The organism is Mesorhizobium sp. W050, assembly GCF_054719535.1.
In genome coordinates, this window is the sequence record NZ_JBTTIH010000001.1 from 5,897,325 (window position 1) to 5,952,395 (window position 55,071).

A 55,071-nucleotide genomic window follows, 5' to 3' on the forward strand; every position below is an offset into this window, starting at 1 on the left:
GCGGGACGATTCAGGATCCTCAACAAAACCAATCGCCTCGGAGATCGCCGATCGCGTCAACAGCCGGTTGGCGCGGGTCAGGAAAACCTCCAGCACATCGAACTCGCTCTTGGCCATGTCGATGACGGCGCCGTTGGCGCCGGTGACAAGCCTGCCGTCGAGGTCGGCCTGGAACGGGCCGAAGGTCAGGCGGCGGCCGCCATCGGCTTGTGCCTTCGCCGCCTGGGGCGGGCTCGGCTGCGGAACGCGGCGCAGCACGCTGCGCACACGAGCCAGCACCTCACGCAACTCGTAGGGCTTGACGATGTAGTCGTCGGCGCCAAGCTCCAGCCCGACAATGCGGTCGAGTGCGGTGCCGGCGGCCGTGGCATAGATGATGCCGACCGGTATTTTCGAGCGCAGCCAGCGGCCGAGCGACAGTCCGTCCTCGCCCGGCATGGCGATGTCGAGAATGGCCAAATGAAACGATTCCGTCTCCAGCAAGGCGCGCGCCTCGGCCGCGCTTCCGGCCTGGGTCACATCGTAGCCGTTGGCGCCGAGATACTCGGCGACCGCGTCCCGGAGATCGGGCTCGTCCTCGACGATGACAATCCGTGCCCGCACTATGGCCTCGCTCCCGCTTTCAGCGGAAAGTAGATTGGGTATAAACATGATGTCCAGCACTCATATCCGGTTGCGGGGGAACGGGAAGAAAAACATGGCTGCACGATCCGTCATCGCGCTGGTTTCCGTCGCCGATGTGGTGGCCGGCGATCTTGCCGATCATCTCGACCGGCGCGGCCATGACGTGCGCGAGGCGCGGCAGCCCTGGGAAGCTGAATCCCTGCTTTCGGCCGGAGGCATCGATATCGTCATCGTCGGCGACAGCCTCAGCCAGGCGGAGGGGCGGGACCTGCTCAGGCGTTATGGCGGCGGCCAGAGCGCGGACGGGAAGGCGGGGCCGGATTTCATCCTGATCTGCCGGCCGGCCGATCTGGTCGACAAGGTGCTGGCGCTCGAGCTTGGCGCCGCAGATGTCGTCGAAAGTCCGCTCAATGTCAGGGAGCTTGCCGCGCGCATCGGCGGCCTGCTGACGCGGCGCGGCAGGTCCGCCCGGGAACTGATCGTGCTGGAAAATGCCACCGTCGATTTGCGGTCGGCCATCGTCATGCACCGTTCGGGTACGGAAGAACAGCTGTCGCCGGGCCAGGTGGCGCTGCTCAGGCTGTTTCTGGCCAGCCCGCGCAAGGTGCTGACGCGCGACGACATCATTGCGGCGGCGCCCGCCGAAAATGCCGATGCCTTCGACCGCTCGATCGATTCGCGCATCGTGCGGCTGCGCCGCAAGCTCGACACCGAAACCATCACAACTATACGCGGCGCAGGCTACCGGTTCGACCCGCCGACGCAGCGCGCCGACTGAGGGTCGGGAGGCTGGATTGTTCCTCGGCTCGCCCAAAAAAGCTGCGCAATCTCGGGCGCCATGCATAGGCGTCAGCGCACCACCAGAAGCGATGGTCCCGACGGCAATTCGCTGGCGACTACGATTTCGCTGGCGGCATGCGCGCGGTCCTTCAGGAGAACCGTGGCGAGACCGGCAAAGCCGAGCAGGCCTTGTGCATAGAGCAGTACCGAAAGCACGGAGGCTGCAGATTTCGTCTTCATCGGTGTCCCCAAAAATCAGAACCGCGGGTGCTTCAGGATAAACCCGAAGTGCCCGCGTCGCCCACGGAGCCCCCCGTTGCGACGCGGGCCTTCGGTCCTCTCGGCAGCAAGTTGCCGGAGGGGCCGCGCATCCACTTCAACCCGAGGCCGACCCGCCAGAGGGCCCTGAGACGGTTGATGCGCAGACTGGAGACAATCCAGACCAAGGCTATGAACAGCGCGGCATGCAGCGTCGAAATCTCACCCGAATTCATCACCGCCAGTTTCGTCATCGGGGTGCCGGCTACTGTGCCGATGCCGCCGACGACAAATGCGGCGATGCTTATCCTGAAGAGCCAGGACAGGGTGGTTGATTTGATGCTCATTTTCGTTGGCGCCGGCTGTTCTCGTTGGGATGACTGTGCCGCGAGCCTGTAACCAGATCATGCCGCCCAGGCCGCGCTTTGTTGCAAGTCGGTTTCGAGCGAAGCCAAACTTCTTTCATATAAAGAGATCAGCACTTTCGTTTGGCGGCCCGGTCATGATCGGGAATGCGCAGCACAGGCGGAGCACGCTTCCCTTGTCCACCTTGCTTGTTAGCCAGAGGAAACAGATTCGAAACACAAACGAGCCTCAGCGAAGTCAGTCTGAAACATGGCGCGGGGATAAGGCGGCCACCGAATTGACGCCGGCAGGACCGGCAAAGAGGAGCCATCATGTACAAAGCCATTTCCGCCAAACTCATCAACGTCACCGCCGCAGCCGGCGGCGCCGCGCTTCTGCTTGGCGCCGCCAACAGCACCGCCCATGCCGCGGCAAACCAGATCGTGGCGCGTGTTTCGCTGTCGCAGCAGACCATGGAAGTGCTGGTCGATGGCCGGCCGACTTTCGCCTGGAAGGTCTCGACCGGCGACAGTGCGCATGTCACGCCGACCGGCTCGTTCAAGCCGACCCGCATGCACGAGATGTGGCATTCGAAGAAATACGACAACGCGCCGATGCCGCATTCGGTCTTCTTCAGCGGCGGCTACGCCGTGCATGCGACCAACGCCATCAAGCGGCTGGGGCGGCCGGCGTCGCATGGCTGCGTGCGGCTGCATCCCGACAATGCCGCCGACTTCTACCAGTTGGTCGAAACCTTCGGGCCGACCAACACCAGCATCGTCATCGTCAAGTAGCAGACTGCGTTTGGAGCGATGGTGCAGCGCAGCCGGCCAGGTCATGCCGCACCGCAAGTTCCCGCCTGAAGCTCCATCAGAGCTTCGCGGTAAATCAATCCAGTCAAAAAAGAGGCCGGAAATTTCCGGCCTCTTTTCGTTTGTTCGCTAACGCCGTACGCAGCTCAGTCCGCGTGCACCGGCATCAGCTTCGGGTCTGGCTTTTCGGCGTGGTGCGGCAGGTCCTTGCTGGCGATGAAGGTGTAGAACATCGGCACCACGAACAGGGTGAACATGGTTCCGACCAGGATGCCGGTGAAGATCACGAGGCCCATCGAATAGCGCGCCGCCGCACCAGCACCACTGGACACGATCAGCGGCACGACGCCGAGCGCCATCGCCGCTGTCGTCATCAGGATCGGCCGCAAGCGCACCTTGGCCGAGGCGACGATCGCATCGCGCCGCCTCATGCCATGCAACTCGCGCTGCTGGTTGGCGAACTCGACCAGAAGAATGCCGTGCTTGGTGATCAGACCTATCAGTGTGATCAGGCCGACCTGCGTGTAGATATTGAGCGTTCCAAGCCCCAGATTGAGCGGCACGATGGCGCCAAAGATCGACAGTGGCACCGCCATCATGATGATCAGCGGGTCGCGGAAGCTTTCGAACTGCGCCGCCAGCACCAGATAGATGACGATTACGGCGGCTGCGAACGCGATAAGGATCGTGTTGCCCTGCTCCTTCTCCTGCCGGGACTGGCCGGAATAATCGATGAAGAAGGTATCGGGCAGGCTCTCCTTGGCAAGGTTCTCCAGGGTCTGCAGCCCGTCGCCCGTGGTGACGCCGGGAAGCGGCAGCGCTGATATCGTCGCCGAGTTCAGCTGGTTGAACTGCTCGATCGCGGCCGGCGCGGCGTTGGTCGAAATCTTCACCACCGCTGAAAGCGGCACCATTTCGCCGGTCACGCTACGAACGAAATATTCGCCGAGCTTCTCGGGATTGTCGCGGAATTCCTTCGGCACCTGCGGGATGATGTCGTAGCTGTTGGAGTCGCGGTCGAACTGAGCCACTTCGGCGCCGCCGACCAGCAGCGTCAGCGTCTGGCCGATGTCGGCGATCGGCAGGTTGAGAGCCGCCGCGCGGTCGCGGTCGATGGTCACCGTCACCTGCGGAGCGTCAAAGGACATCGAGTTTTGCACGACGATGAAGCGGCCGGAGGCCTGCGCCTTGTTCTTAATCTGCTCGGCCGCCTCGTAGACCTCGGCGGAACCACCGGTCGAGCGCACCACCATGGAGATCGGCAGGCCGCCGCCGGAGCCCGGCAGCGTCGGCGGCGCGAAGACGAAGGCCTCGACGCCGGCCACCTTGCCGAGGCGTCCCTGGATATCGGCTTGAAGCTCCTTTGAGTTGCGCTGGCGCTCGGCCCAATCCTTAAAGGCGAAGCCGACAAAGGCGCCGTTGGTGGCGCCGCCAAAGGCAACGGCAGAGAATTGCGCCCTGGTTTCGGGAATGTCCTTCACCAGGCCGAGGATCTGGTTGACGTAGGTCTCGGTGTAGTCCGAGGTCGCGTAGCGCGGTGCCGTCACGATCGACAACAGGAAGCCCTGGTCCTCTTCCGGCGCCAGTTCGCTCGAGGTCTTGGTGAACATGAAACCGGTGAGCGCAACCAGCGCCACGACCATCAGCAGCGTCACCGGTCGATTTCTCAAGGAGGCGGTGACCGCCCGCTCATAGACATGCTCGACACGGCTGAAGGTTCCGTCGACGACGCGCTGGAAGCGACTGTGCGATCCCGCCTTGAGCAGACGCGCCGCCATCATCGGCGTGATGGTGACGGCTATGAGGCCGGACAGCACCACCGAACCGGCGAGCGTCACCGCGAACTCGCGGAACAGCGCGCCGGTCAGGCCGCCGGTGAAGGCCAGCGGCGCGAACACGGCGGCGAGCGTGATGGTCATGGCCACGATGGCGGAGAAAATCTCGCGCATGCCGTTGAAGGCCGCCTGCATCGGCGACATGTGGTCCTCCTCCATGTGGCGATGAATGTTCTCCACCACCACGATAGCGTCGTCGACGACAAGGCCGATGGCCAGCACCATGGCCAGCAGCGACAGAAGGTTGATCGAATAGCCGACCGCAAACAAAAGAAAGCAGACGCCGACCAGCGACAGCGGGATGGTCACGATCGGCATCATCACCGAGCGGAATGAGCCGAGGAACAACAGGATGACCACGACGACGATGGCGACGGCTTCGGCGATGGTCTTGAACACTTCATCGATCGAGGCGCTGATCTGTTCGGTGGAATCGTAGACGATTTCGATGGTCATGCCTTTCGGCAGCGTCTCTTGAATCAAAGGCACGATCTTGTGGATCGCCTCCGCCGTTGTCAGCGGGTTGGCGGCCGGCGTCGGGAAGATGGCGAGGAAGGTGCCGGGCTTGCCATTGAAGCTCACCCTCGTGTCGGTGCTCTCGGCGGCAAGCTCGACTCGCGCCACGTCGCGCAAGCGCACCACCTGGCCGTCCGTCGAGCGCAGCGGAAGCTCGGCAAAGGCCTCAGGCGTCTGCAGCGTCGAGCGAACCGTGATCGAGGAGACGACATATTCGTTCTCGGTGTTGCCGGGCGCCGACAGGAAGTTGGAGTTGTTGATCGCCGCCAGCACTTCGGCGGCGGTGACGCCACGCGCAGCAAGCTTGACCGGGTCGATCCAGACCCGCATCGAATATTCCTCGGCGCCGAAGATCTGCACGTCGGCTACACCTTCGACCGTCGACATGCGGGGCCGCACGACGCGCTCGATATATTCGGTGAGCTGCTCCTTGCTCATGTTCGGATTCTGCATCGAGATGTACATCATCGCGAACTCTTGGCCGGTGCCCTTGACGATGACCGGGTCCTTGGATGCATCCGGCAAGGTGCCGCGTACGCCCTGCACCTTCGACAGGACCTCGGTGAGCGCGACATCCGGATTGGAGCCGAGCTTCATCTGGACGACCACAGTGCTCGAAGACGGCCGGCTGGACGAGGTGACGTAGTCGATGTTCTCGGTCGAGGCGACGGCCCGCGCGATCGGGGCGGAGATAAAGCCCTGGATCAGGTCGGCGCTGGCGCCGGGATAGGCGGTGGTGATGGTGATCGCCGTCTCGTCAACCTTGGGATACTGCCGGATCGACAGGTTGAAGATGCCCTGGAAACCCAGGAGCAGGATCATGCAGGCGAGGACGGTGGAGAGGACCGGCCGGCGAATGAAGATGTCGGAAAAGTTCATTGCTGAGCCTGCTGGTTAGCCGACTTGCTGGGGTCAATTGTGTTGTCGACAGCGACGGACATGCCGTTGAAGAGACGGTTCTGACCGGCGGTGACGACCTCGTCACCGGCCTTGATGCCCTCGATGATCTCGACCATGCCGTCGTTGCGGCGGCCGGGCTTCACGAACACCTGCGACAGCACGAGCGCCGGCTTTTCCGGTTCTGCCGCGGGCTTCGCGGGGTCGACAGCCGGCTTGTCCGCGGGCTTCGCCGCGGCGTCTTCGGCAGCCGGTTTCGCGCCGGCCGGCTTTGCATCTGCCGCCGGCTTTGCCGCGTCGCCCCCCGCAGCAGGCTTTTCCTCGGGTTTCGCGGCCGAGGCGCCTTCCGCCGGCTTCGCCGGAACGACGACGAAGACGAAGTCGCCATAGAGGCTCGACGTCAATGCCGTCTGCGGCAAGGACAGAATGTTTTTCTCCTGCGGCAGCTCGACCCGAACCTGGACGAACTGGCCGGGCGTCAGCTTGCCGTCAGGGTTGGCGACCTCGCCGCGGACGGACACCAGGCGGCTTGAAGCGTCGATCTTGGGATCGATGCCGCGAATGGAGCCGGCAAACGGCATGTCGGCGCCGCCGCCGGTGCCGCCGAGGCCGAGCCGCACCGCCTGGCCTATCTTGAGCAGCGGCAGCTGCTGTTCGGGTACCGAGAAATCGACCCGCATGGTGTCCAGATCCTGCAAGGTCACCACTGCGTTGCCGGGCGAGAGATATTGGCCGAGGTCGATCTTGGGGATGCCCACGGTGCCGGCGAACGGCGCCGTCAGCTGCTTCTGATCGAGCACGGCCTGCAGCTTGTTGACCTGCGCGGCGGAGGCCGATGCAGCGGCTTGAGCGGTGTCGAGCGTGGCATCCGTTCCGACGCCGCGCCGCTGCAGCTCCAGCGCGCGTTCGAGCGCCGTCTTGTCGGACACTGACTGCGCCTTGGCCGCGACCAGATCCGCGCGTTCGACGGCATCGTCGAGCTGCAGCAGGACCGAATCGACCGGCACCTTCTGGTTGGCATGGAAAAGGATGTCCTTGACGATGCCGCTGGTCTCGACGGTAAGGTCGACACCGCGCACGGCGCGTACCGTGCCGATCGCCTCGACGCCCGGCGTCCAGTCGGAAGGCTTGACGACAACCGTCGATACGGTCGTCGCCGGCGGCTTCATGGTGGCGAAATACTGTTTGATAGCGTTGTCGCGGAACAGGTTGAAGCCGACAACGCCGACGCACACCAGAGCGAGCAGAAGCAGAATTGCGGTGATAGAGATGAAGCGCTTCACGAACTGTCCCCTCGGCCGGTGTCCGGCAAAATAGCCGAATAGCGGGACACTTATCGACGCCAGGTCCCGATTACAAATGACGGCGAACTTACTGTACCGTCTGGACGGTCTTGTCAATTCCGCCTAGGCTGGTGCGGGGGAAGGGATCGATGAAGACCCAAAGGGCAAATTCGCGCGACAAGATACTCGCCGCCGCCGCCGATGTCGCACGCGAGACCGGTCCCGGCAGCCTGTCGCTTGACGCCGTCGCCAGCCGCGCCGGCGTGTCGAAAGGCGGCCTGTTATATAACTTTCCGACCAAGGCCAAACTGATGCAGGGCCTTGTGGAGAATTACCTGCGCGCGTTCGAGCTGGCGCTGGAATCGGGCCGTGTCGCCGGCGCCAGCGGCGAGAGCCTGCTCGCCACCTATATCCGGCTCTCGGCGGATGATTGTGAGGAGCCGAAGCCGACGGCTTCGTGGATATTCTCGGCGATCGCCGAGGATCCGGATTTCCTGACGCCGATAAAAGCCTTCAAGTCACAGCTGCTGCAGCGGCTGAAGAGCGAGACGCCGGACCTCAAGACGCTGCTGGTCTGCTTTCTGGCCATCGAAGGGCTGCGCAGCATGAACCTCTTCGATTCCGACGTGCTGTCCGCCGACGAACGCCACTTGCTGGTATCGGCCCTACTGGAGATTGCGGGATAGCTTAGGGCGTCGCGGTCGAAGAAGCGATACGGGCCGGGCGGAAAGGACGGTTAGTGAGCGGCATGGCATAGGCACGCATCACGACATCGGCGATTTCAAGCTACAGCCCCCCTGATTCGTTGGATCGATGCTTCAGGAATGACTGCGCGAATGCGCGGCCGACTATGTTGCGCCGCACCATAACACTGCCGTGCCAGCCTTGACGTGTCAGCCTTGAGACGGCGCTCGGCGAGGCCGGCAAAGCGCGTTTTAGGGCTGTGATGGCGCCGACATATGGTTATGGCATTGTCATGTTGCGGCGCACAAACTATGTGCCTTTGTAGTCCTCCTAACAGTCGCGAGATCTCCATGGGTTCCCTTTCTTCGAAGAATGCGCTCGTCACCGGATCGACCAGCGGCATTGGCCTGGCCATTGCCCGCGCCCTTGCCGCCGAGGGCGCCAACGTCACGATCAACGGCCTTGGCGAAGCCGCGGCGATCGAACAGGAGCGCGCCGGCATCGAGAAGGATTTCGGCGTCCAGTGCCGCTACTCCGGCGCCAACATGATGGACGGCGCAGCGGTGACCGCCATGGTGCGCGAAGCCGAGCAGGCCTTGGGCAGCCTCGACATTCTGGTCAACAATGCCGGGATACAGCATGTCGCGCCAATCGAGGAGTTTCCCGACGACAAGTGGGAAGCCATCATCCGCATCAATCTGCTTGCCGCCTTTTACGCGATCAAGGCCGTGGTGCCCGGCATGAAGGCGCGCAAATGGGGCCGCATCATCAACACCGCGTCGGCGCATGCACTGGTCGCCTCGCCGTTCAAGTCGGCTTACGTCTCGGCCAAGCACGGCATAGCGGGTCTGACCAAGACGGTAGCGCTGGAAGTCGCGCAGGACGGCATCACCGTCAACGCCATCGCGCCCGGCTATGTCTGGACGCCACTGGTCGAAAAACAGATCCCCGACACGATGAAGGCGCGCGGCATGACCGAGGAACAGGTCAAGCACGACGTGCTGCTGGCAGCGCAGCCGACGAAGCAATTCGTCACCGTCGAGGAGCTCGCCGCGCTGACTCTGTTCCTGTGCTCTGACGCAGCCAGACAGATCACCGGCACCACCTTGCCGATGGATGGCGGCTGGACGGCGCAGTAGGCGCGGTCCCCCGGCGCCGCTCTTTCCTTGACAAAGGCGAAGGATCAATCCAGCATTGTGGCAAGGGGTTCCTTCGCGACGACCCCGTGAGGCGTCAGCCCAATGATCGCGTCCAAACTCTCACGCTGGAGGTGGACGCCATGCCGTCAACAACCGCAATCACCGTAGCGCAGCTTTCCCGCCTTGTCGGTCTGTCCGACGCGCCTGTTCTTGTCGATGTCCGCATCGACGAAGACTACGACGCCGATCCGCGCCTGCTTCCGGCCTCGTGCCGGCGCGACTTCAAGTCTGTTTCGAACTGGGCGGCCGAATTAACGGGGGCTCATGCTGTCGTCATCTGCCAGAAGGGGCTGAAGCTTTCGCAAGGCGTTGCCGCATGGCTGCGCCATGAGGGCATTGCTGCCGAATCCCTTGAAGGCGGCTTCGAGGCGTGGCAGGCGGCCAAGGGGGTTCTGGTCAAGGCCGACAAGATACCGCCCCGCGACGACAAGGGCCGCACGGTCTGGGTGACGCGTGCCCGCCCCAAGGTCGACCGCATCGCCTGTCCCTGGCTGATCCGCCGCTTCGTCGATCCCTCGGCGGTGTTCCTGTTTGTCGAGCCGTCTGAAGTGCTGGCGGCCGCCGATCGGTTTGGGGCGGTTGCGTTCGACATCGACGACGTGTTCTGGAGCCATCGCGGCGAGCGCTGCACCTTCGACACGATGATCGAAGAGTTCGGGTTGCAGTCCGAAGCGCTCGATCGCCTTGCGCTGATCGTGCGTGCAGCCGATACGGCGCGCCTCGATCTCGTACCGCAGGCGGCCGGGTTTCTCGCTGCATCGCTCGGGCTGTCGCGCATGTTCCGCGACGATCTCGAACAGCTTGATGCCGGCATGCTGCTCTACGATGCGTTCTTCAGATGGTGCCGCGATGCCACTGACGAAACCCACAATTGGCCCAGCGCGGGCAAAGCGCCATGAGCGCCCTCGCCGCGGACGACGATGCACGGGCTACCGAGGCTCCGATCGTCCCGACCTTCCGCCAAGCCGCGAAACTGTGGGCAAGGGTCGGCCTGCTCTCCTTCGGCGGGCCGGCCGGACAGATCGCGCTGATGCACAAGGAATTGGTCGAGGATCGCCGCTGGATCGGCGAGCAGCGGTTCCTGCATGCGCTCAACTACTGCATGCTTCTGCCTGGCCCCGAGGCACAGCAGCTCGCCATCTATATCGGCTGGCTGCTGCACCGGACCGCCGGCGGCCTCGTTGCCGGCATCCTGTTCGTGCTGCCCGGTGCGTTTGTCATGCTGGGCCTCAGCATCTTCTACGTGCTCTACAATGATGCGCCTGTCATCGAGGCGCTGTTTTTCGGCATCAAGGCGGCGGTGCTGGCCGTCGTCGTCGAGGCGGTCCTCCGCATCGGCAAACGGGCGCTCAAGAACCGGGTGATGGTGGCGATCGCGGTGGCCGCGTTCCTTGCCATCTATGTCATCCGGCTGCCGTTTCCGCTGATCATCCTGGTTGCAGGGCTGACCGGCTGGATCGGCAACCGCCTGGCACCGGCGCGTTTTTCCGGAGCCGCACGCGGCAAGGACAATTTGCCCGATGTCAGGGGTGCCGTCGACGTCATGTTCGAACGCGGCGAACTCGCTCACACCAAGCCGACGAAATGGCACGCGCCGCGCACCATCGCGATCTGGCTGCCGATCTGGCTCGGGCCGGTCGTACTGATCCTGGCGCTGACCGGCCCTGCCAGTGTTTGGGCACAGCTTGGCGGCTTCTTCAGCCTGATGGCGGTGGTCACATTCGGCGGCGCCTACGCCGCACTCTCCTATGTCGCGCAGGCAGCGGTGACGTCGTTCGGCTGGCTGGCGCCGGGTGAAATGGTCGATGGGCTTGGCCTGGCCGAGACGACGCCGGGACCATTGATCCTGGTGCTGCAATTCGTCGGCTTCGTCGCCGCCTATCGTCAAGCCGGTGCGATGGGACCGCTTGTGGCCGGATCGCTCGGCGCATTGCTGACGCTCTGGGTGACGTTCGTGCCGTGCTTCTTCTGGATCTTTCTCGGTGCCCCCTACATCGAGGCGCTGCGCGGCAACAAGGCACTGTCGGCGGCGCTGAGTGCGATCACAGCGGCTGTCGTCGGCGTGGTGATGAACCTTGCGCTGTGGTTCGCACTTCATGTCGTCTTCGGCGCGGTGCACCGCGTTGGCCTGGGCATGGAGGTGCCGGTGCTGTCGTCGCTGGATTGGCGTGCCGCGCTGCTGGCGGCAGCCGCTATGGTCGCCATGCTGAAACTGAGGATCGGCATGCTGCCGACATTGGCCGGCTCGGCGCTGGCCGGACTGGCGCTGCTGGCCTTGCCTGCGTAGCGTTCGAAGGCGCGGCCAGCCATCATCACAGCCGGATTTTTGAGGTATGCCGGGGCGGCGCACAACGGTCGCGGGCGCTGGTAGGATCAGCGCCGGCCCCGGAGATACCCTTTATGTCGAACCCGATGCCGCCAAGCTGAACCTGTTCGACGTGGAGAGCGACGCGCTGGTGAACTGATTTGACGAGGTTGGCCGAGCTGTTCAAAGTCGATCCTGGATCGCACAACGGGATGTGACATGGTGGATTCCGATCGGATCGACAAGCTGATCGCAGGGGTGCCCCCTGCCTTGGCGCTTCGTGCCGGGCTGGACCTTGGCATCTTCACCCGGCTCGGCGGCGATGCTGCGACTGCCGACAGCCTTGGGGCAGCGCTCAAAGTCGAGCCCGCTCGTCTGTCGCGGCTCCTCTACGCGCTCGCCAGCATCGGTCTCCTCGAGGTCGAGGATGGTCAGTTTCGCAACGGAGCCGAATCGTCGGAGTTTCTCGACACGTCCAAGCCGACCTATCGCGGCGGCGATCATGTGCTGCTGCGCGAACTCTGGGGAGCCGACCTTTTGACCGCAGAGTCGCTGCGGCAGAACCGGCCGGCCGCGCTGCATGACTTTTCTGAAGCGGGGCCAGAATCCGCAGCGGCCTTCAGCCGCATGCTCGCATCGGGAGGGGTGATTTTCGGCCGGAATCTGGCCCGTGAGCTGGACCTCTCTGCGGTCCGTTCGGTGATCGACATCGGCGGCGGCGCCGGGACCATTCTGGTCGGACTTCGCGAGCGATGGCCGCATATTGCGGCGACTTTGATGGAACTCCCGACGGTCGCGGCGGTCGCACCAGCGATCCTGTCGGAATACGGTGCCGGCGATGTGGTTGTCGAAGAAGGCGACATAACGGTCGCGCCATCGACCGGCCGGCATGACTTGGCAATTCTGAAGGCTGTCGTCCAGGTCCTGCCGCCGGACCAGGCGCGCAGTTCGATCCTGAACGCGGCGCGTTGCCTCACCCAAGGAGGCGAGATCGCAATTGCGGGGTGGGGTGTCGTCGATGACGACCGTCTCGGCCCGCCTGAGGGTGTCTTTCTCAATCTCACCTTCCTGAACCTTTACCGCGCAGGCGAATCGTACACGGAAGGTCAGTATCGCGGGTGGATGGCCGAAGCTGGGTTCCGGGATATCTCCAGGTCGCAGCTGACCGACGGCACCACGTTGTTTCGTGGGCGCCTCACGGACTGATCGTGGCTGCTGGTGATCCCGACAGGAATCGAACCTGTGACCTACAGATTAGGAATCTGCCGCTCTATCCTACTGAGCTACGGGACCACGCGGCCCGACACATAGCCGCTTCCGATCGTTTCGCCAAGAGGCTCGCCGAAGGCAATGAAGAGGCCGGCCGAAGGCTAATCGGCCGGCCTTTCGTCGGGGCAGGTCAGGCTGCCAGCGCCGTTTCGGCCAGTTTCACCCAGTAGCTCATGCCGTGCGGGATGACTTCGTCGTTGAAGTCGTAGGCCGGATGATGGAGGCCGGCGGTCTCGCCATTGCCGATGAAGATGAAGGCGCCAGGTCGGGCTTCCAGCATGTAGGAGAAGTCTTCGCCGCCCATCACCGGCTGGATGGCGCGGTGGACCTGGGTGTCGCCGGCGACATGTGCCGCGACATCGCCGGCAAAGACCGTTTCTTCCGGATGATTGAAGGTCACGGGATAGTTGGCGTCATAGTCGACAGTGATCGTCGCGCCGAAGGCGGTGGCTATTCCTTCGCAGATGGTGCGGATGCGCTCTTCCGACTTCTTGGCGATCTCTTTCTTCAGTGTGCGCACCGTGCCGGCAATCTCGGCGGTCTCGGGAATGACGTTGTAGGCGTCGCCGGCGTGGAACTTCGTCACCGAAACCACCACCGCCTCGACCGGATCGGTGCTGCGCGAAGCGACCGTCTGAAGGGCGCCGACCAACTGGCTGGTGATGACGATCGGGTCGATCGTGCCGTGCGGCATCGCCGCATGGCCGCCGCGGCCCTTCACGGTGATGGTGAACTCGGCGGTCGCCGCCATGATCGGGCCCGGCCGGATGGCGAACTGGCCCACCGGCAGGCCCGGCATGTTGTGCATGCCAAAGACGCGCGAAATATCGAAACGCTCCATCATGCCGTCCTTGACCATCTCGTTGCCGCCGCCGCCGCCCTCTTCCGCCGGCTGGAAGATGACCGCGACCGAGCCGGCGAAATTGCGCGTTTCGGTCAGATATTTGGCGGCGCCCAAAAGCATCGCCGTATGGCCGTCATGGCCGCAGGCATGCATTTTGCCGGGAATGGTCGAGGCATAGGGCTTGCCGGTGATCTCGTTGATCGGCAGCGCGTCCATGTCGGCGCGCAAGCCGATGGTCGCGCCTTGCCCCTTGCGGCCATGGATGATGCCGACGACGCCGGTCTTGCCGAGGCCCGTCACCACGTCGTCGCAGCCGAATTCCTTCAGCTTCTCGGTGACGAAGGCGGCGGTCTTGAAGACATCGAAATTCAGTTCTGGCGTCTGGTGCAGATGGCGTCGCCAGCCGGCAACTTCATCCTGCATCTCGGCGGCGCGGTTGAGAATCGGCATAATGGTTCCATCTCGCTGTTGGAGCAGACGATCTGGCCTGCTTGATTGCAATTGTGATTGCCATGCTTGTTGCCATCTTGGCACTTTGCCATCTTGGCGTCACATAGGGTAAATAGCACCCCAGACAATGTGATCCGGAAATTGAGGGCCGGATCAGGTCATGCTGGCCATCGCGTAACGAAATCTTACGGACCCAGGGGCGACTACGGCAAGAGGCGATTTCGGATTCCATGATGCGGCACAGCCATATCCTCAAATTACTGCTAACGGGCGGCTTGGCGCTACCCATGCTGGCTGGGCCAGCTTTGGCCAATCCGGTGATCCTGTTCGACCTCAACAGCGGCAAGGTTCTGCAGCACCAGGACGCATTCAAGCGCTGGTATCCCGCTTCGCTGAGCAAGCTGATGACCGCCTATGTCACCTTCCGGGCGATTGCCGCCGGCGAGGTCCAGCTCGATTCACCGATCAAGGTGACCAAGCATTCGGCGGGCGAACCGCCGAGCAAGATGGGCTTCAAGCCGGGCTCGGTGATGCGGCTCGACAATGCGTTGAAGATGATGCTGGTCAAATCGGCCAACGATATCGCCATGGCCATCGGCGAAAACATAGGCGGCTCGCAGGCCGGATTCGCCGTTCGCATGAATGCGGAGGCGGCGCGGCTTGGCATGACCGGAACGCATTTCGTCAATCCGAACGGCCTGTTTTCGCCGGAGCAGTACACGACGGCGCGCGATCTTGCCCTGCTGGTGATGGCGATCCGCAAGGAATTCCCGCAATACGCCCCCTGGTTCTCGATCGAAGGCCTTGCCGTCGGCAAGAAGGCGATCTCCAACTACAATCTCTTGATCGGGCGCTATCCCGGCGCCGACGGCATGAAAACCGGGTTCGTCTGTCCCTCGGGCTTCAACATGATCGGCTCGGCGACACGCAATGGCCGCACGCTGGTCGCGGTCGTGCTCGGCGAAAAATCGGCGATCAGCCGTGCCGAGACCGCCGCCAGGCTGCTTGACCAGGGCTTTGCCATGCCCGACCCGCACTGGCTCACGGTCGCGGCCATGCCTTCCTATGGCGATACCATGTCACCCAACGACATGCATGATGAGATCTGCAGGAAGAAGGCGCCGCACGAGCAGTCCGAGGCGGCTCCGCCAGTGGCCGCGAAGGGCGCCGACGTGCCGAAATCGCCCTATCAGGAAAAGCTCGACCACGTGCCGACGCTGGTTGCAGTCGGCCTCGGCGGCGCCACCGGGCCGGCGCCGAAGGCGATGCTCGACCAGGGCGGCCAGGAATACGCCGATGTGCCGCTGCCGAGCTGGCGGCCAGACATTCCGGCGCCAAAGGGCGCCGAACCGGCCGTGGTGGGCCAGGCAACCGCGGTGCAGGGCGACCAGCTGGTCAAAGCCGCGAACTAGGCGATGGCTGGCTTTCCGATACCCGTCACGGTGGTCACCGGCTTCCTAGGCGCCGGCAAGACGACATTGCTCAACCGGCTGCTCAAAGATCCGGCACTGGTCGACACGGCCGTCATCATCAACGAATTCGGTGAGGTGGCGATCGACCACCTGCTGGTCGAGCAGGCCTCGGAAGGCATCATCCAGTTGTCCGACGGCTGTCTGTGCTGCACGGTGCGCGGCGAACTGGTCGATACGCTGGCTGACCTCGTCGACCGGCTGCAGACCGGCCGTATCGCCCGCCTTGCCCGCGTCGTTGTCGAAACCACCGGGCTCGCCGATCCGGCGCCGGTGCTGCAGTCGATCATGGCGCATCCCGCCCTTGTGCAGGCCTTCCGACTTGATGGCGTCATCACGCTGGTCGACGCGGTCAACGGCAATGCGACGCTCGACGGCCATGTCGAGGCGGTCAAGCAGGTGGCGGTCGCCGATCGCATCGTGCTGACCAAGGTCGATCTGGCCAGCGATCCCGGCGACGTCGATGCTTTGCGAACGCGACTCCATCAGCTCAATCCAGGCGCCGTGGTGCTGGACGCCGGCGACGGCCGAACCGGCGTCGCGGCGCTGTTCGATTGCGGCCTCTACAATCCGGCGACCAAATCCGCCGATGTCCGGCGCTGGCTCGGCGAAGAAGCCGCCTATGAGCACCATCATCATCATGATCATGACCACGGCGAGCATGAGCATCACCACCGCCACGATTCCCGCGTGCGCTCCTACTCGCTGGTCCATGACGGCCCGGTGCCGTTTTCGGCGATTGAGATGTTCCTCGACCTGCTGCGTTCGGCGCATGGCGACAAGCTTTTGCGCATGAAGGGCGTCATCGAGCTTGCGGAGGACCCGTCGCGGCCGCTTGTCGTCCACGGGGTGCAGAAGATCCTGCATCCGCCGGCGCGGCTGCTGGCCTGGCCGGACGGCCAACGCGGCACCAGGCTGGTGCTGATCACGCTCGACATGCCGGAAGATTATGTGCGCCGGCTGTTTTCCGCCTTCACCAACCGGCCGTCGATCGACACGCCGGATCGCGCGGCGCTGGAGAGCAATCCGCTGGCGATAGCCGGGGGCTGATTGTCAGGCTCGCTATGCGCCGCGTTCGACCAGGAAGCGGTGGCCGCCGCTGACGGCTGACGTTTCAACAAGCTGGTGACCAGCGTCGGCGCAAAAGGCGGGGATGTCGATGACCGCCAGCGGGTCGGTGGTCTCCAGCCAGAGCCGGCTGCCCGGCTGCATCGCCGCCAAGCGTTTTTTCGCCTTGAGAACGGGCAGAGGGCAGTTCAGGCCCTTGAGGTCATAGATCGCGGTGTGATTTGTTTGTTTGTCTTCATGCATGTCTTTGTCCCAAAACCGCGGCGCACTTTTGGGCGGCATGCATCGGCAAGGCGAAAACCTCAGCCGCCGAACATGCCTAGCAGCTTGTTCTTGATCTTCGACATCCGGCTTTCGTCCGCCGGCGGTTCTGCAGGCGCCGCCTCGACGCTCGCAGTGGCGACCGGCTGCTGGGCGCCCTGCTTGGCTGCTTCCTTTTCGGCCAGCGCTTGGGCCTTTGCCGCTTGCTTTTCAGCCAGTGCCTGGGCCTTGGCGGCCTTCGCTGCCTCAATGGCAGCAACCCGCTGTTCCTCGGCCTTGCGCTTGGCTTCCTTCTCTGCGTCCAGCGCCGCCATCTTGCGGCCGGCGGGCGAATCGATGCGGCCCATGCGCGCCGTCTCGGTCAGCGTGCCGTCGGAATTCAGCGACGGCGGTTCGATCGGCACGCGCTCGCCCCGGGCGCGGCGCTTCGACCAGTCGGAAACGATGCTGGCTTCCTTGATGCCAGCAATGGTCGGCTTGGGCGCCGGAACACTGGCCTTGACCGCGCCGGTGAAGGCCGCGTCATAGCTGCTTTGATAGGCGTTGAGTGCGCTCTTCAGCGAATCCGGCTGCGTGGTCGCGGGGCAGGCGCCAGTCGGATCGAATGTCGTGCCCTCGGGCGCCACCTGGTTGAAGACATAGCGCTTGTCGCAGACATCGACCTTCGGCGGCACCTTGGTGATCTCGAAATTGTCGTAACCGACCTTCAGCATCTTCCAGAACTCATAGTTCGGGTCGTTGCGGTAGCGCGCCATGTTGGCGGCGGTCATGCGGAATGGGAAGGCCTGGATCTGGAACTCGGTCTGGCCGCCCTGGAAGGCATCGCGACCAAAAGCGTAGATCTGCTCGATCTGCGGGTCGGTCATCGAATAACAGCCCGACGACGAGCAGGCGCCATGCACCATCAGATTGGCGCCGGTGCGGCCATTGGCACGGTCATAGGCGTTGGGATAGCCGATGTTGAAGGACAGATGATAGTTCGAGCGCGGATTCATCTGCGACGGGCGGACCGTATAGAAACCTTCCGGCGCCTGGCGGTCGCCCTCGGTGTATTTCGGGCCGAGCTTGCCCGACCATTTGCAGATGTCGTAGCTGGCGACCATCTCGTAGCGGCCGGTGGTCTTGGCCTTCCAGATTTCGAGCTTGCCTTCTTCCTTGAAGATGCGAGCCATCACCGACGAGGTGCGGATCATGCCCTTGGCCTTCATGTCGGCCAGGATCTTGTCCGGCAGCGGCTTGCTGGCTTCCGGCGCAAAATTCTTCATCGAGGAATCGTTGCAGCCGGCAACGCCAAGCGCGGCGATCAGAAGTCCAGTGCGGGCAAGCTTGGTAAACATGGATACGGCTATGTCTTTTTCTCGCGTCACGGCCGGATAGCGCCCGGGCCTGCATGCTGAACACTGACGGACCCTAAGCCCGTTAACCTTGAAAATTCCTTACCGCAAGCGTCGGACGGCGCCCCCCACGGCAATTCGCCCGGTGTCACGGATTTTTTATTGAGCCGAATGCGGCGGCATTTTTGTGGCGAAATTGCTCCTTGACGCCACATTGCGGTGCGCTGCCGGCCAAAATCAGAGGCTGCGGCCCATCGCCAGATATTTTTCGCGGCGCTGTTCGCGAAAATCGGTGTTGGCGCCGGCAAAATCCTTCATCGTCTTGGCGATGAGGTCGCCGGTGGCGGCGATCACCGTTTCGGGCGCGCGCTGGGCGCCACCGAGCGGCTCGGCAATGATGGCGTCGATGATCTTCATTTCCAGAAGGTCCTGGGCGGTGATCTTCATGTTGGTCGCCGCATCTTTCGAGCGCGTCGTGTCGCGCCACAGGATCGAGGCAGCGCCTTCCGGCGAGATCACCGAATAGATGGCGTGTTCCAGCATGTAGACGCGGTTGGCGGTGGCGATCGCAATGGCGCCGCCCGAACCGCCTTCGCCGATTACAACCGAAATCGATGGCACTTTGAGGCCGAGGCAGGCCGAGGTTGAGCGGGCGATGGCTTCAGCCTGGCCGCGTTCCTCGGCGCCAACGCCGGGGTAGGCGCCGGCGGTGTCGACCAGCGTCAGAAGTGGGATCTGGAAACGGTCGGCAAGTTCCATCAGCCGCACGGCCTTGCGGTAGCCTTCAGGGCGCACCGAGCCGAAATTGTGCTTGAGCCGGCTCGCCGTGTCGGAGCCCTTTTCCTGGCCGATGACGGCCACCGGTTCGCCGCGGAAGCGGGCGAAGCCGCCGATGATCGCCTGGTCCTCGCCGAAATTGCGGTCGCCGGCGAGCGGCGTGAAATCGCTGAACAGACCCTTGATGTAGTCGAGGCAATGCGGCCTGTCGGTGTGGCGCGCGACCTGCACCTTCTGCCACGGCGTCAGCGCCTTGTAGATGTCGCGCAGCGCGTCGCGCACGCGCTTCTCGAGCCGGCTGATTTCGTCGCCGACGTCGACCGCCTCGCCATTCTCGGCAAGCTTCTTCAGCTCGAGGATCTTGAGTTCAAGGTCCTGCACCGGCTTTTCGAAATCGAGGTAATTGTACATTCTTGAGCGGACCGATGCGTCGGAAGGCAAACATCGCGCAGATGTAGGCTCCGCGCGGACACGTTGCCCTCACATAGCGATATGAGGCCTAGTCGGCAAGCGGATGATGATCGTTGACCAGCCGCACCAACCGCTCTTCCAGCACATGCGTGTAAATCTGCGTGGTCGAGATATCGGCGTGGCCGAGCAGCTGCTGCACCGCCCTGAGATCGGCGCCGTTCTGCAGGAGATGGCTGGCGAAAGCATGGCGCAGCACATGCGGCGAAATTTTCGCCGCCGATATGCCGGCCCGCGCGGCAAGGCCTTTGAGATCGCGGGCAAAGACCTGCCGGGAGAGAAAGCCGCTGTCGCCGGCGGCCGGGAACAGAAACGGGCTGTCGGCGAAAGCCGGCACCGACGCCCGGGCCGTGAGCCATGCCCGCATCGCCATGCGGGCCTTGGCCGACAGCGGCACCATGCGCTCCTTGTCGCCCTTGCCGCGCACCATGAAGAAGCGGTCGTCGCGCTGGGCGACGGTCACCGGCAGGCCGACAAGTTCGGAGACGCGCAGGCCGGTGGCATAGAGCACCTCGACCAAAGCGTGCAGGCGCAGTGCCGCCACCCGGTCGCCATTGACGCCATCGCCTGTCTCAAGCGCCGCACGGTCGAGCAGCCGACCGGTATCGGCCTCGCTCATCGTCTTGGGCAGCGGCCGGCCCTTTTTCGGACTGTCCAGCGTGCCGGTCGGGTCGTCGCCGCGCAAGCCCTCGGCGTAGAGAAACTTGAAGAACTGGCGGATCGCCGACAGTTTGCGCGCCTGCGACGTCGACGCAAAGCCGCGCGCTGCGATGTCGTCGAGATAGGCGCGGATGTCGACTGCGGCGGCGGCGGCAAGCCCGCCGGCAATCTGCTGCGAAGCGTCTTCGAGATCCCGGCGGTAGGAAGACAGCGTGTTTTCAGCGGCACCGCGTTCGGCGCTCATCATCTCGAGAAAGGCTTCGATGCGGGCCGCGCTGTTCATGTTCCAGGGGTCAGTTTGGGTCAGTTTTTCTTGGGGTTCAGCTTTTCCGGTGGGATGCGCACGGTGATTTCCGCCTTTTTCGGCTCGACGAACATCGCCAACGCCACCATCGTGCCATAGGCAATGCCGGCAAGAATCATCATCGTCACGACAAAGCGGAACAGCGTCGGCATCAATCTTCGCCCGTCTTCTTGCTCTGCGATTCCAAACCCTGTGCCCTTATGGGACGCTAATTCCTTCAATTCAAGGACGAAGGGCTCTGGGTGCGAAAGGCGCTATGCTTGACGCAAACGGGCTTTTGATGTCGATACGCCGGCAAAGACGGCTTAGAAACAGCATGGTCTCATGAACGCGTTACCAGCAAATCCTCCCGGCGATAGCCATGCCGCGCTGCTCGACAGGCTGGGCAGCCGCTCGATCGTCTTTGTCGGCCTGATGGGCGCCGGCAAGACGGCGATCGGCCGCAAGGTGGCGACGATGCTGTCGCTGCCCTTCGTCGACAGCGACCAGGAGATCGAAACCGTGTCGCGCATGACGGTGCCGGAACTGTTCGAACGCTATGGCGAGACCGAATTCCGGGCATTGGAGCAGCGCGTCATCCTGCGCGTGCTGGAGAGTGGGCCGCAGGTGCTGTCGACGGGCGGCGGCGCGTTCATGAATGCGCAGACGCGGGAAGCGATCGCCGGGCATGGCGTGTCGGTGTGGCTGAAGGCCGAGATCGACCTATTGATGGAACGCGTGTCCAAGAAGCAGAACCGGCCGTTGCTCAAAAGCGCCGATCCGCGCGCCGTGCTCGAGCGACTGATGGGCGAGCGCTACCCGGTCTATGCCACGTCCAACATCACCGTGCCGACACGCGACGACCGCAAGGAGGTCATTGCGACGGAGGTTGTCGACGCGCTGTGCGGGCATTTCGGCATTCCGGCTCCGACTGCGCCAGGCGAGGTGCGGCTGTGAGCGAACCGGTCACTGTCGAGGTCGGCCTTGGCGAGCGTGCCTATGACATCCTGATCGGCCCTGGCCTTTTGGCGCGCGCCGGCGCCGAGATTTCTAGCCGCCTGCCCGGCACGAGGGCGGCGGTGGTCACCGACGACAATGTCGCGGCGGCACATCTCGACGCGCTGAAGGCCGGTCTGGAAACAGGCGGCATCCAGCCTGCCGTCATCACTTTGCCGGCCGGCGAAAAGACCAAGAGCTTTGCCCATCTCGAAGAGGTGGTCGACGGCGTGCTCGCCGCCAAGCTGGAGCGCGGCGATGTCGTCATTGCGCTTGGCGGTGGCGTCATCGGCGACCTGACCGGCTTTGCCGCCGGCATCGTGCGCCGCGGCATGAATTTCGTCCAGATTCCAACCTCGCTGCTGGCGCAGGTCGATTCCTCGGTCGGTGGGAAGACCGGCATCAACAGCCCGCGCGGCAAGAATCTGGTCGGCGTCTTCCATCAGCCGAAGCTGGTGCTGGCCGACACCGAAGTGCTCGACACGCTGCCGATCCGCGAATTTCGCGCCGGCTATGCCGAGCTTGCCAAATACGGGTTGATCGACCGACCGGAGTTTTTCGCCTGGCTGGAAGCGAACTGGGAAAAGGTGTTCGCTGGTGGTGCGGAACGGGCGGAGGCGATTGCCGAGGCCTGCCGCGCCAAGGCCGATGTCGTCGCCCGCGACGAGTTCGAAACCGGCGACCGCGCACTGCTCAATCTTGGCCACACATTCGGCCATGCGCTGGAAGGCGCCACACAGTATGACGGCGCCCGCCTCGTGCATGGCGAAGGCGTCGCCATCGGCATGGCGCTGGCGCACGGCTTTTCCGCAAGGCTCAATCTGGCCAGCCCCGACGACGCGGCGCGGGTCGAGGCGCATCTTCGCGCCGTCGGTCTACCCTGGCGGATGGCCGACATCCCTGGTGAGTTGCCCGATCCCGAGGTGCTGCTTGGCTTCATCACCCAGGACAAGAAAGTGTCGCGCGGCGCGCTGACATTCATCCTGACGCGCGGCGTTGGCCAGGCTTTTATTGCCAAGGATGTACCGGCGTCGGAAGTGCTTTCGTTCCTCAGGGAGAACCACCCGGGCCAGGAAAGCCGGCAATGATGATCAACGAGCCCGGCTGGACCGCCGTCGCCGTCCTTGCCATCCTCATCCTGCTTGTCCTGGCCGTGCGCACGCGCCTGCTTGCCATGTTCGGCTATGAGTTGTCGCGCATCGAGCCGCAGCGCTCGACCCAGGACGAGTTGCGCGGTGCGGTCGACGATTTCCGCCGCGACGGCCAGATGGTGCGAGAGGACCGCGACCGCGTCGGCGGGCTGTTCGATCTCGCCGAGCTCGAAGTCTCCGACATCATGGTCCACCGCACCAATATGCGCTCGGTCAATGCCGACAATGGGCCGGAAGCGGTGGTGCGCGAGATCCTGCAAAGCCCGCACACCCGCATGCCGTTGTGGAAAGGCTCTCTCGACAACATCGTCGGCGTGCTGCACGCCAAGGACCTGCTGCGAGCGCTGAACGAGGTCGGCAACGACTTTTCCCGGATCGACGTGATGAAGATCGCTTCGAAGCCTTGGTTCGTGCCCGACACCACGACGCTGCAGGAACAGCTCAACGCCTTCCTGCGCGCCAAGGCGCATTTCGCTATCGTCGTCGACGAATATGGCGAGGTCGAAGGGCTGGTGACGCTGGAGGACATTATCGAGGAGATCGTTGGCGAGATCGCCGACGAGCACGATGTAGACATTCAGGGCGTGAAGCAGGAGGCGGACGGTTCCGTGGTCGTCGACGGCACCGTGCCGATCCGCGATCTCAACCGGGCGCTCGACTGGAACCTGCCTGACGAGGAAGCGACCACCATTGCCGGCCTGGTCATCCACGAGACGCAGTCGATCCCCGAGGAAAAGCAGGCTTTCACCTTCCACGGCAAGCGCTTCGTGGTGATGAAGCGCGACAAAAACCGGATCGCCAGAATCAGGATCAGGCCGGCGGGCGAATCTTAAAGGTACCGAGCAGGCCCGCCACATGACGCTCTTTGCCGAGCTTATGCAGCGATCTGGCTCGTAGACCGTTCGTGGATGGTCGCACCGGTTTGAGCGTCAACTGCGACCAGGCTGACCTCGTAGCCCCAGAGGCTGCGGACATGGCGCAGCGTCGCGTCACGGCTGGCCCCTTCGAGCACAACACCATCCTTTACCCTGTGTTGCAGCCGCAACTGCCGGTCGCCGAGCAGGTCGACATCAATCACCTGGATGTCCGGCCGATTCGCTCCAAGGTCGTAACTGTGGGCTAGCTGGGCGCGTATCTTGTGATAGCCACGTTCGTTGTGGATCGACGCGACTTCGAAATGCGGTTTGTCGGCTCCATCGCCAAGCACGAAGAACCGCCATTTTCGGATCAAGCTCGGGCTGAGATACTGGCGGATAAAGGATTCGTCGCGGTGGTTGGCCCAGGCCTCAAGCAGGACCTCGCGCCAGTTGCCATGTCCTGCAATGTCCGGGAACCAGTCGCGGTCCTCCGCCGTCGGCTCGGTCGAAATGCGCTGTATGTCCTGCATCATGTCGAGGCCGAGGGCATAGGGATTGATGCCTGAAAACCGGGGATCGTCAAAGGCCGGCTGGAAGATCACGTTCGAATGGTTGCGCAGGATTTCGAGCATGGCACCTTCGCCGATCCGGCCACGATCGAATAGCATGTTCATGAGCGTATAATGCACGAAGGTGGCGCAGCCTTCATTCATCACTTGAGTCTGTCGCTGCGGGTAGAAATATTGCGCGATGACGCGGACGATCCTGATGATCTCGCGCTGCCAGGGTTCCAGGATCAGGCTGTTCTTCTCGAGGAAATACAGGAGGTTTTCCTCGGGCAGGTTGAGCGATCTCTTGCGCTCCGCCATCCCTTGATCCTCATTGCCGGACTTGTTTTTGTTCTGCGACGGCGGCAGCGTGCGCCACAGATCGTTGTAGGAGCGCTCTTCGTATTCGAGGCGCTCGCGAAGCCCTTCGCGCTGTCGCTCCGACGAGAGCTTTGGCGGCCGGTGATAGCGGAACACCCCTTGTTCCATCAGCGCATGGGCGGAATCGAGAATGGCCTCCACTGCTGCAAGGCCGTGCCGCTCCTCGCACCGGGCGATGTAGCCCTTGGCGAAGTCCAGATAACCCAGGATTGCCCCGGCGTCGGTCCATTGCTGAAACAGATGATTGTTCTTGAAGAAATGATTGTGGCCAAGCGCCGCGTGGGCCGTCACAAGGGCCTGCAACGCCATGGTGTTTTCCTCCATGAGGTAGACGATGCAGGGATTGGAGTTGATGACCAGTTCATAGGCCAGCCCCCGACCACCCTTACGGTAAAGAAGCTCCTGGTGAAGGAAATGTTTGCCGAACGACCAATGCCGATACATCAGTGGCATGCCGATAGATGAGTAGGCGTCGAGCATCTGCTGGGAGGAGATTATCTCCATCTGGACCGGGTAAGTATCGAGATGCAACTCGTCGACCGCGATCGCCTCGATCTCTTCAAAAGCCCGCGATAATTTCTCGAAATTCCAGTCGGAACCGGAAAACAACAAATTCGTTTCGTTGGCTCGCCTGACCATCTCTCTCTCTCTCAAGCGCTCTTGATGGCCACCGGCTGCCTGGCGAAGAGCCGGTGGAAGACCGGGTAAATATCCGCGGGAGCAGCGATGCGGCTCATCTGGAAGTTGGGCCATTTCAGCTCGATCGTACTGTAGGCGCGCCAAAGCGACGTCCCGTTTTCGGTAGCACCGAATATGTGGCTCTCGCGTTCGTCGATGATCTCGACATAGGCGAAATACTGGCACAGGCGCATGAGCTTGCCGTTCATGAGCTCTATGCATCGCTCGGAATCGGTGGTGAAATTGTCCCCGTCAGAGGCCTGCGCGGCGTAAATGTTCCACTCGCTGGCAGGATAGCGCTGGCCGATAATGCGGTGCATTTCGTCGAGCGCGGTGGAGACGATCGTACCGCCGCTCTGCGTGTTGTAGAAGAACGTGTCCTCATCCACTTCGTGCGCCTCATGGGTATGGCGGATGAAGACGATCTCCGTGCGTTCGTAGCGCCGTTTCAAGAACAGGTGCAGCAGCACGAAGAAGCGTTTGGCCAAGTCCTTTTCGCGTTGGCCCATCGATCCGGACACGTCCATAAGGCAGAACATGACGGCATTGGCATTCGGCACCGGCCGGGCGTCGAAGCGGTTGAATCGGATATCGACCGGATCGACAAAGGCAATTCGCCTGCGCCGTCGCTCCAGCCGGTCAAGCTCGTCGCGTAATTCCGCGATGCGCTGGCGCACCGCCGCGCCGGCCGGGGCCGACTCAAGCGTGACGATTTCCCGGAGGATCGCCTCCAGTTCCTGCTGCGTGGGGCGCCTCAGCGCAATGCGCCGGCCTAGGCTGTTGCGCATCGTGCGGCCGGCATTGATGTTGGTCGGGGAACCGGTTGCCGCGAAGCCGGCCCGGCGCGGCTTGAAGGCAAGGATTTCCTTGAGATTGAGCTTAACCAGGTCGGGCAGTTCGAGATCCTCAAAAAAGAGTTCGAGCACCTCCTCGCGTGACAGCACGAAACGAAAATCGTCTTCCGACGCCGTGTTTCCTGGCGACGACGCCGCGCCGCCCCCATGCGGCTTCGGGAGCAGGTCTCCAGGGGAAAAATGCCTGTTGCCCGGAAGGATGTGTCGGCGCCGTCCGCTGGCCCTGTCATCGTTGAAGCTCGGCTCGGCCGTTTTCCTTTCCGGCATGGGCACGGCGTGCTCGGTATCCACGTCGGCGATCCTGCCAGTGCGGATTTGATCGCGAATGCTCCGCTTCAACTCCTCGCGAGCACGCCTGAGGAAGCGCTGTCGATTGCCAAGGCTCTTGTCCTTGGGGTTCAGGCGACGGTCGATGAAGATCGGCATGGAACCATCCGGCTCTGTCAACCCGCCTTGTTCACCCGCATGTACCAGTCCACCAGCCGGCGTACCTGCCGTTCTGTGTAGCCACGCTCGATCATGCGCTGTACGAATTCGTTATGGCGCTTTTCCGTAACGCTGTCTTGCTTGGAGCCGAAGCTGATCACCGGCAAGAGGTCCTCGACCTGTCCGAACATCCGCTTCTCGATGACCTCGCGCAGTTTTTCATAGCTGGTCCATGACGGGTTGCGGCCGTGGTTTCTTGCGCGAGCGCGCAGAGTGAACTTCACCACCTCGTTACGGAAGTCCTTGGGATTGGCGATGCCTGCCGGTTTCTCGACCTGCGAAAGTTCGTTGTCCAGGATCTCCCGGTTGAGGATCTGGCCGGTGTCGGGGTCCTTGTAGTCCTGGTCCTCAATCCAGGCATCCGCATAGGCGATGTAGCGGTCGAAGAGGTTCTGGCCGTATTCGCTATAGGACTCCAGATAGGCCTTCTGGATTTCGTGGCCGATGAACTCGGCGTAGCGCGCCGCAAGCTCCGACTTGATGAATTCAAGATAGGCCGCTTCCGTTTCCTTCGGGAACTGCTCCCGCTTGATCGCCTCCTCCAGAATGTACATCAGATGCACAGGATCGGCGGCCACCTCCTCATTATCGAAGTTGAATGTCTGCGAAAGGATCTTAAAGGCAAAGCGCGTGCTGACGCCCGTCATGCCTTCATCGACGCCGGCGGCGTCGCGATATTCTTGGACCGACTTTGCCCTGGGATCGACTTCCTTCAGATTTTCGCCGTCATAGGCGCGCATCTTGGTGTAGAGCGGCGAGTTGTCGTGCTCGGCTAAGCGCGTCGAAACTGCAAAGCGGCTGAGGATGTCCAAAACTTCAGGGGCACAGGGGCTGGCGGCCAACTCGCTCTCACGCAGCAATTTCTCATAGATCTGCCTCTCTTCGGTGATCCGCAGGCAATAGGGTACCTTGACCACCAGGATGCGATCGAGAAACGCCTCGTTGTTCTTGTTGCTCTTGAACTGTTGCCATTCCGACTCGTTGGAATGGGCGACGATGATCCCCTGGTAGGGAAAGGCGCCGAAATTTTCAGTGCCGTTGTAGCTGCCTTCCTGTGTCGCGGTCAGCAGCGGATGCAGAACCTTGATGGGTGCCTTGAACATCTCGACGAATTCAAGCAGACCTTGCGTGGTCCGGTTCAGGCCACCGCTATAGGAATAGGCATCGGGGTCGGACTGGCTAAAATTTTCCAATTGCCTGATGTCGACCTTGCCGACCAGGGCCGAGACATCCTGATTGTTCTCATCGCCAGGTTCGGTCTTGGCAATGCCGATCTGGCGCAGCCGCGACGGCATCAGCTTGACGACGCTGAATTTGGAAATGTCGCCAGACAATTCGTCGAGGCGCTTGGCCGCCCATGGCGAAATCAATCCGTTCAGCCGGCGCCGGGCTATGCCGTATTTATCCTCTAGCAGATCACCCATGTGATCGGGATGGAACAGCCCAAGCGGCGACTCGAAAACCGGGCTGATCTGGTTGCCGACCTTCAGCGTGTAGATCGGGCGCTGCTCCATCAGTTTCTTCAGGCGCTCGGCCAGAGAGGATTTGCCGCCGCCGACCGGGCCGAGGAGATAGAGGATCTGCTTGCGTTCTTCGAGCCCCTGCGAGGCATAGCGGAAATATCCAGCTATGCGCTCGATCGTATCCTCCATTCCATAGAAGTCAGAAAAATGAGGGTAGATCTTGAGGGTCCGATTCGCGAAAATGCGGCCGAGGCGCTCGTCTTTGCTGGTGTCAACCAGTTTTGGTTCGCCGATTGCGTCGACCATCCTTTCGGGCGCCGAAGCGTACATCGATTTGTCTTCCCGACAGGCAAGAAGATACTGTTGGATGCTGACCTCTTCGTCCGCCGCATTGGCATAAATTTCCGAAAAAAGATCGAAGACGTCGGATTGGGTTGCACGCATGATGTTCTGCCCTCGGAGCCGATCTGGATTCCAATCGCCTCATCACCTTCAACTGTCGGAAAGCATTGTTGGTTCCCTTCACATGAAGGAGAGTGGCTGCAATCCGGGTAGAAGGCTTGGGAGGAAACATTCGGAGTGGCTGGAATGGCGGGTTGCCCGGTGCTGCGGCGCTGATGGGCGGCGTTGTCGCCGGCCAGCTATCTCGATGGACACAAGCATCCGCCGACCTTCATCGCCTATTCGCGCGCCGAAGGCCGCGACGACCAATCGAAGGCTTTGCCAAACGCCTGCGCGCCATCGGCACTGAAGTGACGCTGTTCGACGGCAACGCCTACACGCATATGTCGATCAATCACGACTTCGGCGAGGACGGCGACGCGTTGACCGCCGCGATGCTGGCCTTCCTGAATGGACCGTCGGTTGATCGCCGGATCCCCGCGAGGCGTCCTGGATCAGACCAAAAGCCCCGGCGGGACATTGCCGACCCGGCGCCTACAGGTGCAATTGTTCCTGAATTGTCGATTGGGAAAGAAAATCATGAATGGCGCCGATCTGCTGTGCGACGTGCTCCTGGCCAATGACGTCACGGTCTGCTTCGCCAATCCTGGCACATCCGAAATGCATTTCGTTGCCGCACTGGACCGCAAACCTCAGATGCGCTGCGTGCTCGGCCTGTTCGAGGGCGTGGTGACCGGCGCCGCCGACGGCTATGCGCGCATGACCGACCGCCCGGCAGCAACGTTGCTGCATACCGGACCGGGTCTCGCCAACGGTTTGGCCAACATGCACAACGCAAGGCGGGCGCGCAGCCCGATGATCAACATTGTCGGCGACCATGCTTCTTACCATCTGCCGCTCGATGCCCCGCTGACCAGCGACATAGAAGGCCTGGCGTCGCCGATGTCGAACTGGGTTGGCCGCGTCAAGGGGCCGGCCGATATTGTGCCGGCCGCAGAGGCGGCTTTCCGCGCCTCACTCACGCCGCCTGGCGTCACGACGCTGATCCTGCCTGCGGATGCGGCCTGGGGCGAAGTTGCTGCGATTTCGCCTGGCAAGGTGAAGCTGGCGCCGCCGCCCGCGGTCGACATGGCTGTTGTGCACACGATCGCCGAAGCAATCCGCGCAGCGCCGGACCGTGTCGGCATGGTGGTGCGTGGGCAAGCGGCGCGCGCCGATGCCCTTGAAATCACAGGGAGAATCTCATCGGGAAGCGATGTCAGGCTGTTCAGTGAGGTTCTGATCGCCCGCATGCAACGCGGCCGCGGGCGGTTCGCCCCGACCCGCATTCCCTATCCGGTCGATGCGGCGACGGCCATGCTCCGGGATATCGACTTGCTGGTGCTGGTCGGCGCCAAGGAGCCGGTTGCCTTCTTCGCCTATCCCGGCAAGCCCGGGCGGCTGGTTCGGGACGATTGCAAGGTGCTTTTGCTGGCGGCGCATGGCCAGGATCTGAAAGCGGCGCTGGAGGCGCTGGCTGCCGAGGTCGGCATCAAGCCGACGCAGCAATTCGCCGCCGCAACCGCCTTTCCAGACGAACCGACGCTGAGCGGCAGACTGACGGACGATGCCATCGCGCTGTCGGTGGCGCGCAAACTTCCGGCCAATGCCATCGTCTGCGACGAAGCGGTCACCTCGGCGAGACGGTTCTTCGCGCTATCCGCCTTTGCGGCGCCGCACGACTACATGATGGGTACGGGCGGATCGATCGGCGGCGGCATTCCGATGGCGACAGGAGCAGCGATCGCCTGCCCGGACCGCAAGGTGATCAATCTCGAGGCCGACGGCAGCGGCATGTACACGGTGCAGGGACTGTGGACCCAGGCCAGGGAAAAGCTTGACGTCGTGACCATCATCTTTTCCAACCGGACCTACGCCATCCTGCATGGCGAAATGAAGAATGTCGGGGTCAATGAGATCGGCGAGAACGCTAGGCGCATGCTCGATCTCGACCATCCGGCGCTGGACTGGGTTGCGCTGGCCAAAGGCATGGGCGTCGAGGCGGCCCGCGCCGACACGTGCGAGCGGTTCGACGCGCTGCTCGACAGTGCCCTGTCGCGTCCGGGACCGTTTCTCATCGAAGCGGTGATCTGAGGCGGAGAGACTTACCAACGGGTCTTTTCGCCGGGTGCAGCCGGTTCGATTGCCAGCGCATGGACACCGGCTTGCAGCTCCGCTGCGAGCAATTCGTTGACGGCGCGGTGGCGGTCGATGCGGCTCATGCCGGCAAAGACGGATGAGACGATGCGGACGCGAAAATGCGTCTCGCCGGTGCCGTCATAGGCACCGTGATCGTCGGAGCCGTGGTGGTGATGACCGGCATGAAGGTGGCTTTCATTGACGATCGCCAGCCGCTCCGGCGAAAACGCCTTGTTCAGCTTGTCTTCCATCGTCGCCTGTATGGACATCGCCATCTCCCTTCACCATATCTGCAAGGCGTGATCGGGAAATCGGGATCGATCCCGCCGGGCCGCCTCAAAAATCGCCATTCGCCCTGCTTTATGCCGCGATTCAGCGGTTAGGGCGATGATCGCGAAAATGTCAATTCTTGTTTCGCACGTGCGAACAGCCCATAAATGGGTGAGATGAAACCGTACCCCAAATATTTCGAGAAAATTCGGGTCCGTCCCGACAAGGATGCGGAGCTGAAGTCGCACTCGCCGATCTGCCAGTGGGACGGCTGCAAGGAGGCCGGTACCCACCGGGCGCCGGTCGGACGCATGAAGGAAGGCGAGTATTTTCAGTTCTGCTTCGATCATGTGCGCGAATACAACAAGGGTTTCAACTACTTCTCCGGCGTGCCGGACACCGAGATAGCCCGCTTCCAGAAGGAAGCGATGACCGGCCACCGGCCGACATGGAAGATGGGCGTCGCCGGCGCCTCGACGCGCTCCTCGCCCGATTTCGCCCAGCAGCGTTCCGGTCGCGCCGGCTATTACAACCGCATGCGCGATCCCTTCGATCTGTTCAAAGGGCCGAAGGACCCGCGCGAGGCGCGCGAACGCAAGGCCAAGCCGCTTGAGGCCAAGGCGCTGGAAACGCTTGGCCTTGATACAAAGGCGACTGGCAAGGACATCAAGGCGCGCTATAAGGAACTTGTGAAGCGCCACCATCCGGATGCGAATGGCGGCGATAGAGGTTCGGAAGACCGGTTCCGCGATGTGCTGCAGGCCTATCGCGTGCTCAAGCAGGCGGGTTTGTGCTGAGCGACCTAACGGTTCGTGTCGTTTTCCAACTTTCATAAGGGTGGAAAAGGCTCTAAGACCGCCCCCGGACAAAAACGATTGCCGGCGAAATCAGGCATTTCGCCCGTGGAGACTCGGATAGAGATGAACAAGGTCGATCGCGACATCGCCAATTTGCCCGACACGACGGTGTCAGTGAAAGACAAATTCGGCTTCGAGTCCAAGATGGTGGTGCCGGCCTATTCGGTGACCTCGGAACATGTGCCGGACATCGATCCGGATTATCTGTTCGACAAGGCGACGACGCTGGCGATCCTTGCCGGCTTTGCCTACAATCGCCGCGTCATGGTCTCGGGCTATCACGGCACCGGCAAATCGACGCATATCGAACAGGTCGCAGCCCGCCTTAACTGGCCCTGCGTACGCGTCAACCTCGACAGCCATGTCAGCCGTATCGACCTCGTCGGCAAGGACGCCATCGTCGTCAAGGATGGCCTGCAGATCACCGAATTCCGCGACGGCATCCTGCCTTGGGCCTACCAGCACAATGTCGCGCTCTGCTTCGACGAGTACGATGCCGGCCGTCCGGACGTGATGTTCGTCATCCAGCGAGTGCTGGAATCATCGGGGCGCCTGACGCTGCTCGACCAGAGCCGGGTCATCCGCCCGCATCCGGCGTTCCGCTTGTTTTCGACCGCCAACACCGTTGGCCTCGGCGACACCACCGGCCTCTATCACGGCACGCAGCAGATCAACCAGGCGCAGATGGATCGCTGGTCGATCGTCACCACGCTGAACTACCTGCCGCACGACAATGAGGTGAACATCGTGCTGGCCAAGGCCAAGCACTATCGCGACGGCAAGGGCAAGGACATCGTCAACAAGATGGTGCGCGTCGCCGACATGACGCGCTCGGCCTTCATCAATGGCGATCTGTCGACCGTGATGAGCCCGCGTACCGTCATCACCTGGGCCGAAAATGCCGAGATCTTCGGCAATATCGGCATGGCGTTCCGGCTGACCTTCCTCAACAAGTGCGACGAGCTGGAGCGTTCGGTGGTGGCCGAGTTCTACCAGCGCGCCTTCGGCGAGGATTTGCCCGAGAGCGCCGCCAACGTGGTGCTGGGGTAAGCTGAGCCTTGATGGCGGGTCCGGGCGACAACACGCGCAACAAGTCGAAGACGGGGTCTGAAGCCGACAGCTTCAAGCGTGCCGTCACCGTCTGCATGCGCGCCATCGCCGGCGACAAGGAGCTCGAAGTCGGTTTCGCCAAGGACCGCCCGGCGCTCGCCGGCAGCCGCGCCCGACTGCCCGAACTGCCGAAGAAAGCGTCCAAGACAGACATCGCGATTACTCGTGGCCTGGGCGATTCCATGGCGCTGAAGCGCGCCTGCCACGATCAGCGCATCCACACCAAACTGGCGCCGGAAGGCAAGCTGGCGCGCTCGATCTATGACGCCGTGGAACAGGCCCGCGTCGAGGCGATCGGCAGCCGCGCCATGCAGGGCGTCGCCGACAATATCGGCTCCATGCTGGAGGACAAATACGCCAAGGCCAACCTTGTCGACGTCAAGGACAAGGCCGACGCGCCGATCGAGGAAGCGCTGGCGCTGATGGTGCGCGAGAAGCTGACCGGACGGCCGATCCCGAAGAGCGGCGAACGGCTGGTCGACCTCTGGCGGCCCTGGGTCGAGGAAAAAGCCAAGGCCGATCTCGACGGACTGTCGGCCAAGCTTGGCGACCAGCAGGCCTTTGCCCGCGTCGTGCGCGAGATGCTTGCGTCCATGGAGATGGCCGAGGAACTCGGCGACGACCAGGAAACCGAAGACTCCGAGGACAATGACGACAACCAGCCGCAAGGCGAGGAGCAGAGCGAGGAGGGCGGCGAAGAGGATTCCGGCTCCGAGCAGTCGCAGTCCGAGGATGCCGAGGCCTCCGCCGACGACGAACAGTCGTCGGAGACTGAGGCCTCCGACGCCACTGCCGACGATCTTTCCGACGATGACGATGCGGACGCCGAAACGCCGGGCGAGGCGCGCCGCAACGACAACCCCTTCGCCAACCTGCCGAAAGAGATCGACTACAAGGTTTTCACCACCGCCTTCGACGAGACGGTCGGTGCGGAAGAGCTGTGCGAGGAGGAAGAACTCGACCGGCTGCGCGCCTTCCTCGACAAGCAGTTGGCCAATCTCTCCGGCGTCGTCGGCCGGCTCGCCAACCGGCTGCAGCGCCGCCTGATGGCGCAGCAGAACCGTTCCTGGGATTTCGACCTCGAAGAGGGTTATCTCGATCCGGCACGCCTGGTTCGTGTCGTCATCGACCCGATGCAGCCGTTGTCGTTCAAGCAGGAGCGCGACACCAAATTCCGCGACACGGTGGTGACGCTGGTGCTCGACAATTCGGGCTCGATGCGCGGTCGGCCGATCACGGTTGCCGCCACCTGTGCCGACATTCTGGCGCGCACGCTGGAGCGCTGCGGCGTCTCGGTCGAGATCCTCGGCTTCACCACGCGCGCGTGGAAGGGCGGACAGGCTCGCGAGAAGTGGCTGAAGGACGGCAAGCCGCCGAACCCCGGCCGGCTCAACGATCTGCGCCACATCATCTACAAATCCGCCGATCATCCGTGGCGTCGCGCCCGGCGCAATCTCGGCCTGATGATGCGCGAGGGCCTGCTGAAGGAAAACATCGACGGCGAGGCGTTGTTATGGGCGCACAACCGGCTGATCGCCCGGCCCGAACAGCGCAAGATCCTGATGATGATCTCGGACGGCGCGCCGGTTGACGATTCGACGCTGTCGGTCAATCCTGGCAACTATCTCGAGCGGCACCTGCGCGCCGTCATCGAGCTGATCGAGACGCGCTCGCCGGTCGAGCTTCTGGCCATCGGCATCGGCCACGACGTCACCCGTTATTACAGGCGCGCCGTCACCATCGTCGATGCCGAGGAACTGGCCGGCGCCATGACCGAGCAGCTGGCCTCGCTGTTCGCCGAGGAAAACGTGCGCGATACACGCCGCGGCGGCTACCGGCGCGCCGGATGATTTTCTTGCGCGGCGGGTTTCGGCAGATGCTCTTCGCGGTCACTGCCTTGTCCGGCATGGCGTTTGCGCCGGCCATCGCCGCCGGCCCAAGCGCGGTCGAGCCGGTCCAAGTCTCGGCGCGGCCGATCACCACCTTCCATATCGGCAGCGCCGACAAGCAGTTTGGGCCGCTGGAATTCGTCGGCGGTCTTGAGATGAACTCGACGACGCGCGATTTCGGCGCGCTGTCGGCATTTCGGTTCGTCAAACCCGGCAGCGATTTCATCGGCGTCGCCGATACGGGCTTCTGGTTCTTCGGCTCGATCACCCATGATGCCGACAAGCGGCCGTCCGGCATCCAGAATTTCCGCATGCAGCAGATGGTCGATGAGAAGGGCCGGCCGATCGACAGGAAATGGGAAGTCGATGCCGAGGGCCTTGCAGTCAAGGACGGCATCGCCACCGTCGGCTTCGAGCGCGATCACCGCGTCGCCCAGTTCAAGATCGACCCCAGCAACATGACGGCGCCGTTCAAGCAACTGAACTTTCTGGTTCCAGCCCGCGAACTGCGACAGAACCGCGGTTTCGAGACCGTCACCCACGCCAATCCCAACGGCCAGCACGAGGGCGGCCTCGTCGTGGTCTCGGAAAAGAGCTTGGACAAGGCTGGCAACATCTATGCCGCCATCATCGAAGGGCCGCACAAGGGCGTCTTCACGGTCAAGCGCAACGGCGATTTCGACATCACCGACGGCGCTTTCCTGCCGAATGGCGATCTCTTGCTGCTGGAGCGCAGTTTCTCGATGGCCGGCGGTGTCAGGATGCGGCTGCGACGCATCTATGGCGAAAGCGTCGAGAAGGGCGCGGTTGCCGACGGGCCGGTGCTGATGGAAGCCGATATGGGCTACCAGATCGACAATATGGAAGGGCTCGACGTCTGGACCCGCGATGACGGAGCGCTGATGGTGTCGCTGATCTCGGACGACAACCATTCGATCCTGCAGCGCAACCTCTATCTGGAATTCATCCTGCACCAGGATTGAGAGCCCTAAGGCTTGGTGGCGATCCAGATGACGTGGCGCGCGCCGCGCTTGCCATTGGCGCGCGTCTTCACCTCGTCCACGACAAAGCCCGCCTGCTTGAGCCTAAGTGTGAAGCCGGCATCGGGGCCTTGCGACCAAACAGCCAGCACGCCCCCGGGCCTGAGCGCTGCACGCGCCGCGCCGAGGCCGGCAGCGCCATAGAGGGCGTCGTTGCCCCTGTAGACGATGCCTTCGGGGCCATTGTCGACATCGAGCAGGATGGCGTCCCAGGCTGCCTTGTCGGATCTTATGATGTGCCCGACGTCGGCTTCGCGAACCGTCACACGGGGATCGTCGAGACAGCCGGCGAAGACCGCCTCCATGGGGCCGCGCGCCCAGGCGATGACGGCGGGGACTAGCTCGGCAACCGTGATGCCTGCGTCGGCGCCCAATTGGGCAAGCGCAGCGCGCAGCGTAAAACCCATGCCGAGGCCGCCGATCAGGATTTTCGGTTGGGCGCGGCCGCCGATCTTTTCACAGGAGAGCTTGGCCAGCGCTTCCTCGGAGCCGCTGAGGCGGCTGTTCATCAGCTCATTGGTGCCGAGCATGATCGAGAATTCGCTGCCGCGCTGCTTGAGGCGCAGTTCCTGTCCGCCGTCAGGCGTTTTGGCCGAGCCGAGCTGGACCCAGGGAATCACGGCCTAGACAGCCACGGCCGGCTGGCTCCAGTGGGCGGCGAGCAGCCGGTAGGGGATCAGGGCCACAACAGCGATGATCAGCTTCACCGAGAGGTCGCCCAGCGCCCAGGAGACCCAGCGCATGGTCTCGAACGGCAGCACGCCCATCAGCGGCGCCGTCTCCAGCGCAAAGCTGTCGTTCGGGCCGGCAAAAGCGAAGGCGGCCGAAAAGGCGATGCTGAAGAACACCAGGGTGTCGAACACCGAGCCGACCAGCGTGCCGACGATCGGCGCGCGCCACCAGCTCTGCCGGCGCAACCGGTTGAACACGGTGACGTCGAGCAATTGCGCGCAAAGGAAGGCCGCGCCGGAAGCTGTGGCGATGCGCACCAGCCGGTCGGCTGATGTCTCGAACTCGATCAGGCCGTGGCGAAACAGGAAGGGCGGGACGAGGATCGAGCAGACCACAGCGGTCATGAAGCCGACAAGGACGATGCGGCGCGCCACGGTCGGCCCGTAGCGGCGGTTGGCAAGGTCGGTGACCAGGAAGGAGAAGGGATAGGTGAAGGCGCCCCAGGTCAAGATGTCGCCCAGCGACAGACCGCCGGCCTGGCCCTGCATCGGGAACTGCACGAGGATGTTCGATGCCACGACGACAAGCGCCATGGCGGCCACAAAGGGCAGATATCGCGAGAAGGAAGTCATTTTTTTATTCTGGGTAATGGAACCAGCCAGGCGCTAGCCGAAATCCGGATCGCGCTGCCTTGCAAGTTTTGAGCATCGGATTGCTCCGATGCTGCTGCCTTTAATGTTTTGAGCATCGGATTGCTCCGATGCTCAGGGCGGTCGTCCCCCGCCTTGATATCGTTAAGCGGCGGGCTGGTCAGCCAGCTTCTTGGCGATCTGCTTCTTCAACAGGCGCGCGCGCTGCGACAATTCCTTGGCGTCGGCCTTGGCTAGGAAGGCGTCGAGGCCGCCGCGATGCTCGACCGAACGCAGCGCGTTGGCCGAAATGCGCAGGCGCACATTCTGGTTCAGCGCTTCCGAAATCAGCGTCACATTGACGAGGTTCGGCAGGAAGCGGCGCTTGGTCTTGTTGTTGGCGTGGCTCACATTGTTGCCGGTCTGGACTGCCTTGGCAGTGAGTTCGCAGGTGCGGGACATGGTTCTAACCTTCAGTTCTGTCTAGCCTGCCAAACCTTGTTCGCCCGCGCCGGGTGGCGCGCGGTTTCAGTCAGGCGGCCTTATGGAAAAGTTGGCGTTCCATAGTTGCATTTCGCCAATGCGTCAAGCTCCGGCTTACCCACGACTGTGACGAGCGTTTCACATAAAGGCCGGAATTCAGCCTATAAGCGGTCGGACAGGGACATATCAAGCCGGAGTCGCCCGCGCTCCGGATAAAAAAATCAAGGACCGAGCCCGCCATGCTTCGCCCGTCACATGCCGTTGTCGCCATACTTGTCGCCGCCTTGCCGACATCCACCCTTGCTGCCGCGCCCGCAGCCACCGCACAGTCCTTCAAGGGCGAATACACGGTGTCGTTCCTCGGCCTTTCCGTGGCCAAGGCGACATTTTCCAGCCACTACGAAGGCGGTAACTATTCCATAGACGGCACCGTCTCCAGCGCGGGTCTCGCCACCTTGTTCGACGACACGAGCGGCACGATCTCGTCAAAGGGCAAGATCCTGGGCAAGCAGATGCAGCCACAGGTATTTCGCGCGGATTATAAGTCCGGCAAGAAGGCTTCCATGGTCGATATCCGCTTTGCCAATGGCGCGGTGACCGCCACCCAGGTCATTCCCGAACCGAAAAAGCGCAATCCCAAAAACTGGATACCGCTGGGCAGCAACGATCTGGCATCGGTGCTCGATCCGATGGCGGCTACCGTCATCCATGCCGACAGCCTCGACCAGGTCTGTGGGCGCAAGGTGAAATTCTATGACGGCGAGATGCGCGCCGACCTGACGCTGACCTACGCCTCGAAAGGATCGATCTCGGTCAAGGGCTACAAGGGCGACACCGTTACCTGCAAGATGAGCTTCGAGCCGGTGGCAGGCTACCGCAAGGGCCGCAAGGCGCTGAATTACCTGAAGAAGAAGAGCCAGATGATGGTGACGTTTGCACCGCTCGGCCAAACCGGCATATATGCGCCCATCCACGCCACGGTCGGGACGCAGATCGGCACCTTGACTGTCAGCGCGGGGCGGTTCGAAGCAACTGAATAGACGCGCCCACCCGAATAGAATGGGGCGCGTCGCCGGAGACGGGCATGGGGCGCGCAACACTGATCGGTTTCTCGGCGGTCGCCATGTGGGCGCTGCTGGCGTTGCTCACCGATGCGTCGGGCGCCGTGCCGCCATTCTTGCTCTCGGCCATCACCTTCACCATCGGCACCGCGGTCGGGCTGGTTGCCCGGCTGTTCATGCCGGCGACCGATAAAAGCCTGAAGATCCCACGCCAGGTCTGGGTGATCGGCATTGCCGGACTGTTCGGCTACCATTTCTTCTATTTCACCGCGCTGCGCAACGCGCCGGCGGTGGAGGCAAGCCTGATCGCCTATCTGTGGCCGCTGCTGATCGTGCTGGGATCAGCGCTGATGCCGGGCGAGAAGCTGGCCTGGAACCATGTCGTGGGCGCGCTGCTCGGGCTCGCCGGGACCGTGCTGATCGTCACCAAGGGTGGCGGCCTCGCCTTCGATGCTCGCTACACCTTCGGCTATGCGATGGCGGCCGTGTGTGCGCTGCTGTGGTCGTCCTATTCGCTGCTGTCGCGGCGCTTTCCGGCGGTGCCGACCTCGATCGTCACCTGGTTCTGCGCCGCCACGGCAGCCCTGTCCCTCATCTGCCATCTTCTGCTGGAAAAGACGGTGCTGCCCGATGGCCCCGGCCAGTGGCTGTCGGTGGTTGGTTTGGGGTTGATGCCGGTGGGTGCCGCCTTCTACGCCTGGGATATCGGCGTCAAACGAGGCAACATCCAGGTGCTCGGCGCGGCAAGCTATGCGGCGCCACTGCTGTCGACATTGGTGCTGATCGCGGCGGGCGTTGCCGAGCCGTCGCTGCGTATCCTGGCGGCCTGCGTGCTGATCACCGGCGGCGCGGCGCTGGCGGCGAAATCGTTGTTCCTGCGCAAGGCGGCAACGGGTGGAGCAAGCGCATGACGATGCCGTTTGCCGGCGGCATTGACGCCAATGCCAACGCCACATTGATTTTTTCGCTGGTGGCGGCGGTGATCTACGCCCTCACCCTGGATATGCGGCCGACGCTGGCCCGCTCGGCGGCAAAGACGCTGTCCGTGGCCATGCTTGCGGCGCTGGCCTTCATGCAAGGTGGGCAGCTGTTGCTCGTCGCGGCGCTGGCGCTCAGCGCCGTCGGCGACGCCTTCCTGTCGCGTGACGGCGAAAAGGCCTTCCTCGGCGGGCTGGCCAGCTTCCTTGCGGCGCATGTCCTCTATGTGCCGCTCTTCCTGCGCAGCGGCGGCGGGCTGGATGTGCTCAGCACCGAGACATGGCGCGGCGCCATCGCGCTGGCCATGGCGGCCTTCGCAGTCGTCATGCTGGCAGCACTCTGGCGCCGTGTCAGTCCCGGCCTGCGGGTGCCGATCGCCGTCTATATCGCGGCCATTCTGGCGATGGGCATCTCGGCGTTGACGCTCGACAATCCGTGGGTCATCGGCGGCGCTGTTATGTTCATGGCATCGGACGGGCTGCTTGCCGCGAGAAATTCCTGGTTCCGGCAATAGCACCCTATCGCGCCGGCATCCGTTATGCGGTCTGGGTGCTGTACTACGCCGCCCAGCTCTGCATAACTCTTGGTTTTCTTCTGGCCTAAGGCTGCCAGCCCGGCTCGGCCATTTCAAACGCGGCGAAGTCGAAGCCCGGCGCCACGGTGCAGCCGACCAACGTCCATTCGCCGAGGCTGCGCGCCGATTGCCACCAGCCGGCCGGCACGACGATCTGCGGCCGCTCGCCCGCCGCAAGCTCAATGCCGAGCACCTGCTCGATCACCTGGTTAAGCATTGGACTACCTTCCTCGCACATCGACAGCGCCAGCGGCGCTCCGGCATGGAAGTGCCAGACCTCGGCCGCGTCCTTGACCCGGTGCCAGGCCGAAATCTGGTCCTGTTCAAGGAGGAAATAGATCGCCGTCGAATGGCCACGCGCGCCACCGGCGCCGTCGCGAAAGGTCTCGGCATACCAGCCGCCTTCCGGATGCGGCTTGAGGCCAAGCATGGCGATGATTTCAGCGGCGCTGGTCATGGCTGATCCCGGAACGATGCTCAGAAATTGTCCTTGCGCTTGCGGATTTCCGCGAACACTTCGGCGTCGGAGGCCTCCTCCATACCGAGATGCTTGCGGATCGCCGGGTCGTGCCAGCGCAGGAACGGATTGGTCGACAATTCCTCGCCGATCGTGGTCGGCAGCGTCGCCTTGTTGTCGGCGCGCAGGGTCTCGATCTTGGCGGCGCGTTCTTTCAGCGCCGAATTGGTCGGGTCGACGGTCAACGCAAAGCGGGCGTTCGAAAGCGTATACTCATGGCCGCAATAGATGACCGTGTCCGCCGGGAGTGCGGCGAGCTTCTTCAGCGACTCATACATCACCGGCGGCTTGCATTCGAACAGCCGGCCGCAGCCGAGCGCGAACAAAGTGTCGGCGGTGAACGCCACTTTCGAGGCCGGAAAATGATAGGAGACATGGCCCGCAGTGTGGCCGGGCGTGGCGATGACATCGATCCGCTCGCCGCCGAGATGGACGACCGAGCCTTGCCCGACGGTCTCGTCGATGCCGGGGATCTTTTCCTTTTCAGCCTCCGGTCCGACGATGCGCAGCTTGAAGCGCTCCTTCAGCGCCAGATTGGCCTCGACATGGTCGACATGGTGGTGGGTGGTCAGGATCATCGTCGGCTTCCAGCCGGTACGCTCGATCGCGGCAATGATCGGCGCTTCTTCGGGCGCGTCGATAATGGCGGTCTCGCCGCTTTTCGGGTCATGCACCAGCACGCCGAAATTGTCGCTGCGGCACATGAACTGTTCGATTTCGACGGGCATTGGCATCTCTCCATCTGTTGGCGCAGACATAGGGCGCTTGGCCGCCGATGTCACTCTAGCTTTGCAGAACGTGCCGGCTTTGTTGAACTTGGGCGGCATCGCAGCTACCGTCCCGCGCATGCATTCCGATATCGTCGATCTCCGCTCCTTCTATTCGACCACGCTCGGCCGCCTGGCTGAACGCTCGATCACCATGGCGCTGTCCTCAATATGGGCAACAGTGCCCAATGAGCGGCTGGTCGGGCTCGGCTATACCTTGCCGTGGCTGGAGCGGTTCGGCACCGATGCCGAGCGGGTGTTTGCCTTCATGCCTGCTACGCAAGGCGCCGTCGTCTGGCCGGCGAACGGGCCGACGGCTACGGCGCTGGTCTTCGACGAGGAATTGCCGCTGGTCGATTCCTGCATCGACCGCATGCTGCTCGTGCATTCGCTCGAACATGTCGAAAACCCGCGCGAGACGCTGAACGAGATCTGGCGGGTGCTGTCGCCGGCAGGGCGCGTCGTCATCGTCGTGCCCAACCGGCGCGGTGTCTGGGCGCGGTTCGAGCACACGCCGTTCGGCAATGGCCGGCCGTTCTCGCGCGGCCAGCTGACAGAATTGCTGCGCGAGGCGAATTTCACACCGGCTTCCTGGTCCGACGCGCTGTTCTTCCCGCCATCGCCGCGGCGCTTCATGATGCGGTTCCACAATGTGCTGGAGCGCGCCGGCCGGCGGTTCTGGCCGATCTTTTCCGGCGTCATCGTGGTCGAGGCGCAGAAGCGGCTCTATCAGGGCGTGCCGGTCGCGCAGCGCGCCTCGCGCCGTGTCTTCGTGCCGGTACTGTCACCGCACGGTGCGACGCGGCTTGGCCGCCGGGCGGAAGGGGTGACATCGACGACGCGTCAGGTGACACCTTCGTGATCATCATGAAAACTGGTGTTGCGTGGGTTTTTCCCACCTACCTGTCGCAGATGCATTCGCGGTCCGTTTGAGCGGCGGATGCCTTCAAGTATCTCCATCTGGTTTCAGCAACGCTTCTGAACGCAAGGACCTCGTGCATGGCTGATCAACCGGACAAGTCCGCCACCGCTCAGCCGGTAACCGTCGAAGCCAGCAGCCTGCGCGATCAGGTGGCGACGATCAAACGGGCGCTGATAGGCTCACCGGTGCGCAAGTGGCTGGTCTGGACGTCGGTCGGCATTATGGCGGTCATCGTCGCGACGTCGATCGGCCAGGTTCTGCTCAACCGCTGGAACCAGCCTTTCTACGATGCGCTGGCGCGTCGCGACATGGCGGCCTTCCTGCATCAGCTGATGATCTTTGCCGTGATTGCCGGCACGCTGCTGCTGCTCAACATCGCTCAGACCTGGCTCAACCAGATGATCCGGCTGAAGCTGCGCGAGGCGCTGACGCTCGACCTGATCGACCAATGGATGCGGCCGGCGCGGGCCTTCCGGCTCGCCAATGCCGGCGCCATCGGCGTCAATCCCGACCAGCGCATGCAGCAGGATGCCGCGCATCTGTCCGATCTGTCGACGGACCTCGGCGTCGGCCTGCTGCAATCCTTCATCCTGCTGGTGTCGTTCGTCGGCGTGCTTTGGCAACTCTCGTCGGGCTTCGTCTTCCACATCAACGGCTGGTCGCTGGCGATACCGGGCTACATGGTCTGGGCCGCGTTCCTCTATGCCGGCATCGCCTCCTGGCTGAGTTGGCTGGTCGGGCGGCCGCTGATCCGCCTCAACAGCGACCGCTACACCCGCGAGGCCGAGCTGCGTTCCGGGATGGTGCGCGTCAACGAGAATGTCGACGCCATCGCGCTCTATCACGGCGAAGCCGATGCCAAGAGACGGCTCGAAATCGACCTTGGCACGGTGCTGGGCGCGATGCGAAACATCTACAAAGCGCAAATCAACCTTTCCTGGGTGACCGATACCTATGGCTGGATCACCGTGGTGGCGCCGATCCTTGTGGCATCGCCGGTCTATTTTTCAGGCGATATCAGCTTTGGCGGGTTGATGATGGCGGTCGGCGCCTTCAACCAGGTGCACTCGTCGCTGCGCTGGTTCATCAACAATATCGGCGGCATAGCCGACTGGCGCGCCACGCTGATGCGCGTTGCCGACTTCCGCATCGCGCTCGATGAAACCGATGTGCTGCACGACAAGGAAAAGCGCATCGAATTCGGCGACAACGCCAATGGCAGCCTGACCTTCGAGAAGCTCCAAGTGGCCTCGCCGGAGGGCTGCACCAAACTTTCAGACAGCCATGTCGAGATCCATCCCGGCGAGCGCGTCATGATCACCGGCGACCCAGGCGCCGGCAAGACATTGTTCTTCCGCGCCATTGCCGGCCTTTGGCCCTGGGGCAGCGGGCGGATCGGCTTGCCGGCCGGAGAAACGCCGATTTTCGTGCCGCGTGTTCCGTATTTTCCTGCCGGCACGTTACGCGAAGTGCTGCATCCGAATGGCTCGGCGCCGGCTGGCGATGCTGATTTTGGGGCGGTACTGGCCGAGGTCGGGCTCGAGCGGCTGTCATCCTCGCTCGACCGTTCCGCACGGTGGGAGCGTGAACTCAACGATGACGAACAGCGGTCGCTGGCCTTCGCCAGGCTGGCCTTGCGGCAGCCGAAATGGGTGATCATCGACGAAGCGATGGACGCGTTCGATGGTCCTTCGCTGCGAAGGGTACTGTCCATGCTGGAGAAACGCCTGCCGGAGACCGCGATCCTCAACATCGGGCGCGGACTGCACAATGGTCATTTCTTTCCACGCGCATTGAACATCGTGAAGGATACGGGTGCTGCGCCACTGAAACCCGCCCGAGTCAGGACCGGCGCCATCGACCCGCCGCCGAAAGCGGCCGTGCGGCGAAAGAAGTAGAAGGGGCTTTATTTCGCCGCGATCGCGGCGAAGATTCACGGGTCGAAACATCCGTGGTGCGGCCATGCTCGATGCGCTCGGCCTGCTTGCCTGCCTTGCCTGCACCACGCCCGTGGCTGCCCCGGCCGTTGCCGTGGATGTTGAACTGGTGCTGGCCGTCGACATCTCCCAGTCGATGGACGAGAGGGAGTTCGCGCTGCAGCGCGCTGGCTATGTCGAGGCGCTCAGGCATCCCGATTTCATCAAGGCCGTGCGCTCGGGAACCACCGGGCGCATCGCGCTTGCCTATTTCGAATGGGCGGGCGTCGTGCGCGAGGATGGCGTCATCGCTTGGCAGGTGATCGACAGCGCAGAGAGCGCCAACGCCTTCGCCGACAGAATAGAAGCGCGGCCGTTCCGCAGCTTTCGCGGCACCTCGATTTCCGGTGCGCTTGCCTTCGGCGCCGGGCTGTTCGAGGGCACGGGGTTCGATGCGCCACGCAGCGTCATCGACATTTCCGGCGACGGTCCCAACAACACCGGGCTGCCCGTCGCCACGACACGCGATGCGGCGGTGGCCAAGGGCATCGTCATCAACGGCCTGCCGATCCTGATCAGCCCGTCGCCGACGTTCAGCCATCTCGACCAGTATTATGACGACTGCGTCACCGGTGGGCCAGGCTCCTTCGTGTTGCCGATCTATGCGGCCTCGGAATTCGCCACCGCCATACGCCGCAAGCTGATCCTGGAGGTGAGCGGCATCGCCGATGCGACCGTGGTCCCGATCGATGCCGCCGCACCCATGGACTGCCTGCAGGGCGAACGCGACCGGCGGCTATATTCCGACCCATATCTGCCGGAACTCGACAAATGAGGTTTGAGGCAGTTCGGAGGGGAAAGCCGCTGCGCGGCTTGTCGGCAAACTTCAGGCCGGCCGTGCACCGTATTTGTCGCGAAATTCGGCATAGAGATCGCGGCGCCAGCGCCGGCCGCCGACATAGCCACGCAACAGCTGCGGCAGCGAATAGCCAAGCGCCTTCGACGACCGGTTGGCCATATAGCCGGAGAACGCCTGCGAAACCCTGCCCTTGAGTGCATCGGCGATGAGCTGCCGGGCGATCATGTAAGGCGGAATGTAGGGGTAGCGGTCGGCGATATAGGGGTGCTTGTCGATCAAGCTCGCATAGGCTTCGACATAGCCGTCCCGGCGACCGGAGATCGAATTCTCCGAGTTGTACTTTTTCCAGTCGATCACTTCGGACAGCTGCGCGCCGCTGCGACGGGCAAAGCGCAGCAACAATTCGCGATCCTGCATGCGCGTGACGTCACTGTCGTAGCCGCCGATGGCCAGCAGCGACTCGCGCCGGGCGGTGATTGCCGACCCGGCAATGAAGATGGTCTGCGCGACAAGGGCCCGCTCCAGCGAGTCGCGGCTCAGCAGCGCCTCGCGGTTGACGCAGTTGGTGCGGCGATTGCCCTTCAGCGACACGAAGGAACTGATCAGCACTTCGAGTGAGGGATTGTTGTCGAACTGCTCCAGCGTCCGCGCCAGGCGATCCGGCAAATAGACGTCGTCGGAATCGAGGAATGTCACCACCGGCGCCTGCGCCCGCTCGATGCCGGCATTGCGGGCGGCATTGGCGCCGCGCCATTTCGAGCCAACATAGATCAGCCGTGGATCGCGGATTTCGGCAAGTGCGGCTGCCGTACCGTCGGTCGAGCCGTCATCGACGACAATGTGTTCGAACCGGGGAAAATTCTGCGCCAGCACGCTCTCCACGGCGCGCACCACCTTGCTGCGGCGATTGTGCGTCGGTGTGATCACCGAGATCAGCGGAGCGAGGTCGGTTGCCTTGGACATGTTGCTTCGATTGTGCCCCGAAATGCCTGGAGGCCGGAGGTTTTGATGGTCGCCGTCCAAGCCTTACCCCGGGATGGCATTCGATTCGACGCTACAAAAAACCAGCGGCAATGTCATCACAAACTGTTGAGCCAGGACGCCGTAAGCCGGCCGATTACCCCAGACGTAATCGACCGATGGCCATCATGTCTGCAGATTGCGCCAACGAAGCCGGTCGTCGGGCTTCGATCTCACAGGGAGTTCAGCCGTGGCCGCCTACGCCGTCGCCCATATGCGTCAAGTCACAATGGGCCCGCAGATTGTCGAGTATCTGCAGAGGATCGACGCCACATTGGAGCCGTTCGGCGGCTGCTTCCTTGTCCACGGCGGCGACATGGACGTGGTCGAAAACGAATGGCCCGGGCATCTGATCGTCATCGAGTTTCCGGACAGGGCGCATGCGTGGGGCTGGTACGATTCATCAGCCTATCGGGAGATTCTGGCCTTGCGCACCGACAACTCCCACGCCGATGTGATCATCGCCGATGGCGTTCAGCACCCGCACAAGGCGACGGACGTGCTGGAATAGGGGCAAACTACCGCTTCAGCAAGAACACCGCTTGCTGGCCGAAGAAATTCCAGAACCACCATGGCATCGACAGTCCGATCTTCTGGCCGTTGCCGTCGAGCGCGGTGGCTTTCTCGACCGAAGCGCCGAGTTCCTCGACCAGATTGACGAAGTCGCGGATGGTGCAGAAATGGATGTTGGGCGTGTCGTACCAGGAATAGGGCAGGTCCGCGGTCACCGGCATCCGGCCATTGACGAACAGCGACAGCCGCACCCGCCAGTGGCCGAAATTGGGGAAGGAGACGATGGCGCGGTTGCCGATTCGCAGCAGCTCGTCGAGCACCAGCTTCGGGTTGCGGGTCGCCTGCAGCGTCTGAGACAGGACGACGAAGTCAAAACCCTTGTCTGGATAGAATTCGAGGTCGGTATCGGCATCGCCCTGGATGACCGAGAGACCGCGCGCCACGCATTCATTGACGCCGCGCTGTGACAGCTCCAGCCCGCGGCCGTCGACCTGCTTGGTCTCCTGCAGGAGTTCGAGCAGCAGGCCGTCGCCGGAGCCGACATCGAGCACCCGCGACTGCGGCGGTATCAGGTTGGCCACGACTTCGAGGTCGACGCGCTGGCTGCCATTGACGCTCATGAGGCGAGCCCCCTTGCGCGGGCCGCCGAGCCGATGAAGCCCTTGATGGCGGCAAACAGTTCGGGTTCATCGAGCAGGAAGGCATCATGGCCGCGGTCGGTGTCGATCTCGACGAAGGAGACGGAGGCGCCGGCGGCGTTGAGCGCATGCACGATCGAGCGGCTCTCCTCGGTCGGGAACAGCCAGTCCGAGGTGAAGGACACCAGGCAGAAGCGGGTCTTGGTCCCGGCAAAGGCATCTGCCAACCGGCCGCCATGGTCGGCGGCGAGGTCGAAATAATCCATCGAACGGGTCATGTAGAGGTAGGAGTTGGCGTCGAAGCGGTCGACGAATGTCATGCCCTGGTGGCGCAGATAGCTTTCGATCTGGAAATCTGCGTCGAAACCGAAGGTCAGCGCTTCGCGGTCCTGCAGATTGCGGCCGAATTTCCGATGCAGGGCGGCTTCCGACAGATAGGTGATGTGGGCGGCCATGCGCGCCACGGCGAGCCCCTTTTCCGGGCGCTTGCCGTGCTCGAAATATTTGCCGCCATGCCAGTCCGGATCGGCCATGACGGCCTGCCGGCCGACCTCGTGGAAGGCGATGTTCTGCGAGGAATGGCGTGCGCCTGTGGCGATCGGCAGGGCCGAGAAGACGCGCTCGGAATAGCACGATGCCCATTCCAGCACCTGCATGCCGCCCATCGAGCCGCCGAGCACGCAAAACAGCTTTTCGATGCCGAAATGGTCGACCAGCATCAGTTGCGCCCGCACCATGTCGCGGATGGTGATGATTGGCAGGTCGAGGCCGTAGGGCTTGCCGGTGGCGGGATTGGTCGAGGCCGGACCCGTGGAGCCGAGGCAGCCGCCGATGACGTTGGAGCAAATGACGAAGAAGCGGTTGGTGTCGATGATCTTGCCGGGACCGATCAGCACTTCCCACCAGCCGGGCTTGCCGGTCACCGGATTGGTGCTGGCGACATGCTGGTCGCCGGTCAGCGCGTGGCAGACCAGGATGGCGTTGGTGCGGGCATCGTTGAGGGCGCCATATGTCTGGTAGGCGATCTGGAACGGCGACAAAAGCGTGCCGGCGTCGAGCTTCAGCGGCTTGTCAGGGCCAAAACGCAACACAGGGCTCGACGGGTTGTCGGCCTCGTTGTTGGTTTTTGTAGCGCGGAGCGCGGCCATGTGACTCTCCTTGCCCGCCGTCAGGCAATAAAAAACCGGCAGTGCGATCGCAAAGCCGGTTACGTCACGCAAACGGCCCTTTAGCGAGTTGTTTAACGTGGCTGCAAGCCGACCGGCCAAATCACCACGGAACTGTTGCGTTCTTCTAGAACTCGTGCGGCCCGGCGTCAACGGCCAGCTATTGCCCGCCTCTCGACATTCGCGGCTACGGCTTGTATTTCCGCTGCGGCCTCCGGACGGAGGCATTCTCGATGGATTTGCGACATGGACAAGACAGCGGACAAGGCACGGCCGACGCCCCGCGCGGGCATTATGGACATCGACGCCTATGTGCCGGGCAAGAGCACGGCACCGGCCGGCGTCGCCAAGGTCCATAAATTGTCGTCGAACGAGAACCCGCTCGGCCCGTCGCCGAAGGCGATCGAGGCCGCGCGCGAAGTGGCTGGCAAGCTCGATGTCTATCCCGACGGCACCGCCCGCCGGCTGCGCGAGGCGATCGCCGAGGTGCATGGCCTCAACCCGGCAAACATCATCTGCTCCAACGGTTCCGACGAGATTTTGGGCCTGCTGGCGCAGACCTATCTGGCGCCAGGCGATGAGGCGATTTTTACCGAACATGCCTTCATGGTCTACAAGATCTACATTCAGTCGGCGGGGGCCAAGCCGGTTGCTGTGAAGGAAACCGAGGAGCGCGCCGACGTCGACGCGATCCTGGCCGCGGTGACGCCGCGGACCAAAATCATCTTCCTCGCCAATCCCAACAATCCGACCGGCACCTATCTGCCGTTCCAGGAGGTCCGCCGCCTGCATTCCACGCTCCCGGGCAACGTGCTTCTGGTGCTCGACGCGGCCTATGCCGAATATGTCAGGCGCAATGACTACGAGGCCGGCATCGAGCTGGCGGGCAGCGCACAGAATGTGGTCATGACCCGCACCTTCTCCAAGCTCGGCCTTGGCGGCGCGCGCATCGGCTGGATGTATGGCCCACTGCACATCGTCGATGCCATCAACCGTATCCGCGGCCCTTTCAACGTTAACGCAACAGCGATCGAGGCCGGCATTGCCGCCATCCGCGACCGCGCCCATGTCGAGCGCAGTTCGTTGCACAACGAGACCTGGCTTACCTGGCTGAATGAAGAGCTGACGAAGCTTGGGCTCAGGGTGACGCCCAGCGTCGGCAATTTCGTCCTCATCCACTTTCCCGACGACAAGAAGCATTCGGCTGAGGCGGCGGACGACTACCTCACCCAGGGCGGCTATATATTGCGGCGCGTTACCGGCTATGGCTTTCCCAATGCGCTGCGCATGAGCGTCGGCACCGAAGAAGCCAATCGCGGCGTTATCGACGCCCTCACGACGTTCCTGAAAAGCTGAAACAATGACATCACCGATGTTTGAAAAGATCGCGCTGGTCGGCATCGGCCTGATCGGCTCGTCGCTGGCCCGCGTTATCCGCCGCGAGGGCCTGGCCCGCCATGTCGCCATCGCGACGCGCAGCCCGGCCACGCTGGCGCGGGCGAAGGAGCTCGGTCTTGGCGAGAGCTACACCACCGGCGCCAGGGAAGCGGTCCGCGACGCCGACCTGATCATCGTCTCGGTGCCTGTGGGATCGTCGGGCGAGGTGGCGCAAGAGATCGCGCCGGGGCTGAAAAAGGGCGCCATCCTCACCGATGTCGGTTCGACCAAGGCCTCCGTCATTGCGCAAATGCAGCCCTATGTACCGGACGGCGTGCACTTTATTCCGGGGCACCCGCTGGCAGGTACGGAGAAATCGGGCCCGGATGCGGGTTTCGCCGACCTGTTCGAAAACCGCTGGTGCATCTTCACGCCGCTGCCGGGAACCGATCCGGCCGCGCTGGAAAAGCTGTCGGAATTCTGGCGGCGCTGCGGCTCCAACATCGACTCGATGGACCCGCAGCATCATGACATGACGCTGGCCATCGTTTCGCATCTTCCGCACATCATTGCCTACAACATCGTCGGCACGGCCGACGATCTGGAATCGGTGACCAAGTCGGAAGTGATCAAATATTCGGCTTCCGGTTTCCGCGACTTCACCCGTCTGGCCGCCTCCGACCCGACCATGTGGCGCGACGTGTGCCTGCACAACAAGGATGCCATCCTGGAAATGCTGGCGCGCTTTTCGGAGGACCTCGCCTCGCTGCAGCGGGCGATCCGCTGGGGCGACGGCGACAAGCTGTTCGACCTGTTCACCCGCACCCGGGCCGTTCGCCGTTCGATCATCGAGGCCGGCCAGGATATCGACGTGCCGGATTTCGGCCGGCAGGCGGTCGAGCACCCGGTGAAAAGTTAAATCTGTTTCAGACGGGCCAGGTCGCCGCGACCATGGCCATTGTCTCGGCCCGGTCCGGCGCGCCCAGCCGGCCGCCGAAGCGCTGGCATTTGAGCGCGGCCGCCGCGCTGGCAAAGCGCAACGCGTGCTCGACCGACATGGCCTCAGCAAGTCCAACGGCAAAGGCGCCGTGGAAAACGTCGCCGGCGGCCAGCGTGTCGACCGCCTTGACCTTCGGCGCCGCGATGTGGCGCACGCATCCGGCGGACCGGTCATGCCACCAGCTTCCCGAGGCGCCGCCGGTCACCGCCACGAAGGCGTCTGTGCGGCTGGCGAGGTCGGCGCAGGCGGTTTCGGGATCCAGCGCGTGGCCGCAGACAATGCGTGCAGCCGTCTCCGAAGCGACGATGTGCGACGCCAGCGGCAACAGATGCTCCAGCACCTCCAGCGGCGCCGTGTCGGCGTCGAGGATTGCCGGGCAACCGGCGTCGCGCGCGGCGGTCAAGGCAAGAGCGGCGGCGCCCGGCCAGCGCACATCGACCAGCACGGCATCGAAGCCGGAAAGATCGGCGACAGGCACCGCCTCGGGGTCGGCCTGCGCCTTTGGGTCGTAGAAGGGCACGATGATGCGCTCGCCATGAGCGTCGACCAGGATCGCGGCCAGCGCCGAGCGGGCGCCTTCGACGCGGCGGACAAAGCCGCAATCGACGCCCTCGGCCTCGATGCCGGCCAGCAATTGGTCGCCGACGGCATCGTCACCTGCACTTGCCCACAGGAACACCTCGGCGCCGAGACGGCGGGCGGCGCAGGCAGCACTTGTCGCCATGCCCGAGGCGATCTGGATGCCGTCCGAGGCGATGAACTTGCCCTGATGCGTGGGCAGGGTTTCGACGCGCAGGATGGTATCCAGCGTCAGCGCGCCAACGCTCAGCAGTTTCACCGGTCGGTTCATGCGTCGGCTTGCTCGAGCATGATCTCTCCCCAAAAGCCGTTCCCGCTCTTTGCGATCATGCTCTATCTCTTTGTTTTAACGGAATTCCGGACGGAAAACCGCTCACACTTTTCTTGGAATTGCTCTAATCGAGCGGCTTGATCTTGCCCAGCGGAATGAAGCCGAGCGAGACCTTGCCCTTCACCACCTTGAGCGGCATCGACGGTTCGTTGCCGAGCAGCGCCAGACCGGCAAAGCCTTGCTCGATCTGGCTCTTCTGCTCGGGGATTGCGGTGGCGAGGATTGCCGCCACGGCTTTGGGATCCTGCAGCTTGATCGTCAGGTCGGCATTGACCAGGCCGTTGGCGTCGACCGACACCGGGCCGGAGACGGTGATGCGCGCGGTTCCCGACGACAGATCGAGCTTGTGGATGTCGGCCGCCTGGCCGCGCAGGCTCCTGGCCTGCGTCTTCATCAGCGCGACGCCGTTCTTCAGCGTCGCGTCGCCGCTGCCGTCGAGCGGCGGCAGCACGCGCCCGCCGATCGCGTCGGCGTCGATCTCAAGATCGGTGAAGCTGCCGACGTAGCCGATGTCCTGGCCGTCGGGCCGCAACTCGCCCGCCGCGGTTCCGGCGCTGAACAGTGAAACCGGATCAGTGTCGTCGGCCGGATCCGTCTGGCCGGACAAGCTCTCCGCCTGCAGCGAAATGCTCCGGGGCAGGGGCCAGAAGAGCTTGGCATTGGCCTGCAGATTGTCCCAGTCGATCCATAGCGGCGCCATCCCCGGCACCGAGGTGCGCAGCGGCCCACGCAACTCGGCGGCAGGCGACAAAGGCCGGATGAGCTCTGCAACGAAGTTGAAGCTGCCTGCCGAGGCGGCAACGTTCCTGGCGTCGTCCTCGTAAGCCAGATTGTCACAGGAGATGGCAAAACTCAGGGGGTAGCCGCTGACGGTGAGGTTGGCGCAGCCGGCCTCGATGCCTTTGTCCTTGAGCGAGGCCACCGCCTTGTCGGCTTCGCTGCTGACGCGACCGGCGACATAGAACCAGACTGCGCTGTAGACGCCGAACAGCATAACGAGCAAGGCAGCGAGCCACATCAGCCGGCGGCGAAACTTCGACGGACGCTCGTCACTTGACGTCATGCTGCGGCTTTCATTAACGCGGGCGTGTTGCGGGTGGACTGTGGCTTACGCAAAAGCAAAAAGAACAGAAGAGCACCGATTCCGATGCGGCGGCGTCACTCTCGTACAATCAGGCTTGGCGATATGGGCGATTTTTGGGTTTTTGGCTACGGCTCGCTGATCTGGCGACCGGGATTCGCCCATGTCGAGACACGGCGCGCGCGGCTTTACGGCTACCGCCGGTCGCTCTGCGTCTATTCCTTCGTGCATCGCGGCACGCGCCAGCGGCCGGGCCTGGTGCTAGGCCTCGACCGTGGCGGCTCCTGCATCGGGCTGGCCTTTCGCGTGCCCGGCGAGCTGCGCGATGAGGTGCTGACCTATCTGCGCGAGCGCGAATTGGTGACCAGCGTCTACCTCGAGCGTGTGCTCGATATCAGCCTCGACGGGAATGGGGCGGCCGCGGGAGAGAGAGTGAAAGCGGTTGCCTATATCGTCGACCGCCAGCATGAGCAGTATGCCGGCGGGCTCGACCCCGCGCATGCGGCAGGTGTTATCCGTGGCGCCGTCGGCCAGTCCGGAAACAACGAGGACTATGTGCTCAACACGCTGCAGCATCTCGCGGCGCTGGGTATCAGCGACCACTGGCTGGAAGAGGTGGCGAAGCGGATCGCCTCGTGAGCCAGTGGACCACGGCGAGCCTGCAGGCGAAGCGCTCGCGCCTTTGTGAAGCGCTGGCCCGCTGGAAAATTGGCTGAGGCCTTTGACCTCGGCGCGGCGAGACCTAGCTTAGCTGCGGCCCGAAGCATTCGGGTCGCCCGCCGCCAGCCCACGGAGCCCCGTCTTGCAAAAACGCCGTCTCGGTCAAACCGACCTTTCCATCGCGCCGCTGGTCCTGGGCGGCAATGTCTTCGGCTGGACCGCGGACGAGAAGACCTCCTTCGACCTGCTCGACCGGTTCGGCGGCGCCGGCCTCAACGCTATCGATACGGCCGATGCCTATTCGCGCTGGGTGCCCGGCCACGCGGGCGGCGAGTCCGAGACCATCATCGGCAAATGGATGAAAAGCCGCGGCAACCGTGACAAGATCATCGTCATCACCAAAGTCGGCTCGGATATGGGACAAGGCAAGAAGGATCTGTCCGCTGCCCATATCGAAAGGGCAGTCGAGGCGTCGCTCAAGCGACTGCAGACCGATGTCATCGACCTCTATTTGTCGCACTGGCCGGACCCGACCACGCCTTATGAAGAGACGCTCGGCGCCTACCAGAAGCTGCTCGCTGCCGGCAAGGTCCGCCATATCGGCGCCTCGAATCTCGACGCCGGCCAGCTGCGCGCCGCGCTCGATGTTGCCAGCCTGCGCGGGCTGCCGCGCTACAGCGTGCTGCAGCCGGAATACAATCTCTACGATCGCTCATCCTTCGACGGGCCGCTGCATGATGTGTGCGTGGCCGAGGATATCGGCGTCATCACCTATTTCAGTCTCGCCAAGGGGTTTTTGAGCGGCAAATACCGTAGCGAGGCCGATCTCGGCAAAAGTGAACGCGGCGGCGGCGTGAAGGCTTATCTCAATGCGCGCGGCATGCGCATTCTGGCCGCACTCGACACTGTGGCGGCGCGCCATTCGGCCAAGCAGGCGGAAGTAGCACTCGCATGGGTGATGGCGCAGCCCGGCATCACTGCGCCGATCGCCAGCGCCACGACGCTGGACCAGGTCGACAGCCTGGTGCGCGCCGCATCGCTGAAGCTCAGCGCGGAGGATCTCGTGGCGCTGGACAAGGCCAGCGCCTAGCCGCGCAGGTTCGGCACGATCGTTCAAGACGACGGCTGTCCGCCTTGCCACACTGTTCTCCATTATTGTGGAGAAGAGGCAGCATGGCCGCAGACATTCTTTCGCAGGCGCAGCCCTGGCAGCAATTGCTGGCGCTGGTGCTGGCGGCAACCGTCGTCATGGGCAGTCCTGGCCCGGCGACGATCAGCGTCACGGCGATAGGGGCCGCCTTCGGCCTGCGCAATTCGCTTCACTACACATCGGGGATCATTTTAGGCACGGTCGCGGTGCTGCTGGTCGTGGCCACCGGCATCAAGGCTATCCTCACCTCGATGCCGGGCGTAGCGCCAGTGCTGGCGGTCGCTTCAGCCGCCTATATTCTCTACCTCGCCTACAGAATAGCGACAGCGCCGCCGCTGGCCGCGCGTGACAGCAGCGCGGTTCTGCCGACCTTCCTCGGCGGCTTCCTGCTCGCCGTTGCCAACCCGAAAGCCTATCTGGCGATTGCTGCGGTCCTTGCTGGCTCCGCGACCGCAGCTCTCGGCATCCCGGCCAGGCTGGCGGTTCTCACCCTGATGATCGTAGCCATCCATGTGCTGTGGCTGCTGGCCGGCGCGGCCTTCGCCCGCACCCTGCGCCAGCCGCTGACGTCGCGGATCATCAATCTGGCCTTCGCGG

The 55,071-nt window shown here is 63.2% G+C and carries 54 protein-coding genes, 1 tRNA gene, 1 pseudogene and 1 riboswitch (2 of these 57 running past the window's edge); of the genes and pseudogenes, 30 read left to right on the forward strand and 26 right to left on the reverse strand.

The window, feature by feature from the left end:
* A protein-coding gene (locus ACYG9Y_RS28555; RefSeq protein ID WP_198018604.1) for a response regulator crosses the window boundary here: on the reverse strand, window positions 1-651 show its 5' portion. The gene continues 126 nt to the left of window position 1, outside the view; 651 of the gene's 777 nt are visible here — the first part of the coding sequence; it begins with the start codon at window positions 649-651; its stop codon lies off the left edge, out of view.
* Window positions 652-697: 46 nt separating this feature from the next.
* Here ACYG9Y_RS28555 and ACYG9Y_RS28560 point away from each other — a divergent pair, with 46 nt between their 5' ends.
* Window positions 698-1,402 (forward strand): response regulator transcription factor, encoded by a 705-nt coding sequence (locus ACYG9Y_RS28560; protein WP_023737423.1) that lies wholly within the window; start codon window positions 698-700, stop codon window positions 1,400-1,402.
* A 71-nt stretch (window positions 1,403-1,473) separates the two neighbouring features.
* Here ACYG9Y_RS28560 and ACYG9Y_RS28565 read toward each other — a convergent pair whose 3' ends face one another.
* Window positions 1,474-1,644, reverse strand: a complete 171-nt coding sequence (locus ACYG9Y_RS28565) for a hypothetical protein (RefSeq protein WP_023670062.1) — start codon at window positions 1,642-1,644, stop codon at window positions 1,474-1,476.
* Between the two features lie 32 nt (window positions 1,645-1,676).
* On the reverse strand, window positions 1,677-2,009 hold the full coding sequence (locus ACYG9Y_RS28570) for a hypothetical protein (protein WP_023670061.1): 333 nt from the start codon (window positions 2,007-2,009) through the stop codon (window positions 1,677-1,679).
* A gap of 330 nt (window positions 2,010-2,339) precedes the next feature.
* Between ACYG9Y_RS28570 and ACYG9Y_RS28575 the strand changes: the two genes are divergently transcribed.
* Window positions 2,340-2,801, forward strand: coding sequence for a L,D-transpeptidase (locus ACYG9Y_RS28575; RefSeq protein WP_023670060.1), 462 nt, complete (start codon window positions 2,340-2,342; stop codon window positions 2,799-2,801).
* A 164-nt stretch (window positions 2,802-2,965) separates the two neighbouring features.
* On the opposite strand, the gene ACYG9Y_RS28580 is transcribed toward ACYG9Y_RS28575, so the two are convergent.
* Both ACYG9Y_RS28580 and ACYG9Y_RS28585 read right to left on the reverse strand, forming a co-directional pair.
* Window positions 2,966-6,049 (reverse strand): efflux RND transporter permease subunit, encoded by a 3,084-nt coding sequence (locus ACYG9Y_RS28580; RefSeq protein ID WP_023696405.1) that lies wholly within the window; start codon window positions 6,047-6,049, stop codon window positions 2,966-2,968.
* On the reverse strand, window positions 6,046-7,350 hold the full coding sequence (locus ACYG9Y_RS28585; protein WP_023737425.1) for an efflux RND transporter periplasmic adaptor subunit: 1,305 nt from the start codon (window positions 7,348-7,350) through the stop codon (window positions 6,046-6,048). The genes ACYG9Y_RS28580 and ACYG9Y_RS28585 overlap by 4 nt, the downstream gene beginning before the upstream one ends.
* Window positions 7,351-7,499: 149 nt before the next feature.
* Here ACYG9Y_RS28585 and ACYG9Y_RS28590 point away from each other — a divergent pair, with 149 nt between their 5' ends.
* The 5 genes from ACYG9Y_RS28590 to ACYG9Y_RS28610 all read left to right on the forward strand — a co-directional run bounded on the left by ACYG9Y_RS28590 (window position 7,500) and on the right by ACYG9Y_RS28610 (window position 12,744).
* Window positions 7,500-8,036, forward strand: coding sequence for a TetR/AcrR family transcriptional regulator (locus tag ACYG9Y_RS28590; RefSeq protein ID WP_023670057.1), 537 nt, complete (start codon window positions 7,500-7,502; stop codon window positions 8,034-8,036).
* 348 nt (window positions 8,037-8,384) lie between these two features.
* Window positions 8,385-9,173, forward strand: coding sequence for a 3-hydroxybutyrate dehydrogenase (locus ACYG9Y_RS28595; RefSeq protein WP_023714996.1), 789 nt, complete (start codon window positions 8,385-8,387; stop codon window positions 9,171-9,173).
* Window positions 9,174-9,313: 140 nt separating this feature from the next.
* On the forward strand, window positions 9,314-10,132 hold the full coding sequence (locus tag ACYG9Y_RS28600) for a chromate resistance protein ChrB domain-containing protein (protein ID WP_023737426.1): 819 nt from the start codon (window positions 9,314-9,316) through the stop codon (window positions 10,130-10,132).
* The gene (gene chrA, locus ACYG9Y_RS28605) at window positions 10,129-11,520 is read left to right on the forward strand and encodes a chromate efflux transporter (protein WP_023737427.1); all 1,392 of its coding nucleotides are present in this window, start codon (window positions 10,129-10,131) and stop codon (window positions 11,518-11,520) included. Before ACYG9Y_RS28600 ends, chrA begins: the two co-directional genes overlap by 4 nt.
* A 237-nt stretch (window positions 11,521-11,757) precedes the next feature.
* Window positions 11,758-12,744, forward strand: coding sequence for a methyltransferase (locus tag ACYG9Y_RS28610; RefSeq protein ID WP_023737429.1), 987 nt, complete (start codon window positions 11,758-11,760; stop codon window positions 12,742-12,744).
* Between the two features lie 10 nt (window positions 12,745-12,754).
* On the opposite strand, the gene ACYG9Y_RS28615 is transcribed toward ACYG9Y_RS28610, so the two are convergent.
* Window positions 12,755-12,831 (reverse strand) — tRNA-Arg (locus tag ACYG9Y_RS28615).
* 106 nt (window positions 12,832-12,937) lie between these two features.
* Entirely contained in the window at window positions 12,938-14,101 is a 1,164-nt protein-coding gene (locus ACYG9Y_RS28620) for a M20 aminoacylase family protein (RefSeq protein ID WP_023699100.1), read from the reverse strand.
* A gap of 233 nt (window positions 14,102-14,334) precedes the next feature.
* Between ACYG9Y_RS28620 and ACYG9Y_RS28625 the strand changes: the two genes are divergently transcribed.
* The gene (locus tag ACYG9Y_RS28625) at window positions 14,335-15,513 is read left to right on the forward strand and encodes a D-alanyl-D-alanine carboxypeptidase family protein (protein WP_023737430.1); all 1,179 of its coding nucleotides are present in this window, start codon (window positions 14,335-14,337) and stop codon (window positions 15,511-15,513) included.
* A gap of 3 nt (window positions 15,514-15,516) precedes the next feature.
* Complete coding sequence (locus tag ACYG9Y_RS28630) at window positions 15,517-16,620, forward strand: CobW family GTP-binding protein (RefSeq protein ID WP_023737431.1); 1,104 nt, start codon at window positions 15,517-15,519, stop codon at window positions 16,618-16,620.
* Between the two features lie 12 nt (window positions 16,621-16,632).
* Here ACYG9Y_RS28630 and ACYG9Y_RS28635 read toward each other — a convergent pair whose 3' ends face one another.
* From ACYG9Y_RS28635 to ACYG9Y_RS28655, 5 genes are all read right to left on the reverse strand, one after another.
* Window positions 16,633-16,881 (reverse strand): sulfurtransferase TusA family protein, encoded by a 249-nt coding sequence (locus ACYG9Y_RS28635; RefSeq protein WP_027050749.1) that lies wholly within the window; start codon window positions 16,879-16,881, stop codon window positions 16,633-16,635.
* A 59-nt stretch (window positions 16,882-16,940) separates the two neighbouring features.
* On the reverse strand, window positions 16,941-18,236 hold the full coding sequence (locus ACYG9Y_RS28640; RefSeq protein ID WP_023737432.1) for a L,D-transpeptidase family protein: 1,296 nt from the start codon (window positions 18,234-18,236) through the stop codon (window positions 16,941-16,943).
* 234 nt (window positions 18,237-18,470) lie between these two features.
* Window positions 18,471-19,421 carry an acetyl-CoA carboxylase carboxyltransferase subunit alpha gene (locus tag ACYG9Y_RS28645; protein WP_023685389.1) on the reverse strand — a complete coding sequence of 317 codons (951 nt, stop codon included), beginning with the start codon at window positions 19,419-19,421 and terminating at the stop codon, window positions 18,471-18,473.
* An 88-nt stretch (window positions 19,422-19,509) separates the two neighbouring features.
* Complete coding sequence (locus tag ACYG9Y_RS28650) at window positions 19,510-20,421, reverse strand: site-specific tyrosine recombinase XerD (protein ID WP_352608846.1); 912 nt, start codon at window positions 20,419-20,421, stop codon at window positions 19,510-19,512.
* A gap of 20 nt (window positions 20,422-20,441) precedes the next feature.
* On the reverse strand, window positions 20,442-20,594 hold the full coding sequence (locus tag ACYG9Y_RS28655) for a hypothetical protein (protein WP_023670666.1): 153 nt from the start codon (window positions 20,592-20,594) through the stop codon (window positions 20,442-20,444).
* A gap of 172 nt (window positions 20,595-20,766) precedes the next feature.
* On the opposite strand from ACYG9Y_RS28655, the gene ACYG9Y_RS28660 reads away from it, so the two are divergent.
* The 3 genes from ACYG9Y_RS28660 to ACYG9Y_RS28670 are packed head-to-tail and all read left to right on the forward strand — an operon-like array spanning window position 20,767 to window position 23,401.
* A complete protein-coding gene (locus ACYG9Y_RS28660; protein ID WP_023670667.1) occupies window positions 20,767-21,378 on the forward strand; it encodes a shikimate kinase in 612 nt (203 codons plus the stop codon).
* The gene (gene aroB / locus ACYG9Y_RS28665; RefSeq protein WP_023737433.1) at window positions 21,375-22,505 is read left to right on the forward strand and encodes a 3-dehydroquinate synthase; all 1,131 of its coding nucleotides are present in this window, start codon (window positions 21,375-21,377) and stop codon (window positions 22,503-22,505) included. Before ACYG9Y_RS28660 ends, aroB begins: the two co-directional genes overlap by 4 nt.
* Complete coding sequence (locus ACYG9Y_RS28670) at window positions 22,505-23,401, forward strand: HlyC/CorC family transporter (RefSeq protein WP_023737434.1); 897 nt, start codon at window positions 22,505-22,507, stop codon at window positions 23,399-23,401. Before aroB ends, ACYG9Y_RS28670 begins: the two co-directional genes overlap by 1 nt.
* A gap of 41 nt (window positions 23,402-23,442) precedes the next feature.
* Here the strand turns inward: ACYG9Y_RS28670 and ACYG9Y_RS28675 are convergent, their stop codons facing one another.
* The 3 genes from ACYG9Y_RS28675 to ACYG9Y_RS28685 are packed head-to-tail and all read right to left on the reverse strand — an operon-like array spanning window position 23,443 to window position 28,279.
* On the reverse strand, window positions 23,443-24,993 hold the full coding sequence (locus ACYG9Y_RS28675) for a SpoVR family protein (protein ID WP_023670670.1): 1,551 nt from the start codon (window positions 24,991-24,993) through the stop codon (window positions 23,443-23,445).
* A gap of 11 nt (window positions 24,994-25,004) precedes the next feature.
* Window positions 25,005-26,312, reverse strand: a complete 1,308-nt coding sequence (locus ACYG9Y_RS28680; RefSeq protein ID WP_023685368.1) for a YeaH/YhbH family protein — start codon at window positions 26,310-26,312, stop codon at window positions 25,005-25,007.
* A 17-nt stretch (window positions 26,313-26,329) separates the two neighbouring features.
* The gene (locus ACYG9Y_RS28685; RefSeq protein WP_023686732.1) at window positions 26,330-28,279 is read right to left on the reverse strand and encodes a PrkA family serine protein kinase; all 1,950 of its coding nucleotides are present in this window, start codon (window positions 28,277-28,279) and stop codon (window positions 26,330-26,332) included.
* 152 nt (window positions 28,280-28,431) lie between these two features.
* Here ACYG9Y_RS28685 and ACYG9Y_RS28690 point away from each other — a divergent pair, with 152 nt between their 5' ends.
* Window positions 28,432-28,860: a hypothetical protein gene (locus ACYG9Y_RS28690; RefSeq protein WP_245259876.1), complete on the forward strand. Its 429-nt coding sequence runs from the start codon at window positions 28,432-28,434 to the stop codon at window positions 28,858-28,860.
* Window positions 28,817-30,370: an acetolactate synthase large subunit gene (locus tag ACYG9Y_RS28695; RefSeq protein WP_023737435.1), complete on the forward strand. Its 1,554-nt coding sequence runs from the start codon at window positions 28,817-28,819 to the stop codon at window positions 30,368-30,370. The genes ACYG9Y_RS28690 and ACYG9Y_RS28695 overlap by 44 nt, the downstream gene beginning before the upstream one ends.
* An 11-nt stretch (window positions 30,371-30,381) precedes the next feature.
* Here the strand turns inward: ACYG9Y_RS28695 and ACYG9Y_RS28700 are convergent, their stop codons facing one another.
* A complete protein-coding gene (locus tag ACYG9Y_RS28700) occupies window positions 30,382-30,684 on the reverse strand; it encodes a BolA family protein (RefSeq protein ID WP_023670675.1) in 303 nt (100 codons plus the stop codon).
* 168 nt (window positions 30,685-30,852) lie between these two features.
* On the opposite strand from ACYG9Y_RS28700, the gene ACYG9Y_RS28705 reads away from it, so the two are divergent.
* The 4 genes from ACYG9Y_RS28705 (at window position 30,853) to ACYG9Y_RS28720 (ending at window position 35,524) form a co-directional block, all read left to right on the forward strand.
* Window positions 30,853-31,482, forward strand: a complete 630-nt coding sequence (locus tag ACYG9Y_RS28705; protein WP_032887126.1) for a J domain-containing protein — start codon at window positions 30,853-30,855, stop codon at window positions 31,480-31,482.
* 123 nt (window positions 31,483-31,605) lie between these two features.
* A complete protein-coding gene (gene cobS / locus ACYG9Y_RS28710) occupies window positions 31,606-32,592 on the forward strand; it encodes a cobaltochelatase subunit CobS (RefSeq protein ID WP_023670677.1) in 987 nt (328 codons plus the stop codon).
* 11 nt (window positions 32,593-32,603) lie between these two features.
* Window positions 32,604-34,502 carry a cobaltochelatase subunit CobT gene (gene cobT, locus ACYG9Y_RS28715; RefSeq protein WP_023737436.1) on the forward strand — a complete coding sequence of 633 codons (1,899 nt, stop codon included), beginning with the start codon at window positions 32,604-32,606 and terminating at the stop codon, window positions 34,500-34,502.
* Window positions 34,499-35,524, forward strand: a complete 1,026-nt coding sequence (locus ACYG9Y_RS28720; RefSeq protein WP_023737437.1) for an esterase-like activity of phytase family protein — start codon at window positions 34,499-34,501, stop codon at window positions 35,522-35,524. Before cobT ends, ACYG9Y_RS28720 begins: the two co-directional genes overlap by 4 nt.
* A gap of 5 nt (window positions 35,525-35,529) precedes the next feature.
* Here ACYG9Y_RS28720 and ACYG9Y_RS28725 read toward each other — a convergent pair whose 3' ends face one another.
* The 3 genes from ACYG9Y_RS28725 to rpmB all read right to left on the reverse strand — a co-directional run bounded on the left by ACYG9Y_RS28725 (window position 35,530) and on the right by rpmB (window position 37,344).
* Window positions 35,530-36,201, reverse strand: coding sequence for a polyamine aminopropyltransferase (locus ACYG9Y_RS28725; RefSeq protein ID WP_023714983.1), 672 nt, complete (start codon window positions 36,199-36,201; stop codon window positions 35,530-35,532).
* Window positions 36,202-36,204: 3 nt separating this feature from the next.
* Complete coding sequence (locus ACYG9Y_RS28730) at window positions 36,205-36,885, reverse strand: queuosine precursor transporter (RefSeq protein WP_023737438.1); 681 nt, start codon at window positions 36,883-36,885, stop codon at window positions 36,205-36,207.
* Between the two features lie 162 nt (window positions 36,886-37,047).
* Window positions 37,048-37,344 (reverse strand): 50S ribosomal protein L28, encoded by a 297-nt coding sequence (gene rpmB / locus ACYG9Y_RS28735; protein WP_023670682.1) that lies wholly within the window; start codon window positions 37,342-37,344, stop codon window positions 37,048-37,050.
* A gap of 260 nt (window positions 37,345-37,604) precedes the next feature.
* Here rpmB and ACYG9Y_RS28740 point away from each other — a divergent pair, with 260 nt between their 5' ends.
* From ACYG9Y_RS28740 to ACYG9Y_RS28750, 3 genes and pseudogenes are all read left to right on the forward strand, one after another.
* Window positions 37,605-38,405, forward strand: coding sequence for a DUF3108 domain-containing protein (locus ACYG9Y_RS28740; RefSeq protein ID WP_023714981.1), 801 nt, complete (start codon window positions 37,605-37,607; stop codon window positions 38,403-38,405).
* A gap of 44 nt (window positions 38,406-38,449) precedes the next feature.
* Window positions 38,450-39,337 carry an aromatic amino acid exporter YddG gene (gene yddG / locus ACYG9Y_RS28745; protein ID WP_023714980.1) on the forward strand — a complete coding sequence of 296 codons (888 nt, stop codon included), beginning with the start codon at window positions 38,450-38,452 and terminating at the stop codon, window positions 39,335-39,337.
* Window positions 39,334-40,007: pseudogene (locus tag ACYG9Y_RS28750) on the forward strand (lysoplasmalogenase). The gene yddG and the pseudogene ACYG9Y_RS28750 overlap by 4 nt, the downstream one beginning before the upstream one ends.
* Here the strand turns inward: ACYG9Y_RS28750 and ACYG9Y_RS28755 are convergent.
* Window positions 40,004-40,435: a cupin domain-containing protein gene (locus ACYG9Y_RS28755; RefSeq protein WP_023699114.1), complete on the reverse strand. Its 432-nt coding sequence runs from the start codon at window positions 40,433-40,435 to the stop codon at window positions 40,004-40,006. The pseudogene ACYG9Y_RS28750 and the gene ACYG9Y_RS28755 overlap by 4 nt on opposite strands.
* A 20-nt stretch (window positions 40,436-40,455) precedes the next feature.
* Window positions 40,456-41,223 carry a hydroxyacylglutathione hydrolase gene (gene gloB, locus ACYG9Y_RS28760; protein WP_023670687.1) on the reverse strand — a complete coding sequence of 256 codons (768 nt, stop codon included), beginning with the start codon at window positions 41,221-41,223 and terminating at the stop codon, window positions 40,456-40,458.
* A 118-nt stretch (window positions 41,224-41,341) separates the two neighbouring features.
* On the opposite strand from gloB, the gene ACYG9Y_RS28765 reads away from it, so the two are divergent.
* The 3 genes from ACYG9Y_RS28765 (at window position 41,342) to ACYG9Y_RS28775 (ending at window position 44,935) form a co-directional block, all read left to right on the forward strand.
* The gene (locus tag ACYG9Y_RS28765; RefSeq protein ID WP_023670688.1) at window positions 41,342-42,124 is read left to right on the forward strand and encodes a class I SAM-dependent methyltransferase; all 783 of its coding nucleotides are present in this window, start codon (window positions 41,342-41,344) and stop codon (window positions 42,122-42,124) included.
* Window positions 42,125-42,261: 137 nt separating this feature from the next.
* Complete coding sequence (locus tag ACYG9Y_RS28770) at window positions 42,262-44,082, forward strand: ABC transporter ATP-binding protein/permease (RefSeq protein ID WP_023737439.1); 1,821 nt, start codon at window positions 42,262-42,264, stop codon at window positions 44,080-44,082.
* A 64-nt stretch (window positions 44,083-44,146) separates the two neighbouring features.
* The gene (locus tag ACYG9Y_RS28775) at window positions 44,147-44,935 is read left to right on the forward strand and encodes a DUF1194 domain-containing protein (protein WP_023685356.1); all 789 of its coding nucleotides are present in this window, start codon (window positions 44,147-44,149) and stop codon (window positions 44,933-44,935) included.
* A 51-nt stretch (window positions 44,936-44,986) separates the two neighbouring features.
* Here ACYG9Y_RS28775 and ACYG9Y_RS28780 read toward each other — a convergent pair whose 3' ends face one another.
* Window positions 44,987-45,922, reverse strand: coding sequence for a glycosyltransferase family 2 protein (locus tag ACYG9Y_RS28780; protein ID WP_023673297.1), 936 nt, complete (start codon window positions 45,920-45,922; stop codon window positions 44,987-44,989).
* Window positions 45,923-46,169: 247 nt separating this feature from the next.
* Between ACYG9Y_RS28780 and ACYG9Y_RS28785 the strand changes: the two genes are divergently transcribed.
* Window positions 46,170-46,490, forward strand: coding sequence for a DUF1330 domain-containing protein (locus tag ACYG9Y_RS28785; RefSeq protein WP_023737440.1), 321 nt, complete (start codon window positions 46,170-46,172; stop codon window positions 46,488-46,490).
* Between the two features lie 7 nt (window positions 46,491-46,497).
* On the opposite strand, the gene metW is transcribed toward ACYG9Y_RS28785, so the two are convergent.
* Both metW and metX read right to left on the reverse strand, forming a co-directional pair.
* Window positions 46,498-47,112, reverse strand: a complete 615-nt coding sequence (gene metW, locus ACYG9Y_RS28790; RefSeq protein ID WP_023673299.1) for a methionine biosynthesis protein MetW — start codon at window positions 47,110-47,112, stop codon at window positions 46,498-46,500.
* The gene (gene metX / locus ACYG9Y_RS28795) at window positions 47,109-48,278 is read right to left on the reverse strand and encodes a homoserine O-acetyltransferase MetX (RefSeq protein ID WP_023685352.1); all 1,170 of its coding nucleotides are present in this window, start codon (window positions 48,276-48,278) and stop codon (window positions 47,109-47,111) included. The genes metW and metX overlap by 4 nt, the downstream gene beginning before the upstream one ends.
* A gap of 60 nt (window positions 48,279-48,338) precedes the next feature.
* Window positions 48,339-48,416: riboswitch (SAM riboswitch) on the reverse strand.
* Window positions 48,417-48,542: 126 nt separating this feature from the next.
* Between metX and hisC the strand changes: the two genes are divergently transcribed.
* Both hisC and ACYG9Y_RS28805 read left to right on the forward strand, forming a co-directional pair.
* Complete coding sequence (gene hisC, locus ACYG9Y_RS28800) at window positions 48,543-49,652, forward strand: histidinol-phosphate transaminase (protein ID WP_023737441.1); 1,110 nt, start codon at window positions 48,543-48,545, stop codon at window positions 49,650-49,652.
* A gap of 4 nt (window positions 49,653-49,656) precedes the next feature.
* Window positions 49,657-50,592: a prephenate/arogenate dehydrogenase family protein gene (locus ACYG9Y_RS28805; RefSeq protein WP_023685350.1), complete on the forward strand. Its 936-nt coding sequence runs from the start codon at window positions 49,657-49,659 to the stop codon at window positions 50,590-50,592.
* Window positions 50,593-50,599: 7 nt separating this feature from the next.
* Here ACYG9Y_RS28805 and ACYG9Y_RS28810 read toward each other — a convergent pair whose 3' ends face one another.
* On the reverse strand, window positions 50,600-51,523 hold the full coding sequence (locus ACYG9Y_RS28810) for a sugar kinase (protein ID WP_023685349.1): 924 nt from the start codon (window positions 51,521-51,523) through the stop codon (window positions 50,600-50,602).
* 124 nt (window positions 51,524-51,647) lie between these two features.
* Window positions 51,648-52,646, reverse strand: coding sequence for a DUF2125 domain-containing protein (locus ACYG9Y_RS28815; RefSeq protein WP_023685348.1), 999 nt, complete (start codon window positions 52,644-52,646; stop codon window positions 51,648-51,650).
* Window positions 52,647-52,769: 123 nt separating this feature from the next.
* Between ACYG9Y_RS28815 and ACYG9Y_RS28820 the strand changes: the two genes are divergently transcribed.
* The 3 genes from ACYG9Y_RS28820 to ACYG9Y_RS28830 form a co-directional block, all read left to right on the forward strand.
* Window positions 52,770-53,303: a gamma-glutamylcyclotransferase gene (locus ACYG9Y_RS28820; protein ID WP_023673305.1), complete on the forward strand. Its 534-nt coding sequence runs from the start codon at window positions 52,770-52,772 to the stop codon at window positions 53,301-53,303.
* Window positions 53,304-53,466: 163 nt separating this feature from the next.
* Window positions 53,467-54,414, forward strand: coding sequence for an aldo/keto reductase (locus ACYG9Y_RS28825; RefSeq protein WP_023685347.1), 948 nt, complete (start codon window positions 53,467-53,469; stop codon window positions 54,412-54,414).
* An 83-nt stretch (window positions 54,415-54,497) separates the two neighbouring features.
* Window positions 54,498-55,071: the 5' portion of a LysE family translocator gene (locus ACYG9Y_RS28830; RefSeq protein WP_023685346.1), read on the forward strand. Its footprint extends 41 nt past the window's final position; 574 of the gene's 615 nt are visible here — the first part of the coding sequence; the start codon lies at window positions 54,498-54,500; the stop codon falls past the right edge of the window.

Coding starts and splice junctions, on each gene's coding strand:
- ACYG9Y_RS28560 (WP_023737423.1), top strand. CDS start 698: ATGGCTGCACGATCCGTCATCGCGCTGGTTTCCGTCGCCGATGTGGTG.
- ACYG9Y_RS28565 (WP_023670062.1), bottom strand. CDS start 1,644: ATGAAGACGAAATCTGCAGCCTCCGTGCTTTCGGTACTGCTCTATGCA.
- ACYG9Y_RS28570 (WP_023670061.1), bottom strand. CDS start 2,009: ATGAGCATCAAATCAACCACCCTGTCCTGGCTCTTCAGGATAAGCATC.
- ACYG9Y_RS28575 (WP_023670060.1), top strand. CDS start 2,340: ATGTACAAAGCCATTTCCGCCAAACTCATCAACGTCACCGCCGCAGCC.
- ACYG9Y_RS28580 (WP_023696405.1), bottom strand. CDS start 6,049: ATGAACTTTTCCGACATCTTCATTCGCCGGCCGGTCCTCTCCACCGTC.
- ACYG9Y_RS28590 (WP_023670057.1), top strand. CDS start 7,500: ATGAAGACCCAAAGGGCAAATTCGCGCGACAAGATACTCGCCGCCGCC.
- ACYG9Y_RS28595 (WP_023714996.1), top strand. CDS start 8,385: ATGGGTTCCCTTTCTTCGAAGAATGCGCTCGTCACCGGATCGACCAGC.
- ACYG9Y_RS28600 (WP_023737426.1), top strand. CDS start 9,314: ATGCCGTCAACAACCGCAATCACCGTAGCGCAGCTTTCCCGCCTTGTC.
- chrA (WP_023737427.1), top strand. CDS start 10,129: ATGAGCGCCCTCGCCGCGGACGACGATGCACGGGCTACCGAGGCTCCG.
- ACYG9Y_RS28610 (WP_023737429.1), top strand. CDS start 11,758: ATGGTGGATTCCGATCGGATCGACAAGCTGATCGCAGGGGTGCCCCCT.
- ACYG9Y_RS28620 (WP_023699100.1), bottom strand. CDS start 14,101: ATGCCGATTCTCAACCGCGCCGCCGAGATGCAGGATGAAGTTGCCGGC.
- ACYG9Y_RS28625 (WP_023737430.1), top strand. CDS start 14,335: ATGCGGCACAGCCATATCCTCAAATTACTGCTAACGGGCGGCTTGGCG.
- ACYG9Y_RS28630 (WP_023737431.1), top strand. CDS start 15,517: ATGGCTGGCTTTCCGATACCCGTCACGGTGGTCACCGGCTTCCTAGGC.
- ACYG9Y_RS28635 (WP_027050749.1), bottom strand. CDS start 16,881: ATGCATGAAGACAAACAAACAAATCACACCGCGATCTATGACCTCAAG.
- ACYG9Y_RS28640 (WP_023737432.1), bottom strand. CDS start 18,236: ATGTTTACCAAGCTTGCCCGCACTGGACTTCTGATCGCCGCGCTTGGC.
- ACYG9Y_RS28645 (WP_023685389.1), bottom strand. CDS start 19,421: ATGTACAATTACCTCGATTTCGAAAAGCCGGTGCAGGACCTTGAACTC.
- ACYG9Y_RS28650 (WP_352608846.1), bottom strand. CDS start 20,421: ATGAACAGCGCGGCCCGCATCGAAGCCTTTCTCGAGATGATGAGCGCC.
- ACYG9Y_RS28655 (WP_023670666.1), bottom strand. CDS start 20,594: ATGCCGACGCTGTTCCGCTTTGTCGTGACGATGATGATTCTTGCCGGC.
- ACYG9Y_RS28660 (WP_023670667.1), top strand. CDS start 20,767: ATGAACGCGTTACCAGCAAATCCTCCCGGCGATAGCCATGCCGCGCTG.
- ACYG9Y_RS28670 (WP_023737434.1), top strand. CDS start 22,505: ATGATCAACGAGCCCGGCTGGACCGCCGTCGCCGTCCTTGCCATCCTC.
- ACYG9Y_RS28675 (WP_023670670.1), bottom strand. CDS start 24,993: ATGGTCAGGCGAGCCAACGAAACGAATTTGTTGTTTTCCGGTTCCGAC.
- ACYG9Y_RS28680 (WP_023685368.1), bottom strand. CDS start 26,312: ATGCCGATCTTCATCGACCGTCGCCTGAACCCCAAGGACAAGAGCCTT.
- ACYG9Y_RS28685 (WP_023686732.1), bottom strand. CDS start 28,279: ATGCGTGCAACCCAATCCGACGTCTTCGATCTTTTTTCGGAAATTTAT.
- ACYG9Y_RS28695 (WP_023737435.1), top strand. CDS start 28,817: ATGAATGGCGCCGATCTGCTGTGCGACGTGCTCCTGGCCAATGACGTC.
- ACYG9Y_RS28700 (WP_023670675.1), bottom strand. CDS start 30,684: ATGTCCATACAGGCGACGATGGAAGACAAGCTGAACAAGGCGTTTTCG.
- ACYG9Y_RS28705 (WP_032887126.1), top strand. CDS start 30,853: ATGGGTGAGATGAAACCGTACCCCAAATATTTCGAGAAAATTCGGGTC.
- cobS (WP_023670677.1), top strand. CDS start 31,606: ATGAACAAGGTCGATCGCGACATCGCCAATTTGCCCGACACGACGGTG.
- cobT (WP_023737436.1), top strand. CDS start 32,604: ATGGCGGGTCCGGGCGACAACACGCGCAACAAGTCGAAGACGGGGTCT.
- ACYG9Y_RS28720 (WP_023737437.1), top strand. CDS start 34,499: ATGATTTTCTTGCGCGGCGGGTTTCGGCAGATGCTCTTCGCGGTCACT.
- ACYG9Y_RS28730 (WP_023737438.1), bottom strand. CDS start 36,885: ATGACTTCCTTCTCGCGATATCTGCCCTTTGTGGCCGCCATGGCGCTT.
- rpmB (WP_023670682.1), bottom strand. CDS start 37,344: ATGTCCCGCACCTGCGAACTCACTGCCAAGGCAGTCCAGACCGGCAAC.
- ACYG9Y_RS28740 (WP_023714981.1), top strand. CDS start 37,605: ATGCTTCGCCCGTCACATGCCGTTGTCGCCATACTTGTCGCCGCCTTG.
- yddG (WP_023714980.1), top strand. CDS start 38,450: ATGGGGCGCGCAACACTGATCGGTTTCTCGGCGGTCGCCATGTGGGCG.
- ACYG9Y_RS28755 (WP_023699114.1), bottom strand. CDS start 40,435: ATGACCAGCGCCGCTGAAATCATCGCCATGCTTGGCCTCAAGCCGCAT.
- gloB (WP_023670687.1), bottom strand. CDS start 41,223: ATGCCCGTCGAAATCGAACAGTTCATGTGCCGCAGCGACAATTTCGGC.
- ACYG9Y_RS28765 (WP_023670688.1), top strand. CDS start 41,342: ATGCATTCCGATATCGTCGATCTCCGCTCCTTCTATTCGACCACGCTC.
- ACYG9Y_RS28770 (WP_023737439.1), top strand. CDS start 42,262: ATGGCTGATCAACCGGACAAGTCCGCCACCGCTCAGCCGGTAACCGTC.
- ACYG9Y_RS28775 (WP_023685356.1), top strand. CDS start 44,147: ATGCTCGATGCGCTCGGCCTGCTTGCCTGCCTTGCCTGCACCACGCCC.
- ACYG9Y_RS28780 (WP_023673297.1), bottom strand. CDS start 45,922: ATGTCCAAGGCAACCGACCTCGCTCCGCTGATCTCGGTGATCACACCG.
- metW (WP_023673299.1), bottom strand. CDS start 47,112: ATGAGCGTCAATGGCAGCCAGCGCGTCGACCTCGAAGTCGTGGCCAAC.
- metX (WP_023685352.1), bottom strand. CDS start 48,278: ATGGCCGCGCTCCGCGCTACAAAAACCAACAACGAGGCCGACAACCCG.
- hisC (WP_023737441.1), top strand. CDS start 48,543: ATGGACAAGACAGCGGACAAGGCACGGCCGACGCCCCGCGCGGGCATT.
- ACYG9Y_RS28805 (WP_023685350.1), top strand. CDS start 49,657: ATGACATCACCGATGTTTGAAAAGATCGCGCTGGTCGGCATCGGCCTG.
- ACYG9Y_RS28810 (WP_023685349.1), bottom strand. CDS start 51,523: ATGAACCGACCGGTGAAACTGCTGAGCGTTGGCGCGCTGACGCTGGAT.
- ACYG9Y_RS28815 (WP_023685348.1), bottom strand. CDS start 52,646: ATGACGTCAAGTGACGAGCGTCCGTCGAAGTTTCGCCGCCGGCTGATG.
- ACYG9Y_RS28820 (WP_023673305.1), top strand. CDS start 52,770: ATGGGCGATTTTTGGGTTTTTGGCTACGGCTCGCTGATCTGGCGACCG.